The 56,923-nt window shown below is 65.5% G+C and carries 54 protein-coding genes and 1 tRNA gene (2 of these 55 only partly in view); 26 read left to right on the forward strand and 29 right to left on the reverse strand.

Features of this window, described 5'->3' with window-relative positions:
* The 6 genes from HK108_RS04985 to pspAB all read left to right on the forward strand — a co-directional run.
* Window positions 1-763, forward strand: partial view of a trypsin-like peptidase domain-containing protein gene (locus tag HK108_RS04985; RefSeq protein ID WP_181270731.1) — the 3' portion only. It extends 1,298 nt beyond the left edge of the window; 763 of the gene's 2,061 nt are visible here — the last part of the coding sequence; the start codon falls outside the window, past its left edge; the stop codon is at window positions 761-763.
* Between the two features lie 228 nt (window positions 764-991).
* Window positions 992-1,279, forward strand: a complete 288-nt coding sequence (locus HK108_RS04990; RefSeq protein WP_181270732.1) for a WXG100 family type VII secretion target — start codon at window positions 992-994, stop codon at window positions 1,277-1,279.
* Between the two features lie 338 nt (window positions 1,280-1,617).
* Entirely contained in the window at window positions 1,618-2,367 is a 750-nt protein-coding gene (locus HK108_RS04995) for a PspA/IM30 family protein (protein WP_101543641.1), read from the forward strand.
* Window positions 2,364-2,648 carry a PspA-associated protein PspAA gene (gene pspAA, locus HK108_RS05000; protein WP_139468159.1) on the forward strand — a complete coding sequence of 95 codons (285 nt, stop codon included), beginning with the start codon at window positions 2,364-2,366 and terminating at the stop codon, window positions 2,646-2,648. Before HK108_RS04995 ends, pspAA begins: the two co-directional genes overlap by 4 nt.
* A gap of 79 nt (window positions 2,649-2,727) precedes the next feature.
* Complete coding sequence (gene htpX / locus HK108_RS05005; RefSeq protein WP_101543644.1) at window positions 2,728-3,639, forward strand: zinc metalloprotease HtpX; 912 nt, start codon at window positions 2,728-2,730, stop codon at window positions 3,637-3,639.
* A gap of 47 nt (window positions 3,640-3,686) precedes the next feature.
* Entirely contained in the window at window positions 3,687-4,286 is a 600-nt protein-coding gene (gene pspAB, locus HK108_RS05010; protein ID WP_181270733.1) for a PspA-associated protein PspAB, read from the forward strand.
* Between the two features lie 120 nt (window positions 4,287-4,406).
* On the opposite strand, the gene HK108_RS05015 is transcribed toward pspAB, so the two are convergent.
* From HK108_RS05015 to HK108_RS05025, 3 genes are all read right to left on the reverse strand, one after another.
* Window positions 4,407-4,625, reverse strand: a complete 219-nt coding sequence (locus HK108_RS05015) for an RNA-binding S4 domain-containing protein (protein WP_025780455.1) — start codon at window positions 4,623-4,625, stop codon at window positions 4,407-4,409.
* On the reverse strand, window positions 4,625-5,446 hold the full coding sequence (locus HK108_RS05020; RefSeq protein ID WP_139908947.1) for a hypothetical protein: 822 nt from the start codon (window positions 5,444-5,446) through the stop codon (window positions 4,625-4,627). Before HK108_RS05020 ends, HK108_RS05015 begins: the two co-directional genes overlap by 1 nt.
* A gap of 253 nt (window positions 5,447-5,699) precedes the next feature.
* Window positions 5,700-6,449 carry a sulfite exporter TauE/SafE family protein gene (locus HK108_RS05025; protein ID WP_181270734.1) on the reverse strand — a complete coding sequence of 250 codons (750 nt, stop codon included), beginning with the start codon at window positions 6,447-6,449 and terminating at the stop codon, window positions 5,700-5,702.
* Window positions 6,450-6,525: 76 nt separating this feature from the next.
* Between HK108_RS05025 and HK108_RS05030 the strand changes: the two genes are divergently transcribed.
* On the forward strand, window positions 6,526-7,293 hold the full coding sequence (locus HK108_RS05030; RefSeq protein ID WP_181270735.1) for a DUF1707 SHOCT-like domain-containing protein: 768 nt from the start codon (window positions 6,526-6,528) through the stop codon (window positions 7,291-7,293).
* Window positions 7,294-7,406: 113 nt separating this feature from the next.
* Here the strand turns inward: HK108_RS05030 and HK108_RS05035 are convergent, their stop codons facing one another.
* From HK108_RS05035 to HK108_RS05060, 6 genes are all read right to left on the reverse strand, one after another.
* A complete protein-coding gene (locus tag HK108_RS05035; RefSeq protein WP_181270736.1) occupies window positions 7,407-7,790 on the reverse strand; it encodes a DUF4440 domain-containing protein in 384 nt (127 codons plus the stop codon).
* Between the two features lie 202 nt (window positions 7,791-7,992).
* On the reverse strand, window positions 7,993-9,636 hold the full coding sequence (gene groL, locus HK108_RS05040) for a chaperonin GroEL (RefSeq protein ID WP_039208485.1): 1,644 nt from the start codon (window positions 9,634-9,636) through the stop codon (window positions 7,993-7,995).
* 553 nt (window positions 9,637-10,189) lie between these two features.
* Complete coding sequence (locus tag HK108_RS05045; RefSeq protein WP_025780447.1) at window positions 10,190-10,393, reverse strand: cold-shock protein; 204 nt, start codon at window positions 10,391-10,393, stop codon at window positions 10,190-10,192.
* 449 nt (window positions 10,394-10,842) lie between these two features.
* Entirely contained in the window at window positions 10,843-11,406 is a 564-nt protein-coding gene (locus HK108_RS05050; RefSeq protein ID WP_181270737.1) for a LytR C-terminal domain-containing protein, read from the reverse strand.
* Window positions 11,407-11,408: 2 nt separating this feature from the next.
* Window positions 11,409-11,675 (reverse strand): DUF3263 domain-containing protein, encoded by a 267-nt coding sequence (locus tag HK108_RS05055; protein ID WP_181270738.1) that lies wholly within the window; start codon window positions 11,673-11,675, stop codon window positions 11,409-11,411.
* Window positions 11,676-11,973: 298 nt separating this feature from the next.
* The gene (locus tag HK108_RS05060; protein WP_139468152.1) at window positions 11,974-13,440 is read right to left on the reverse strand and encodes an aldehyde dehydrogenase family protein; all 1,467 of its coding nucleotides are present in this window, start codon (window positions 13,438-13,440) and stop codon (window positions 11,974-11,976) included.
* Between the two features lie 453 nt (window positions 13,441-13,893).
* Here HK108_RS05060 and HK108_RS05065 point away from each other — a divergent pair, with 453 nt between their 5' ends.
* Window positions 13,894-14,595 carry a uracil-DNA glycosylase gene (locus HK108_RS05065; RefSeq protein WP_181270739.1) on the forward strand — a complete coding sequence of 234 codons (702 nt, stop codon included), beginning with the start codon at window positions 13,894-13,896 and terminating at the stop codon, window positions 14,593-14,595.
* Between the two features lie 25 nt (window positions 14,596-14,620).
* Here the strand turns inward: HK108_RS05065 and HK108_RS05070 are convergent, their stop codons facing one another.
* Together HK108_RS05070 and HK108_RS05075 are read right to left on the reverse strand one after the other, a co-directional pair.
* Complete coding sequence (locus HK108_RS05070) at window positions 14,621-16,525, reverse strand: threonine/serine exporter family protein (RefSeq protein WP_181270740.1); 1,905 nt, start codon at window positions 16,523-16,525, stop codon at window positions 14,621-14,623.
* Window positions 16,522-17,802 carry an amidohydrolase gene (locus HK108_RS05075; protein ID WP_181270741.1) on the reverse strand — a complete coding sequence of 427 codons (1,281 nt, stop codon included), beginning with the start codon at window positions 17,800-17,802 and terminating at the stop codon, window positions 16,522-16,524. Before HK108_RS05075 ends, HK108_RS05070 begins: the two co-directional genes overlap by 4 nt.
* 285 nt (window positions 17,803-18,087) lie before the next feature.
* Between HK108_RS05075 and HK108_RS05080 the strand changes: the two genes are divergently transcribed.
* Window positions 18,088-19,026 carry an SGNH/GDSL hydrolase family protein gene (locus HK108_RS05080; RefSeq protein ID WP_181270742.1) on the forward strand — a complete coding sequence of 313 codons (939 nt, stop codon included), beginning with the start codon at window positions 18,088-18,090 and terminating at the stop codon, window positions 19,024-19,026.
* On the forward strand, window positions 19,023-19,787 hold the full coding sequence (locus HK108_RS05085) for an alpha/beta hydrolase (RefSeq protein WP_181270743.1): 765 nt from the start codon (window positions 19,023-19,025) through the stop codon (window positions 19,785-19,787). Before HK108_RS05080 ends, HK108_RS05085 begins: the two co-directional genes overlap by 4 nt.
* Window positions 19,788-19,796: 9 nt before the next feature.
* Here HK108_RS05085 and HK108_RS05090 read toward each other — a convergent pair whose 3' ends face one another.
* The 3 genes from HK108_RS05090 to HK108_RS05100 are packed head-to-tail and all read right to left on the reverse strand — an operon-like array spanning window position 19,797 to window position 22,200.
* The gene (locus HK108_RS05090) at window positions 19,797-20,717 is read right to left on the reverse strand and encodes a tryptophan 2,3-dioxygenase (protein ID WP_181270744.1); all 921 of its coding nucleotides are present in this window, start codon (window positions 20,715-20,717) and stop codon (window positions 19,797-19,799) included.
* 17 nt (window positions 20,718-20,734) lie between these two features.
* Window positions 20,735-21,079, reverse strand: a complete 345-nt coding sequence (locus HK108_RS05095) for a protealysin inhibitor emfourin (protein WP_181270745.1) — start codon at window positions 21,077-21,079, stop codon at window positions 20,735-20,737.
* On the reverse strand, window positions 21,076-22,200 hold the full coding sequence (locus HK108_RS05100; protein WP_181270746.1) for a M4 family metallopeptidase: 1,125 nt from the start codon (window positions 22,198-22,200) through the stop codon (window positions 21,076-21,078). The genes HK108_RS05095 and HK108_RS05100 overlap by 4 nt, the downstream gene beginning before the upstream one ends.
* A 191-nt stretch (window positions 22,201-22,391) precedes the next feature.
* Between HK108_RS05100 and HK108_RS05105 the strand changes: the two genes are divergently transcribed.
* Window positions 22,392-23,027 (forward strand): winged helix-turn-helix domain-containing protein, encoded by a 636-nt coding sequence (locus HK108_RS05105; protein WP_181270747.1) that lies wholly within the window; start codon window positions 22,392-22,394, stop codon window positions 23,025-23,027.
* Window positions 23,024-23,335, forward strand: a complete 312-nt coding sequence (locus tag HK108_RS05110) for a hypothetical protein (protein WP_181270748.1) — start codon at window positions 23,024-23,026, stop codon at window positions 23,333-23,335. The genes HK108_RS05105 and HK108_RS05110 overlap by 4 nt, the downstream gene beginning before the upstream one ends.
* Window positions 23,336-23,470: 135 nt before the next feature.
* Here the strand turns inward: HK108_RS05110 and HK108_RS05115 are convergent, their stop codons facing one another.
* On the reverse strand, window positions 23,471-24,673 hold the full coding sequence (locus HK108_RS05115) for a low temperature requirement protein A (protein ID WP_219922210.1): 1,203 nt from the start codon (window positions 24,671-24,673) through the stop codon (window positions 23,471-23,473).
* A gap of 180 nt (window positions 24,674-24,853) precedes the next feature.
* On the opposite strand from HK108_RS05115, the gene HK108_RS05120 reads away from it, so the two are divergent.
* The gene (locus HK108_RS05120; protein ID WP_181270749.1) at window positions 24,854-26,194 is read left to right on the forward strand and encodes an MFS transporter; all 1,341 of its coding nucleotides are present in this window, start codon (window positions 24,854-24,856) and stop codon (window positions 26,192-26,194) included.
* Window positions 26,195-26,312: 118 nt separating this feature from the next.
* Complete coding sequence (locus HK108_RS05125) at window positions 26,313-28,325, forward strand: ABC1 kinase family protein (protein WP_181270750.1); 2,013 nt, start codon at window positions 26,313-26,315, stop codon at window positions 28,323-28,325.
* Between the two features lie 282 nt (window positions 28,326-28,607).
* Here HK108_RS05125 and HK108_RS05130 read toward each other — a convergent pair.
* The 3 genes from HK108_RS05130 to HK108_RS05140 all read right to left on the reverse strand — a co-directional run bounded on the left by HK108_RS05130 (window position 28,608) and on the right by HK108_RS05140 (window position 32,115).
* Window positions 28,608-28,683: transfer RNA gene (locus HK108_RS05130), tRNA-Thr, on the reverse strand.
* A 194-nt stretch (window positions 28,684-28,877) separates the two neighbouring features.
* Window positions 28,878-29,738 (reverse strand): DsbA family protein, encoded by an 861-nt coding sequence (locus HK108_RS05135; protein WP_181270751.1) that lies wholly within the window; start codon window positions 29,736-29,738, stop codon window positions 28,878-28,880.
* Window positions 29,739-30,099: 361 nt separating this feature from the next.
* Window positions 30,100-32,115 (reverse strand): serine/threonine-protein kinase, encoded by a 2,016-nt coding sequence (locus HK108_RS05140; protein ID WP_181270850.1) that lies wholly within the window; start codon window positions 32,113-32,115, stop codon window positions 30,100-30,102.
* Window positions 32,116-32,180: 65 nt separating this feature from the next.
* Between HK108_RS05140 and HK108_RS05145 the strand changes: the two genes are divergently transcribed.
* Together HK108_RS05145 and HK108_RS05150 are read left to right on the forward strand one after the other, a co-directional pair.
* Window positions 32,181-33,770 (forward strand): alpha,alpha-trehalose-phosphate synthase (UDP-forming), encoded by a 1,590-nt coding sequence (locus tag HK108_RS05145; protein WP_181270752.1) that lies wholly within the window; start codon window positions 32,181-32,183, stop codon window positions 33,768-33,770.
* 10 nt (window positions 33,771-33,780) lie between these two features.
* On the forward strand, window positions 33,781-34,758 hold the full coding sequence (locus HK108_RS05150; RefSeq protein ID WP_181270753.1) for a trehalose-phosphatase: 978 nt from the start codon (window positions 33,781-33,783) through the stop codon (window positions 34,756-34,758).
* A gap of 143 nt (window positions 34,759-34,901) precedes the next feature.
* Here HK108_RS05150 and HK108_RS05155 read toward each other — a convergent pair whose 3' ends face one another.
* Both HK108_RS05155 and HK108_RS05160 read right to left on the reverse strand, forming a co-directional pair.
* Window positions 34,902-35,987 (reverse strand): substrate-binding domain-containing protein, encoded by a 1,086-nt coding sequence (locus HK108_RS05155; protein WP_181270754.1) that lies wholly within the window; start codon window positions 35,985-35,987, stop codon window positions 34,902-34,904.
* Window positions 35,984-36,967 (reverse strand): LacI family DNA-binding transcriptional regulator, encoded by a 984-nt coding sequence (locus tag HK108_RS05160; protein ID WP_139468135.1) that lies wholly within the window; start codon window positions 36,965-36,967, stop codon window positions 35,984-35,986. The genes HK108_RS05155 and HK108_RS05160 overlap by 4 nt, the downstream gene beginning before the upstream one ends.
* Before the next feature lie 191 nt (window positions 36,968-37,158).
* Between HK108_RS05160 and HK108_RS05165 the strand changes: the two genes are divergently transcribed.
* From HK108_RS05165 to HK108_RS05180, 4 genes are all read left to right on the forward strand, one after another.
* Window positions 37,159-37,866, forward strand: coding sequence for an ABC transporter ATP-binding protein (locus HK108_RS05165; protein ID WP_229663984.1), 708 nt, complete (start codon window positions 37,159-37,161; stop codon window positions 37,864-37,866).
* Between the two features lie 3 nt (window positions 37,867-37,869).
* Entirely contained in the window at window positions 37,870-39,198 is a 1,329-nt protein-coding gene (locus tag HK108_RS05170) for a DUF4032 domain-containing protein (RefSeq protein ID WP_229663983.1), read from the forward strand.
* A 147-nt stretch (window positions 39,199-39,345) separates the two neighbouring features.
* Window positions 39,346-40,233 (forward strand): SDR family NAD(P)-dependent oxidoreductase, encoded by an 888-nt coding sequence (locus HK108_RS05175; protein ID WP_229663982.1) that lies wholly within the window; start codon window positions 39,346-39,348, stop codon window positions 40,231-40,233.
* A gap of 85 nt (window positions 40,234-40,318) precedes the next feature.
* Complete coding sequence (locus HK108_RS05180) at window positions 40,319-41,818, forward strand: amino acid permease (protein WP_181270755.1); 1,500 nt, start codon at window positions 40,319-40,321, stop codon at window positions 41,816-41,818.
* A gap of 68 nt (window positions 41,819-41,886) precedes the next feature.
* Here HK108_RS05180 and rlmB read toward each other — a convergent pair whose 3' ends face one another.
* Both rlmB and cysS read right to left on the reverse strand, forming a co-directional pair.
* On the reverse strand, window positions 41,887-42,825 hold the full coding sequence (rlmB, locus tag HK108_RS05185; RefSeq protein ID WP_181270756.1) for a 23S rRNA (guanosine(2251)-2'-O)-methyltransferase RlmB: 939 nt from the start codon (window positions 42,823-42,825) through the stop codon (window positions 41,887-41,889).
* A gap of 60 nt (window positions 42,826-42,885) precedes the next feature.
* Complete coding sequence (cysS, locus tag HK108_RS05190) at window positions 42,886-44,337, reverse strand: cysteine--tRNA ligase (RefSeq protein ID WP_181270757.1); 1,452 nt, start codon at window positions 44,335-44,337, stop codon at window positions 42,886-42,888.
* 247 nt (window positions 44,338-44,584) lie between these two features.
* Between cysS and HK108_RS05195 the strand changes: the two genes are divergently transcribed.
* Entirely contained in the window at window positions 44,585-46,147 is a 1,563-nt protein-coding gene (locus HK108_RS05195; RefSeq protein WP_181270758.1) for a sodium-dependent transporter, read from the forward strand.
* 1 nt (window position 46,148) lies between these two features.
* Window positions 46,149-46,253, forward strand: a complete 105-nt coding sequence (locus HK108_RS05200) for a methionine/alanine import family NSS transporter small subunit (protein WP_139468130.1) — start codon at window positions 46,149-46,151, stop codon at window positions 46,251-46,253.
* A gap of 179 nt (window positions 46,254-46,432) precedes the next feature.
* On the opposite strand, the gene HK108_RS05205 is transcribed toward HK108_RS05200, so the two are convergent.
* Window positions 46,433-47,926 carry an amino acid permease gene (locus tag HK108_RS05205; protein ID WP_181270759.1) on the reverse strand — a complete coding sequence of 498 codons (1,494 nt, stop codon included), beginning with the start codon at window positions 47,924-47,926 and terminating at the stop codon, window positions 46,433-46,435.
* Window positions 47,927-48,372: 446 nt separating this feature from the next.
* Between HK108_RS05205 and HK108_RS05210 the strand changes: the two genes are divergently transcribed.
* From HK108_RS05210 to HK108_RS05220, 3 genes are all read left to right on the forward strand, one after another.
* Complete coding sequence (locus tag HK108_RS05210; RefSeq protein WP_139909079.1) at window positions 48,373-49,464, forward strand: S-(hydroxymethyl)mycothiol dehydrogenase; 1,092 nt, start codon at window positions 48,373-48,375, stop codon at window positions 49,462-49,464.
* On the forward strand, window positions 49,464-50,135 hold the full coding sequence (locus HK108_RS05215) for an MBL fold metallo-hydrolase (RefSeq protein WP_172171513.1): 672 nt from the start codon (window positions 49,464-49,466) through the stop codon (window positions 50,133-50,135). The genes HK108_RS05210 and HK108_RS05215 overlap by 1 nt, the downstream gene beginning before the upstream one ends.
* 171 nt (window positions 50,136-50,306) lie before the next feature.
* Window positions 50,307-51,719 carry an amino acid permease gene (locus HK108_RS05220; RefSeq protein ID WP_229663981.1) on the forward strand — a complete coding sequence of 471 codons (1,413 nt, stop codon included), beginning with the start codon at window positions 50,307-50,309 and terminating at the stop codon, window positions 51,717-51,719.
* A 168-nt stretch (window positions 51,720-51,887) separates the two neighbouring features.
* On the opposite strand, the gene HK108_RS05225 is transcribed toward HK108_RS05220, so the two are convergent.
* The 4 genes from HK108_RS05225 to HK108_RS05240 form a co-directional block, all read right to left on the reverse strand.
* On the reverse strand, window positions 51,888-53,099 hold the full coding sequence (locus HK108_RS05225) for a hypothetical protein (protein WP_181270760.1): 1,212 nt from the start codon (window positions 53,097-53,099) through the stop codon (window positions 51,888-51,890).
* Between the two features lie 84 nt (window positions 53,100-53,183).
* Window positions 53,184-53,669: a 2-C-methyl-D-erythritol 2,4-cyclodiphosphate synthase gene (ispF, locus tag HK108_RS05230; RefSeq protein WP_181270761.1), complete on the reverse strand. Its 486-nt coding sequence runs from the start codon at window positions 53,667-53,669 to the stop codon at window positions 53,184-53,186.
* Window positions 53,666-54,694 (reverse strand): IspD/TarI family cytidylyltransferase, encoded by a 1,029-nt coding sequence (locus tag HK108_RS18780; protein ID WP_309136067.1) that lies wholly within the window; start codon window positions 54,692-54,694, stop codon window positions 53,666-53,668. The genes ispF and HK108_RS18780 overlap by 4 nt, the downstream gene beginning before the upstream one ends.
* Entirely contained in the window at window positions 54,688-55,170 is a 483-nt protein-coding gene (locus HK108_RS05240; RefSeq protein WP_025779034.1) for a CarD family transcriptional regulator, read from the reverse strand. The genes HK108_RS18780 and HK108_RS05240 overlap by 7 nt, the downstream gene beginning before the upstream one ends.
* A gap of 352 nt (window positions 55,171-55,522) precedes the next feature.
* Here HK108_RS05240 and HK108_RS05245 point away from each other — a divergent pair, with 352 nt between their 5' ends.
* Entirely contained in the window at window positions 55,523-56,086 is a 564-nt protein-coding gene (locus HK108_RS05245) for a hypothetical protein (protein ID WP_181270762.1), read from the forward strand.
* Between the two features lie 138 nt (window positions 56,087-56,224).
* On the opposite strand, the gene HK108_RS05250 is transcribed toward HK108_RS05245, so the two are convergent.
* Together HK108_RS05250 and HK108_RS05255 are read right to left on the reverse strand one after the other, a co-directional pair.
* The gene (locus HK108_RS05250; protein WP_039208435.1) at window positions 56,225-56,908 is read right to left on the reverse strand and encodes a response regulator; all 684 of its coding nucleotides are present in this window, start codon (window positions 56,906-56,908) and stop codon (window positions 56,225-56,227) included.
* Window positions 56,905-56,923, reverse strand: the 3' end of a protein-coding gene (locus tag HK108_RS05255; protein WP_181270763.1) for a sensor histidine kinase. Its footprint extends 1,340 nt past the window's final position; the window shows 19 of its 1,359 coding nt (coding positions 1,341-1,359); the start codon falls outside the window, past its right edge; it ends in the stop codon at window positions 56,905-56,907. The genes HK108_RS05250 and HK108_RS05255 overlap by 4 nt, the downstream gene beginning before the upstream one ends.

Below are 56,923 nucleotides of genomic sequence, written 5' to 3' on the forward strand. Positions count from 1 at the left end.
CGGTGAGACGACGGAGGCGAAGATCGTCGGACGCGATCCTTCGACCGATATCGCCGTCATCAAGCTCGAACAGGTGCCCGACGGGGTGAAACCTCTGGTCATCGGCGATTCGAAGAAGCTGACCGTGGGCGATCCAGTGATGGCCCTGGGCAATCCGCTCGGTCTGGCCAACACCGTGACCACCGGCATCGTCTCCGCGCTCGACCGTCCGGTGTCGACGGAGAACATCGGCGAGGATGCCTCCTCGCAGGAGAAGGAGATGACGATCACGAACGCCATCCAGACCGATGCGGCGATCAACCCCGGCAACTCGGGTGGACCGCTGGTCAATGGTGATGGCCAGTTCATCGGCGTGAACTCGGCGGCCGCATCGCTGAGCCAGGGCGAGGGAGGTCAGTCCGGGTCGATCGGCATCGGATTCGCGATCCCCGCGAACCAGGCTGTCATGATCGCCGATCAGCTCATCTCCTCCGGCAAGGCCAAGCATCCGTTCCTCGGCATCACTCTCACCGACGGGCACATCAACAGCGGCGGGATCAGCCGAGGCAGCGCCAAGGTGCAGTCCGTGGCCGGTGGATCCCCCGCGGCCAAGGCCGGAGTCAAAGACGGAGACGACATCGTCGAGGTGGCCGGAACCAAGGTGAACAACGCCATCGCCCTGCGTGCCCTCGTCCGCGCTCAGCCGGTGAACACCCCGGTCGAGATCACCGTGGTCCGCGGCGGGAAGGAACAGAAGCTCGACGTCACGCTCGTGCTGCAGTAGGCACGTCGCCGAGGCGGTCCGCTGGCTCAGCGGTCAGCCGCCCGAACGTTCACCACTCGAGCGTCCGCGCTTGGGGATCCGATCGTGACTCAGCCACCTGGAGGGTGTGGACAGCCGAACGCTGTCCACACCCTCCTTTCGTGCTCTTCCCCTCCTCTGTCGCGTCAGCCGACACTGATGTCGTCTCGCCCGACCGCGGCGGAACGTCTCTGACCAAGAGGAGTGATGATGAGTTTCGAAGTCGACGCCGAACGCGTCCAATCCGCTGCCACAGCCGCCGCGAACACCTCCCGCAATCTCGTGTCCGAATCCGACACGATGATGCGCAATCTGCTCGCCCTCCAGGAATGCTGGCGCGGCAGTGCGGCCCAGAACTTCCAAGCCGTGGTCAACCAGTGGGAGCGTGCGCAGAAGCAGCTCATGGAATCGCTCAACTCCGTCCACGGAGCGCTCCACACTGCGGCCCGGCAGTACTCCGAAGTCGAGGTGGCGAACTCGCGTCTCTTCGCCCCCTGAGCCGATCGGATTCCACCGTCACGATCGAGCTTCCGCTCGTGACGGGCGGTTCCTGTTCCGCCTCGTCGAGTCCCTGCTCGGTCGGGCGTCCCGACCGGATCCGCTCGCGCTGCGCGCCCTGTCGAGTCCCGTTCGCCGCGCGACACAGACCCCGCCGCGGATCCCCGAGTTTCTGCGGCCGGGATCTGTTCGTTCTCGTAGTCGGCGTCTGGCAAACTATCAGCCTTTCTCAGTAGACTTGAGAGCGATAGTTCGCGGCGGTGTTGGCCAAGAATCTCCGGACCGGAGTGGATCGGGTTGGCAGCGTCGGGTCAAACCAATGCAGGAGTCGACTACGGATGAGTATCTTCCAACGGATCGCGACGATCTTCGGTGCCAAGGCCAACAAAGCTCTGGACAAGGCCGAAAACCCCAACGAAACCCTTGACTATTCGTACCAGAAGCAGCTGGAGCTGCTGCAGAAGGTCCGTCGTGGTGTTGCCGATGTCGCCACCAGCCGCAAGCGCCTCGAGCTGCAGATCAACCAGCTCGAACAGCAGCAGAACAAGCTCTCCGGTCAGGCCGAGAAAGCCATGCAGATCGGTCGCGAAGACCTCGCTCGCGAGGCACTGACCCGCAAGTCGGGGCTGACCCAGCAGATCACCGACCTGCAGACCCAGCACGAAGGACTGCAGGGCGAGGAGCAGAAGCTCACTCTCGCCTCGCAGCGTCTCCAGGCCAAGGTCGACGCGTTCCGCACGAAGAAGGAGACGCTGAAGGCCACGTACAACGCTGCCGACGCACAGACCAAGATCGGCGAGGCGTTCTCGGGCATCTCGGAAGAGCTCGGTGACGTCGGACTCGCCGTCCAGCGCGCCGAAGACAAGACCGCGTCGCTGCAGGCGCGGGCCGGTGCCGTCGATGAGCTCCTCGCTTCGGGTGCCCTCGACGACGTCACGGGAACCCAGAAGGACGACATCACCGCCCAGCTCGACTCCCTCTCCAGCGAGAACGACGTCGAGATGGAACTCCAGCGGATGCGTGACTCCCTGCCTGCCGGGTCCGAGAAGCAGGACCAGAAGTCGCTCGAGGGTGAGGATCAGCAATGATCATCCGCATCATGGGCGAAGGACAGTTCGACGTCAAGAACGTCGACCAGGACCTGCTCCAGAAGTACGACAACCAGGTCGAAGATGCCGTCAACGCCGGCAACGAGGAAGCCGCCCGCACCGCGCTGAGCGCCCTCCATGACTACGTCACGGCCAACGGGCAGCCCGTCGCCGATGACTACCTCGGATCCTCCGATGTCGTCATCCCCTTCGTCGACGCCACCTTGGCCGAGATCGCCGAACTGCTCACCGGCGAGGGTTTTATCCCGGACCCGGCCTGAAACCACAGAGCACCGAAATGCACCCGGCCCATTGTCTTCGACAGTGGGCCGGTTCTGCCACTGCCAGAGAGGAACCCCGATGAAGAATCGCTTCGTCAAAGACAACGGACTGACCATGCGGATGGGATGGACGATCTTCCTCAACGGCCTCATCTATGTCGTCCTCATCCTCGCGATCTGGTGGATCTTCGGACAGAACATTCCCGGAGTCATCATCGCCGTCCTCATCAGCGCCGGCGCGTTCTTCTTCCAGTGGTACTTCTCCGACAAGATCGCCATGCGTGCCATGGGCGGACGGGAGGTCTCCCCCGAGGAGGCTCCGGAGCTGCATACGATCGTCGACCGACTCTGCCAGCTGGCCGATTCGACGAAACCCCGCGTGGCCGTCTCGAACTCCCCGATCCCCAATGCCTTCGCCACCGGCCGCTCCCCTGAGCGCTCGGTGGTGTGCGTGACCCGTGGCCTGCTCGAGAAGCTCGACCGTGATGAGGTCGAGGTCGTGCTCGCCCATGAGCTCTCACACGTCGCCCACCGCGATGTCACGGTGATGACAGTTGCCGGCGTCACCGGTGTCGTCGCCGCGCTGATGATGCGCGCCGGTTACTACATGAGCTTCGGACGGTCGAACAACAATAACAACGGCATCCCGATCCAGCTCCTCTTCATCCTCGTCGGAGCCGTCGTCTACGGGCTCTCGTTCGTCCTCATCCGCGCCCTCTCCCGGTATCGCGAGTTGGCCGCCGACCGCGCAGCGGCCATCCTCACCGGTGCACCGTCCACACTGGCGTCGGCACTGACGAAGCTCAGCGGAGATATGGCCAAGATCCCGGAGAAGGATCTGCGGTCGTCTGCCTCGGCGAACCACCTCGCTCTCATCCCCGCCATCAGCGGAAAGGCCGCCTTCGGCCAGCTCTTCTCCACTCACCCCTCACTCGAGAAGCGACTGGAGCAGCTGGCCCAGATCTCCGCCCAGCTCTCCCGCCCCGAGTGAGCACCAACTGCACCTTTTGAACTGCGCACCACCGATATAGGAGTTCCATGGGATTCTTCGACGCACTGCTCGGCCGGTCCAAACCGAAGCGGGCCAACCTCGACGACCTCTTCGCCCTGCCGCCGGCGGCACTGACTCTGCAGGCCGCGACCGGCTTCAGCCCCACCGGTGTCGGGGCCGTCGCCTTCCGTCAGGTCGAGGGAGCCGCGTTCCAATCCGCCGAGTCCGAAAGCGTCGCCCTCATCGGCTCCGACCCGGCCGCCTCGGTGAGGCAGGAGAACGACGGGTTCGGGTTCACGTGGCAGGTCGTGGCCGATGAGAACGCCGAGGTGGTCAACCTCGTCACGAACATCCACGCCGTGAACTCGGCGCTGGTCAATCAGGGCTTCGACACGATGCTGCTGTGCACAACCGTGTACTTCGTCCATCCCGATGGGCGTCGGATGGCGCTGGTCTACCAGTACAAGCGCGGAACTTTCTATCCGTTCGTGCAGTTGGGACCGAAGCAGCGGGACAATCCCCTGGAGATCCAGGTCAAGGGCATCCTCTCGAACGAGCTGCCGTTCGAAGAGGACACTTCGAACTGGTCGGCGCTGTGGGACGCCCCGGGCATGAACGACACCCCGGGGGCTCCTGAACTGCAGTAGGCGGTTCGTCCGAACAGAGAGCAATTCAGCCGGGACAGAAAGCATTTCAGTCCGTACAGACAGATGGAGGGCGTCCCCGCGGGGACACCCTCCACTCATAACTGAAGCTGTCAGCTTTCCTCAGCCTTCCTCAGCTGCCACCTCGATGACTTCGCCGAGAGCTTCGATACGATCGCCGGGACGGATAGTAGCACCGCGGCGGGTCTCGACCTCGCCGTTGACGCTGACCTCACCGTCGGCGATCATGTCCTTGGCCATGGCACCGTGTTCGGCGATTCCGTGGAGTTTGAGCAGCTGACCGAGTCTGATCGACTCGCCGCGGATCTCGATCGTGTCCATCAGAACATGTCTCCGAATCCGTCGAACAGTCCGCCGCCGTCGCCGCCGTCGCCTCCGAAGAAGCCGCCGCCGTCACCGCCGCCCATGTCTCCGCCCATATCGCCACCGGCGTCGCCCATGTCGCCGCCGTAGGCGCCGTCCCAGCCGCCGCCCATTCCGCCGAACATCATGGCACCCATGAGGACGCCGGGCAGCAGGCCGGAGCCGGCGTAGGAGTTGAAGTAGCCGCGATTGTATTCGGCGTAGGCCGGCCCGGCCTCCCAGTAAGCGCGACGGGTGTGTCCGTCACCGGTGACGACCTTGCGCACCAGCGGATCGGCGCCGACGGCGACGCGCTCGGCGTCGGCGGCGCACACGGGCACGGGGCGCAGCTGGCCGCCGGCCGGGGCCCAGTCGATGTCTTCGACCGAGGGACCGTGCTGCGGGTTGAAGAAGCAGGGCGGACGACGCACCGGCAGGGGTTTGCCTTCGACCCGGGCGCGAACGCATTTGGCGGCATAGCGGCCGTCTTCGAGCGCCTCGGTGACGTGGCGGATGTCAGTGGGTTCGGAGACCTTCTCGAGTGTCTCCTTGGCGACGTCGTACGAGTCGAGCGCCTGCTTGTAGTCCTGCGCTCCGCCCGTGTCGAGGTCAACGCCAGCGGTGATGACGTCGAGTTCGGCGACTTCCTCACCGAATGCGGTGACGTCCTCTTCAGCGGTCTTCTTCACCTGCTGAAGTTCAGCGGCGTGCAATTCCTGCTGCCGCTTCTTCTCCTTGCGGTGACCGATGAAGAAAACGGCCCCGAGAACTACGAGCAGCAACAGAAATACTTCAGTCACGATCCATGCCTCCCAGGCTAGCTTTGTCCTCGAACAGTATGCCCGATGAAACTGGAAGACGTCTGAGCCTGTGCCCCACATCTGCTCAGTCCCCGGCCGTCGATGACGGCTCAGACCCAGACGGTCGAAGACCGATGCATGCAGGTCACGCGACGACGTTGCGCGCGGGTCATCGAACACCGTCGCTCGTCCGTGCGCCACCGCCTCAGACTTCCCGTGCGCCACCGCCTCAGACGTCCCGTGCGCCACCGCCTCAGACGAAGGCCAAGAGTCCTTTGGCCAAGGCCGCGATCCCGCCTCCGAAAGCGAGGACGAGCATCCCGATCCGCGCTGCGCCCACGTCGATATGGCGGGAGAGCCAATCGCCTCCGGCGAGGCCCGCCACAAGGACGAGCCCAAGTCCGATCCAGGCTCCGAGCTCCAGGTGAGGCCAGGTCCCTCCGTCGATGATCACCTTCATCACCACCGCTGAGGCGGTCCCGACGACGAGGAAAGGCTGCAGGGTGGCTGCGAACGACCGTTGTTCCCAGTTCGTCAGCACAGCGTAGGCGCTCACCGCCGGTCCCCCGGCTCCTGCCGCGGCAGACATCGCCCCGGAGAAGAGACCGGCCGTCAGGCGTGTGCCGATGTTCGCGGGGATCGTCCGCCCCAGCTTCCCCAAGGTCAGCGAGCTGATGAGGGAGACGATGATGAGCGCGCCGATGAGGATCTGCAGCGGTGGGGTGGGCATCGATGACGACAGGAGTGCGCCGGGGATGGTCCCGATCACCGCGCCCAAGGCAAGATGTCGGAAAGGCGGCCATTCCACCTCGGCGGAGGTGCGGACGAAGACGGAGAATGAGGCGACGATTCCGCAGATGTTGACGAGGATGACGCCGCTGAACGGATCGAGGAGGAGGACGAGGAAGGGACCGCTGACCAGGCCGAATCCCATCCCGGTGACGCGCTGGGACAATGCGCCGAGGAACATGGCGAAGAGGATGAGCACGACGACGGGTTCCACTCGGTCGAGTTTAGTCCAGCCCGATTCCCGGCTGATCCTCAGTCTCACCGCTGATCGCGGGGTTAGAGTATTCACCATGAATGCCAGTCCCCTCTGGTCGCGGTTCAGCGCAGATCCCCGCTCGTATGGGCAGGTCCGGGCCTCTGATGCCGATCGCGCGGTCGTCAGTGATGTCCTCTCGGAGGGTTATGCTCTCGGTCAGCTCGACGTTGAGGAGTTCGATGAACGCACCGAGGCGGCTGCGAAGATCAAGACGCTCGGTGAAGTCCCAGCGCTGATCGAGGACCTCGTCCTCGCCGATCCGGCCGAGGTCGAGCCTGGCAAGCTCGATGATGCGGGCCGTGCGCAGGCACTGGCTCGCCTCGAGGCAGAGCGGGTGCCGATCACGCCGGAGCAGATCGATGCCGCGGCGCATAAGTACTACCGAGATCGGGTGCGTCGTGCACTGCTCGGTGCTGCTGCAGGGCCGGTCGGGATCGTGCTGGCGATCTGGGCGATCTCGTCGATCGCATCTGGAGGGTTCATCTTCTTCTGGCCGATCTTCGTCATCATTCCCACGCTGCTCGGCGGACTGGGACACATCGCGCGCAAGGATGAGATCATCCGCAACCGGAAGAAGGAGCTCACCCGCAGAGCCCGGGCCCAGCTCGGTGATGCTGAGGCCAAACGACAGCTCGAGGAGGGTGAGCCTCCCGAGCGGGATTATGAAGCGGACTTCGGTACGGGCCTGCAGCCGCCGCATCCGTCTCATCCGCCGTACTCTCCCGGACAGATCTCACGACGGGAAGAGCGGGACCGGCGCCAATCGCATCGCCGCCATAACCGCGACAATCCCTGGGACTGAGGTTACGTTCCGGGTCTGGCAGGGTCTGGGCCTCTTCAGGCCCTGAAACTCCGTTTCCTACTCAGACCGGGAACCTCCGGGACCGTCTCAGGCCGGGCACGTCCGGAACCGTTTCAGACTTGGAAGATCCGGATCTGTCCGAACTCCTGTGCTTTGTGCGTGGTGAACCACATCGTGTGCGAGAAGTGCCGCAGGTCGTCGCCGTCGGCCTCGGCCTGCCAGTATCCCCACGCGGCCGCGGCTTTGCCGTGGGTGATCGCTGCTTCGAGGTGGCCGACCTCGTGAGAATGGCCGGACAACTTCAACAGCGCTTCGACGACGGCTTCCCGGCCCGTGTGGGTCTCGACGTCGGAAGGGTGAACGACCTGGAGCACGCAATCGTCGGCGATCACCTCGTTGAGTGCTTCTCTGTCGCCGTTGAAGAGATTCTCCTCGAACGTTGCAACGAAGACGTTCTTCGGACTGTTTCCGCAGGCGTCGGTTCCGGTGAAGGTCATGGACCCAGCCTATGCGGGCCCGAGCGGTGTCACAACGGGTCGGCGGGCCGCCTCGGCGATGATGGTCGCCGACGCACGACGAGCGGACACTTCCGCGTGAACGATCTGACCGTCGGGCCGGGACCCGAGAGTCCGAGCACGAAATCGGCCGTGCCGGCACCTTTGCGGGCACCGGCACGGCCGATCGAACAAGCGGTGGCTATCAGAAGCCCATGCCGCCCATTCCACCCATTCCGTCCATACCGGCAGCTGCGTCTGCACCTGCGGCGGCCTTTTCGGGCTTGTCGGCGACGACCGACTCGGTGGTGAGGAACAGACCGGCGATCGAGGCGGCGTTCTGCAGGGCAGAGCGGGTCACCTTGACCGGGTCGTTGATGCCGGCGGCCAGCAGGTCCTCGTACTCACCGGTGGCGGCGTTGAGACCGAATCCGGCTTCGAGGTTGGCGACCTTGTCGGCAACCACACCGGCTTCGAGGCCGGCGTTCGTGGCGATCTGCTTCAGCGGGGCTTCGATGGCAACCTTGACGATGTTGGCACCGGTGGCCTCGTCTCCCTCGAGTGCGAGGTCGGCGAATGCGGCCTTGCCAGCCTGGATGAGCGAGACGCCGCCACCGGCGACGATTCCCTCTTCCACAGCAGCCTTGGCATTGCGCACGGCATCTTCGATGCGGTGCTTGGTTTCCTTGAGCTCAACCTCGGTGGCGGCTCCGGCCTTGATGACTGCAACACCGCCGGCCAGCTTGGCCAGACGCTCCTGCAGCTTCTCACGGTCGTAGTCGGAGTCCGAGTTCTCGATCTCGGCGCGGATCTGAGCGACCCGTCCGGCGATCTCCTCGGCGTCTCCGGCACCCTCGACGATGGTGGTCTCGTCCTTGGTGATGACGACCTTGCGGGCGGTGCCCAGCAGATCGGTGGTCACGCTGTCGAGCTTGAGCCCGACTTCCTCGGACACGACCTGGCCACCGGTGAGGATGGCGATGTCGGCGAGCTGAGCCTTGCGACGGTCACCGAAGCCCGGAGCCTTGACGGCCACGGACTTGAAGGTGCCCTTGAGCTTGTTCAGCACCAGGACGGCCAGGGCTTCGCCCTCGACGTCTTCGGCGATGATGAACAGCGGCTTGTTGGACTGCTGGACCTTCTCGAGGACTGGCAGCAGGTCCTTCACGTTCGAGATCTTGGAGTTGACGATGAGGATGTAGGGATCCTCAAGGACAGCTTCCTGGCGATCGGTGTCGGTAACGAAGTAACCGGAGATGTAGCCCTTGTCGAAGCGCATACCCTCGGTCAGTTCGAGCTCGAGTCCGAAGGTGTTGGACTCCTCGACGGTGACGACGCCTTCCTTGCCGACCTTGTCGATGGCCTCGGCGATCAGTTCACCGATTGCGGGATCTCCGGCGGAGATGCCAGCGGTAGCGGCGATCTGTTCCTTGGTCTCGATGTCGATGGCGTTGTTCAGCAGGACATTCGTGACGGCCTCAACGGCCTTCTCGATGCCTCGCTTGAGGCTGAGCGGATCAGCACCGGCTGCCACGTTGCGCAGGCCTTCGCGGACGAGGGCCTGTGCGAGCACGGTTGCGGTGGTGGTTCCGTCGCCTGCGACGTCGTCAGTCTTCTTGGCGACTTCCTTGACGAGTTCGGCGCCGATCTTCTCGTAGGGGTCCTCGAGTTCGATCTCCTTGGCAATGGAGACGCCATCGTTGGTGATGGTCGGTGCGCCCCACTGCTTTTCGAGCACGACATTGCGACCGCGGGGTCCAAGGGTCACCTTGACCGCGTCCGCAAGCTGGTTGAGGCCAGCTTCGAGTCCTCGACGAGCTTCTTCGTCGAATGCAATCATCTTTGCCATAGTGGCTTAGATCCTCCCTGATGGAGTGGAGTGGGAATCCAGAGCAGTCATCAACGCCCGCGACGGCAGAGAGTGTGTCCGCATGTTCCATTCCACATATGGACCACGCTCTCGAGACGACTGGTGGGAACCCATCGGTTTTCACCAGTACTAGATTTAGCACTCTCCCCATGCGAGTGCAAATGTTTGTCGCCCGCCAAGATGGGCGAGGGCAGTTCAGATCCGCGAGTTGTCGGCGCGCGATGGAGGCGCAGCGGGCAGTTCGGCCCAGCGCGAAACGCTTGGCGCAGGCCCGATTGCCCACGATTTCGAACAGCCCAGTTTAGGGCGAGTAGCCCTGTTTTCAACATGGGCTGCTCAACTCACACTGGGCTGAATCGAAGTCCATGCGCACGGGTGCACCCGACGCGGCCCCCGGGCCCCGCAGGCACTGAAAAGCGCCGAGCAGTTGCCTGCTCGGCGCTTCCCCCGTGCGATTGGTGCCGGTCGGCCCGAAGGCCGTTCCGACTCCCCGCCGCAGCGGATCAGAAAACTGTGCTGACAGCAGCCAGTCTCAGAGGAGGGTGACGGACTCCGCCTGAGGACCCTTTTGTCCTTCTCCAACTTCGAACTGAACCTGCTGGCCCTCTTCGAGAGAGCGGTAGCCGTCCATCTGGATTGCGCTCCAGTGAACGAACACGTCCTGGTTGTCGCCTTCAAGGGTGATGAATCCATAGCCCTTTTCAGCGTTGAACCACTTGACGGTACCTTGTGCCATTACTTCTCCATACAGTGCAGTGCCATTGAAATCCCGCATCGCAGCCGCGATCAGATGACCCCACCCGAGATACGGAAGCTAGTAAAACTCAACTGACCCCGCGACTTCTCTCATTGACCTCTAGAGAATAATCTCGGTGAAGCACGAATAGAACACAAGGTGCTGTGCTTGCCTAGCTGTTGCAACTCTACCGCAGGCACGCATCCCGCCTAGAGTGGTTCAGCACTGTTATAGATTCGTTATCTAAGGGTTTCCGCCCAGTTCACAGCAGGGATCGCGGCGAATGAAATCAGACCGTTCGGTCAGAAATTCGCCGAGGCGGCCCGCACGGTCACGACCCGACCGCAACCGAGGAGTCCCGCCGACTCATGCCCTTACGACCGAAGCGGCCGAGCCCGAACCGATCCCGCCGACTCAGCTGCGCTGCCGCGCCGCCGAACCGCATAGGATCACTCCGAGTCCCCGCCTTCGCTGGACTCGGGTCCGCGATCGGCGATGTCCGAACAGATGACGACGGTGACGTCGGCTTCGAAGTCGGACGAGGCCTCCGTGGCAGAGACTCCCAGCGACTTGGCGACGAGCTTGGCCTGGGACGCGTTCTCTTCGCCGTTGTAGTACACGGTCGAATCAGTGAGGTTCGTCGAATAGTTGCCGACCTGCCCGAGTTTCCAGCCCTTCTCCTCGACCGCCTCGGAGAACTTCTTCGCAGCACCGGAGACGCCGGAGCCGTTGAGCACGTCGACGGTGATCGAGTCGTCTGCGACGCTGACCTCGCTCTCACTCGGCGAGGGTTCGGCCGACGCCGATTCGGAGGCCGGAGGGTCGGCGATCTTCGACTCGGGATTGCCCATCGAGGAGAAGATGATGTTGATGGCGGCCACGACCAGCAGGACGGCGACCAGGGCGAGGATGATGACCAGCGAGATGGCACCGATGTTCGACGACGCCGCGGACTCCTGTCGATGGGCACCGCTGCGCCGGCCGGGCTCGATCTCGTCGAATTCGTCGGTCATGTCTACCTCGAGACGCGGGCTTGGGCGCGTTCGCTCTGCCGCGTGCTGCGGATTCGGCGAAGGCGCTTGACCAGCATGGGGTCGCTGGCCAGAGCTGCAGGGTGGTCGAGAAGCGAGTTCAGTATCTGGAAGTAGCTGGTGGCTGACATATCGAAGCGCTCACGGATCGCGTGGTCCTTGGCGCCTCCGTATTTCCACCACCGCCGCTCGAACTCCAAAACGGCCACCTCGAGCTCGCTCAGTTCTGAGGTGTCGTCGTTCGGCGGCATAGAGGTTGTGCTCCTTCGAGAGGTGTCTGTGCTTCTATATTATCGCCCGATCGGCGGTACTGAAATTTCCGGCGCGCCGCCGCGGATGTGAGGTCGGTCCCCGAACGGCCCAAGTCAGTCCCCAACTAACCGCACCACCCCGCCGCACGGCACCGGATCGGTGGCCATGACGACGGGGTGAAGAGAACGACCTTCGCCGAGGCGGGGCCGCCTCGGCGAACCGGGTGACCCGATCACGAGGATCGGATCGGCCCCACATTCGACCGCAAGAGCAGGGCCGCCTCGGCGGGGAAAAGGATCAGCGGATGCGGATATTGACCTGCTTGATCTGGGTGAATCCTTCGAGCATGCCTTCCAGCGATGCCTCTCGCCCGAATCCGGAGGTCTTCATGCCGCCGTAAGACTGGCCGGCCAGCTGGCCGCCGCCCTGGTTGACCTGAACCCAGCCGGATTCGATCCGGTTGGCCATGGTCAGGGCCGCGTCGACGTCCTTGGTGAAGACGAAGGCCGCGAGTCCGAAGTCGGAGTCGTTGGCCATGTCGATGACCTCGTCGATGTCCTTCCACGGGATGACCGAGAGGACGGGGCCGAAGATCTCTTCACGGCTGGTCTGCCAGTCGTTCTTCGCCTTCGAGAAGATCACGGGAGCGTGGTAGAAGCCGGGTTCGCCGACTTCCAGCGAATCGGAGCCGTCGTAGGCGATCTCGACGCCGTCCATCGACTTGCCCATCTCGATATAGCTGGCGACCTGGTCGTACTGCTTCTCGTTGATGATGCAGCCGATGTCGGTGGACTCATCGCGGGGGTCGCCGACCTTCATCTTCGACACCGCGTCGACGAGCTTGGACAGGAAATCGTCGTAGATGTCTTCGTGGAGGAACAGACGCGACCCCATGGTGCACGACTGGCCCTGGCGGGCGAAGCGGGTCGACAGCAGCACCTGCTCGAGGGTGTCGTCGTCGTTCGAGTCCGGGAAGATGATGTTCGGGGACTTGCCGCCGAGCTCCATCGACGAATGCGCGAGACGACCGCCGGCCACCTCGGCGACGTGACGGCCGACGCTCGTCGATCCGGTGAACGAGACCTTGTCGACGTCGGGGTGGACGTTGAGGGCCTCACCGATGACCGAGCCCTTGCCGGTGACGACGTTGAGCACACCGGCGGGCAGGATGTCGGCGATGATCTCGGCCATCTTGAGGATGGTCAGCGGTGCATCCTCTGCGCATTTGAGGACGATCGTGTTGCCGGCGGCGATCGCGGCGGGGGTCTTGAAGGCGGCGATCATCAGCGGCGAGTTCCACGGCAGAATGCCGGCGACGACACCCAGCGGCACACGCTTGGTGTACTGGAGCTGCTTGTCTCCGGCGGGCAGGGTGTTGCCCTTGACCTCACCGGCGACGCCGCCCATGTAGCGGAACAGGTCGGCCAGGGTGATCGTCTCCGGGCGAGCCTGGGTGCGGATCGCGTTTCCGGTGTCGAGAGCAGTCAGCTGGGCGAGCTCCTCCGAGGCGGCTTCGAGCGCATCGGCGCAGGCCAGAAGCTTCTTCTGGCGTTCCTTGAACGGCAGGGCCGCCCACTCGGGGAAAGCCTTTCGTGCGGCCTGGACGGCGCGGTCGGCGTCGGCCTCTTTGCCGTTGGGCACCTTGGCGATGACGACGTTGCGGTCGATCGGGGTGATGACATCGGTGGTGTCGCCGTCAGCGGCATCGACCCATTCTCCGCCGATGAGCATCTTCCAGTTCTTGGCCTCTGGGAATTCCGACATTTCGGTCCTTTCGTTCAACGATGAACTCCTTAGGCCGAGCATAACGCGTGGCGCTGAACGGCAATACACCGGTTCGGTAGGCGATCGCGCACACCCGATCTGCGCTCCGTGCACATGCGCGCAGGTCGATTCCCACCCTCGCCGAGGCGGTGTCGACGTCATCGTCCTCCGTCGCCGAGGCGGTGCCGGGGTTCGCAAAGCTCGCCCCTCCCGCGTCTGCGCGGTGAATGGAGGATTGTTGGGTCGATCCACGGTGATATCGGTGAGGAAACCACCGTGGATCGACCCAACAATGACGTCCGTGGCGTCTTCCCGCCCCCGCATCCCCGCCGCCGGCGACAGCACCGCCGTTCCTGCTCCGTCCATTCTTTGGCAGCTGACGTCCATTCCGTGGCAGCTGACACCACTGTCCCAGCGCGACCTCGTCCGCCGAGCATCGCTACACTCGTGCCCATGACGTCGACGCCCCCGCTGACAGAGATCATGTCCCCCGATTGGGCGAACGCCCTGACCGGAGTGGAAGAGCGCATCCACTCGATGGGCGACTTCCTCCGCGACGAGATCGCCGCCGGTCGCGCCTACCTGCCCTCCGGGGACTTCGTCTTCCGCGCCTTCGCCGAACCGCTGTCCGAGGTCAAGGTCCTCATCGTCGGCCAGGACCCTTATCCGACGCCCGGCCACGCCATCGGCCTGTCCTTCGCCGTCGACCCCGATGTCCGTCCCCTGCCCCGGTCGCTGGGCAACATCTATAAGGAGCTCGAGTCCGACCTCGGGATTCCGCCGGCCGCGCACGGGGACCTGCGCGCCTGGTCACGCCAGGGAGTCATGCTGCTCAACCGCGCCCTCACCGTCTCCCCCGGCGAACCCGCATCCCACCGCGGCAAAGGCTGGGAGGAGATCACGGAGCGGGCGATCACCGCGCTGATCGAACGCGATCAGCCGCTTGTTGCGATCCTCTGGGGCCGCGACGCCCGGAACCTCGCTCCCCTGCTGACATCAGGAACCGCCGAGGTGGCCATCATCGAATCCGCGCATCCCTCACCTCTGTCGGCACGGCGGGGATTCTTCGGTTCTCGACCGTTCTCGCGCACGAATGAATTGCTCGCGCAGAAGGGCATCGACCCGATCGACTGGGCCCTGCCGGATCAGGTCTGAGTCCGGGACCCGATCTGAGCCCGGATCAGATCTGAATCGGACCGGTATCGGCCTCGTTCGAGGCGTCCGCTTCTCCGGTCTCGCCCGATTGAGCCTTCTCTACCCCGGCCCCGCTCGACTGAGCCTTCGCTCCTCCGGTCCCACTCGACTGGGTCTTCGCGCCACCGGGCTGCACCGAGTCGATGACAGAGGTCGACGTCTCGCCGCTGCGCACCTCTTCGACCTTCTCCTCAGCCGAGCTCTGACTCTTGAGGTTCTTCAACGGAAGCGCCAGATAGCTGCCGAGCACAGCGCCGACAGCGAGCGCCGCGTTCGCCAGGATCGCGGTGAACAGCGAGGAGAGACCCACAGCGAAGGAGACGTTCTCCGATTCCGACGCGATCTGATAGACAGCGGTGAAGATCGACAGCCCCTGCAGAAGGGTGTAGATGCCGGGAATCATCAGCACGATCGCCGGAGCTCCCAGCCGCAGCGCCAGCGGCCGCGACAGGAAACCGGTGACGGTGGCCGCCAGCAGACTGGCAAGCACGTTGTCGACGTCCAACAGCGTCAGCGACATCATCGTGATGTGCGAAGCAAGGCCGACGAGCGCCGCCGGCAAGATGAACCGGCGCCTGGCCGACATCGCCACGGCACCGGACATAGCCACCACGGCCGCCGCGACCATCGACAGGATCGCCGTGACCACATGCGGGCTCGTCTTCGGCACGAGCACTTCGATATGACTGAGTCCGATGGCCTGACCGCACACGATTCCCAGGGCGATGCCGGAGACGATGCCGGCCAGAGTCATGAACACCCCGACCACCCGCCCGGCGGCGGTCAGCGGGAAGTTCGTCAGCGCATCCTGAACCGCCGAATACAGCGACTGCGTCGGCAGCAGCAGAACGATTCCGGCAGCCACGAGGTACTGCGGTGAGGCGATGATGCCGACGTCGCCGGCGATGGTGGCGATGAGCGTCGCCGAGGCTGCCTGAATCGCCGTGATGAAGAACGACGGCAGGTGGGTGCGGCCGAGCAGCTTGCCGAACTGGAACACGACGATCGCCATCGTGATGCCCAGGGGAATCGCGATCGGGCCGCCTCCGAGCAGCAGGACGAGGGCACCGACCATGAAGCCCCAGGCTCCGGTGGTGAACCATTCGGGGAACGGTCGCCGCTGCGTGCGTATCGCGTCGAGACGACTGCGTGCCTCATGGAATTCGAGACGCCCGTCGACGAGGTCGGTGACGAGCTTGTGCACCGAGGCGAGCTTCGCGAAATGCGTGGACTCACCGCGGTTGACCCGCATCACCGTCAGCAGACGTCCGTCCGAGGTCGAATAGTGCACGACAAGAGTGTTCGAGGTCAGATCGACCTCGACGGTGGCCAGACCGCACGCGGTGCACGCGGCGATGACGGAGACCTCGACATCGCTGGTGCCGGCACCGGCGCGCATCATCATCGCCGCGATATCGGCGGCGAGGTCGAGGATCATCCGGGCTTCGTCTTCGCTCGGTTCGTTCGCTTGGACGGGCGCCTGGTACGGGGTGCCCTTGAGCGCGGTGACGATCGGGACCGGCTGCGTGTTCTCCGTCGTACCGGAGACGAGTTTGCCGACGGTGCGCCGGGCGACCTTCTGGGCGATGCGCTGAGACGCACCGAGGTGGTCGGTGCGGGATTTCGACCGCCCGCCGCCGCGTTCGGCCTTCGCCGCCTTCGCCGCGGCGGCCTTGGCGAGATCTTCGGGCTGAGGTTCCGGTGAGGAGTCCCTCAGTTCGGCAAGTCGCTGCAGGCGGGTGCGTTCGAGCAGTTCGCGCAGAGCCTGGGATCCGGCCTCCGGATTGCCGGAGGCCGGGGCCGGGGACGAACCCCGGACAGGGCCCGGCTCGGTCGGATCCTCGACCCGAACCTCGGTGGTGGTGGCGTCTTCGAGTTCTCTGTCGCTCACGGCTCGCTGATGAGTGTCGGGCCGAGTGGGTCGGCGATGTGCGCGGTTCCTGAGGCGGCGTCGCAGTCGAAGACGCGACGGCCGGAGACGAAGACGGTCTCGGCGCGGGAGTTCAGATCGAGCGGATCGCCGGACCAGATGACGATATCGGCGTCGCGGCCCACCGCCAGGGAACCGAGGCGGTCGTCGAGGCCGAAGATCGCGGCCGGGTTGATCGTCAGCGCTTCGATCGCGACGGTCGGGTCGAGTCCTTCCTTCACGGCCAGGGAGGCTTCGTGGATGAGGAAGTTGATCGGGATGACCGGATGGTCGGTGGTCAGCGCGATGCGCACTCCCGCCTCGGCGAGGGAGGCCGCGGTGGCCAGGGTGCGGTCGCGCAGTTCGACCTTCGACCGGGAGGTCATCAGGGGGCCGAGGATGACGTCGATGCCCTTGGCCGCGATGAAGTCGGCGATCTTGTGGCCTTCGGTCCCGTGGTTGATGACGAGGCGGTAGCCGAATTCCTCGGACAGGCGGATGGCGGTGGCGATATCGTCGGCGCGGTGGCAGTGCTGGTCCCATGCGAGCTTGCCGTCGAGGACGTCGGCCAGAGTCTCCTTGACCAGGTCGCGGTCGAACGGGGTGCCGTCGGCTTCGGCTTGCGCACGTTTGGCCTGGTAGTTCCGCGCTTCGACGAAGGCGTCGCGGATGATCTTGACGGTGCCCATCCTCGTCGATGGGGTGACCTTCTTCTCTCCGTATACGCGTTTCGGGTTCTCGCCGAGTGCGGACTTCACGGACAGATCCTGCGTCACGAGCATCTCGTCGACGATCCGACCCCAGGTCTTGAGGAAAGCGGTGCGACCGCCGATGGGATTGCCGGAACCGGGTTTGATGAGCGCCGAGGTGACACCCCCACGCAGGGCATCCTTGAATCCGAGATCGGTGGGGTCGATGCTGTCGAGCGCGCGCAGGCCCGCCCCGTTGGGATCGGTCATCTCGTTCGTATCGTCTCCGGACCAGCCTTCACCGTCCTCATGGACACCGAGGTGGCCGTGGGCTTCGATGAAACCGGGCAGGACCCAGCGTCCACCGGCATCGATGACCTCGGTGTCCGCTGGGAGGGAGGAGGTGTCGACGGAGCCGGGGGCCACCTCGGTGATGCGGCCGTCCCTGACCGTCAGCGTGCCGGATTCGATCGCCTCGGCGCGGTTCCCGGACGCATCGGCCACGGGCACGATCCGCGCGTTCGTGATGACGAAATCTGTGGCTGCTGGGACCGGGACTGACCGATACATTCTGCTCCTAGCGAGGGGGTCGGCGACGACGTCGGGCTGCGGTGTCGAGTCTACGCCACTCGATGTTTCGGCTGGGTGACCTCGGGGCCGTTCGCCGCGTTTGCGCACGGCCTCCGCCAAGGCGAGTTCCCGCCCCCCTTCCCCTCCCAATTGCTACCTGACGGCGGCACAGCAACCTCGCGCGAGGTTGCTGTGCCGCCGTCAGGTAGTAATGGGGCGGACGGGTCCCCGCGTCGGGTCCGGCGTATAGTCTGGATGAATCGCCCGAAGAGAGAAGGATCCCTGATGCTTGAGCCGATCACCTCATACGTCGCAATCGGAGACTCGTTCAGTGAGGGTCTGATGGATCCCGACCCACGGGTCGAGGATCGGTACCGCGGCTGGACCGACCGGCTCGCGCTCATGCTCACCGAGTCGTCGGTGGGCAGCACGGACTTGTCCTATGCCAATCTGGCCATCCGAGGTCGTCTGCTCGACCGCATCGTCGATGACCAGGTGCCGCAGGTCCTCGAGATGAAGCCGGACCTCGTGAGCCTGTGCGCCGGCGGCAATGACTGCCTGCGCCCGAAGGCCGATATCGATGCCCTGGCCGCGAAGTTCGAACGCGCCGTGATCGCGATGCGTGAGGCCGGCATCGAGGTGCTCATGTGCAATGGCTTCGATACCGAGTTCAGCACCCCGCTCATCCGTGCGGTGCGTCCACGCGTGGGAATCTACAACGCCCACCTGTGGTCGATCGCGCAGCGACACGGCTGCCATATGGTCGACCTGTGGGGGCTGCGTTCGCTCTACGCCGCGGAGATGTGGGCCGACGACCGCATCCACCTGTCGACGAAGGGCCACCATCTCGTCGCCGAGCAGGCTCTGGCGACCCTGGAGAGCGGCCGCTCCCTGCCGGTCAAGGGCTTCGGCGTTCCCGCTCGTCCGACGCGGGCGATCCGCGAGGTGATGAGCGAGGAGTCGCGGTGGGCCCGTGAGTACCTGGCCCCGTGGGTCGGTCGCCGGCTGCGCGGGCAGTCCTCAGGTGACACTCTGGACCCGAAGCTGGCGGAACTCACCCGCGTCCGCGACCTCGTCGAACGCTCTCGCGCGGTCGACCGCGCCCGGGAGAACGGTGAGACACGCGCCGCCGGCGAAGCGGGCACTGCCGACCGGACCGGCTCGGGCGAAACTCACACAGGTGGAACCGGTGAGGTGAACGCACCTCGGGGTACCGAAGGATGAGCGTCGAGTCCGTGCGCATTCCCGAACTCGCCGCCGCCGGGACCGACGTGGCTCCGTCCTTCCGGCACGCCTACGGGGACTCCCCCGAGCAATTCGTCGAGGTCTATGGTGACCCGGCGACCGCCTCAGCGACGGTCATCTTCGTCCACGGAGGCTACTTCCGCCCCCGCACCGATCTGTCCCATGCCCGACCGTTGGCTCGGGCGCTGGCCGAGTCGGGAGTGCTCGTCGCGTCCATCGAGTATCGACGCCTCGGCGGTCAGCCGCTCCTGCTCGACGATGTCACCGCGGCCATCGAATCGGTGTGCGCCGAACTGCCGCGCTGGGGCGTGAGCGAACGAGCACAGGGCAATCTCATCGTCTCGGGCCATTCGGCCGGTGGCTGCCTCGTACTCGCCTGGGCTTCGCACCTGCCCGACGGGGGTCCGCGGATCCGTCTGCGTCCTCTGGCACCGGTGACCGATCTGCTGCGGGAGGTTGAGGGCCACCTCGGCGATGGAGCAGTCCTCGACTATATGGGCGTACGGCCCGAGCACGATCTGGAAGCCTACCTGCGCCACGATCCGCGCTCACGGGCCGCCCTCATCCCGGCACGCGTCGACGTGCATTCGATCCACGGGGATGCCGATGCCACCGTCAACGTCGAATTCTCCCGTGTCTTCCCCGCCGCCCTGACCGAGCTGCCGGGCGCGAACCATGCCGATGTCATCGACCCCGATTCTCCATACTTCGCACAGATGAGGAACCTGCTGCTCGGCTGAAGGTGCTTCTCAGATCCCTTCGGGGCTGATTCCGGGGCCGTTCTCGATTCCGGTGCGGATGTCGAAGAGCTCGGGGAAGAACGTGAGATCGAGCGCTTTCTGCAGGAATCCGACTCCGCTCGAACCGCCTGTTCCGCGTTTCAGGCCGATGATCCGCAACACGGTGCGCATGTGCCGGTAGCGCCAGATCTGGAAGTTCTCCTCGAGGTCGACGAGCTCTTCGCAGCTCTCGTATTCCTGCCAGTACTTCTGCGGGTTCTCGTAGATGATGCGGAAGACATCGGACAGTTCCTCATCGAAGGTATGGGCGACCGATTTGTCTCGGTCGAGGAGCCGCTGCGGCACCGGAAGACCGCGCCGGGCCAGGCAGGCGAGGAACTCGTCGTAGATGCTCGGTTCCTCGAGGTACTGCTCCAGGGCCGCACGCGCCTCGGGCTCACCGTCGAAGACCGGGAGCATGGCCCGATTCTTGTTGCCGAGCAGGAACTCCACGGCCCGGTACTGCCAGGACTGGAAACCGGAGGCACGGCCGAGCTGGTCGCGGAACCCGACATATTCGCTCGGCGTCAGCGTGGCGAGGACAGACCACTGCTCGGTCAGGGTCTTCTGGATGTGTTTGACGCGGGCGATGCGCTTGAGCGCGGTCTGCAGCTCATCGGCGGCGATGAGGCGCCGGGCGTCGAGGAGTTCGTGGATGACGAGCCGGAACCACAGCTCCGTGGTCTGGTGCTGGATGATGAAGAGCAGCTCATCGTGGTGTTCGGGACTGCTGACTGGATGCTGGGCGCCGAGGAGACGGTCGAGGTCGAGATACGACCCGTATGTCATCGACTCCCTGAGGTCGGTGTGGACCCCGGCTTCGAGGTCGCGTTCGTTCTTCTCGGCCGTCGTCCGAGCGTCGCTGCCCGGGTCATGGTTGGTGTCGGTCATGACCTCCAGCATAAGGGTCAGCCGGGTTGCCGCCTCTGCGGTTCGGCGACTTCCCGGACGTCATCGACCAACTGCTTCCACTCCGGCGGCATCTGAGACTCGCCGAAGCGGACTCGCCCGTACCGGCTCTCGATGAGGTAGGCGAATCGATCAGCACCCGCGGCCCGCGGGGCATCATCACTCTGCGTCACACCATCGCTCTGCCTGCTGTCGGACCAGGGAAGTTCGGCGATGCGCGGGCCCAGGTCATCGCGTCGGGTGCTTGCGTCGATGTCGACCTCCCAGACGAGCAGCATCCCGCCGATACCGCCCGAGCGTTCGACGAGCAGATGCCCGAAACCACCGGCAGGCTTCTCGTTCACCAGCTGCTCCCCTGGTTTCCGCGGGCCGAACCTGCGTGGGAGATGCCCACGGTTTCCCACCCGGACACGATCGCATCGTGAACGTCGGATCCGGCGCCGAACTGGTCGGCCGCCTCGGCGATGGTGAGTTCTGCGAACTCCGCGAAATCGGTGCGCTGCGTGATCTCAGCCCCTGTGAGAACGGAGTACCAGACCTGTCCGACGCTTTCCCAGGCCGGGCCGCCCACGGCGATGGCGGCGAGCGCGAAGGCCCGGTTCGGGATCCCGGAGTTCAGGTGGACCCCGCCGTTGTCGGAATCGGTGGTGACGAAGTCGTCCATATGCGCAGGCTGCGGATCCTTACCGAGGACGTCGTCGTCATAAGCCGTGCCGGGTTCGATCATGGAGCGCAGGGCACGACCGGTCACCTCGGGGGTGAAGATTCCGGCACCGATGAGCCAGTCGGCGTCCTCGGCATTCTGTCCTGCGTCGTGCTGCTGGGTGAGGGCCCCGAAGACATCGGCGCAGTGCTCGTTGAGCGCTCCCGGCTGGCCGAAGTACTCGAGGTCGGCGGTGTGGCTGATGACACCGTGGGAGAGCTCGTGGCCGATGATCGACAGCGAACCGGTGAACCCGGTGAACACTTCGTCGTCGCCGTCGCCGAAGACCATGAGGCGGCCGTCGAAGAAGGCGTTGTCGTAGTCCTTGCCATAGTGGACGCTGGCCATGAGCGGCATTCCCGCACCATCGAGCGAATCGCGCCCGAACACCTCGGAGAACAGCGAATACGAAGCACCGAGCCCGTCATAGGCTTCGTTGACCGGCTCATCGTCGACGGGCTCTTCGCCCTCGGAGCGGACGAGTTCGCCGGGCAGCACCTCGGTGTTGTACGCATCGTGGACGAGGCGCTGCAGGCCCGCCGGAGCGGGTGCGGCGAGCGCGGATTCGTCTCTGCCGAGATCGGCCGGAGGAGTATAGCGCAGTCCGGCCAAGCGCAGGTTCCGACAGCTCTCGTCGGACATCCGGCAGCTTGCCGCGGCGGCCGCGGCCTTCGGGAATCGCTCGGCGCCGCGCTCGGCGATCGCATCGAGAAGGTAGGGCGGAACGACACTGTGAAATGGGACGACGCTCTGAGAGACCATGACTCCAGCGTGCCACTTTCAGAGACGAACCGATAGGGAACCCGGCGCATTAGCGGCGGACTCCGGCACATCTGCGCCGGGCTCCGGCGATCAGCCCGATCGACCTGGCCGCATCGAGACCCCAGTCGAAGACGTGAACACAATCCAAAGAAAGTATTGCAAAGAGTTCTTTGCATGCGTATCTTTGCACTATGAGCGAGGACACCGGACACGACGCCACTCACGAGATCACCCACCCCGACGGCGTCCGCGAGATCAGCACCTCGGCCCTCAAGGGCCTGGCCCACCCCCTGCGGATGGCGATCTACGACGCACTGTCGACGCAGGGCCCGCAGACGGCGACGGGCCTGGCCAAGCGCCTCGGCGAATCTTCCGGTGCGACGAGCTACCACCTGCGTCAGCTCGCTCGGCACCAGCTCATCCGCGAAGTGTCCGGCGAACGGAGCGGGCGCGAGAAGTGGTGGGAGAGGATCCCCGGGGCCATGAAGGTGCCCGGTCCCGAACGCGACCTCGACCCGTCGGCACGGACCGCCTCGTCCTACGTCAACCGAGAATTCGTGCGCAATGCACAGCGCAACTTCGAACACTTCATCGATGCCGCCTATGACGGCCAGCGGATGCCGAAGTCGTGGATCGAAGCCGCGGTCAGCGAGACGAGCAATCTGCGCCTGACCAAGGAACAGCTCGCCGAGATCGCCGCCGAGTACGAGAGAACCACCATGGCCTTCATCAACAAGTACCGCGGCCGCAATGATCCGGGCTCCCGCCCGGTGCAGATCCAGTTCTACGCCTTCCCCCTGACCGATGGAGAGGAAACCCCATCATGAGCACGCTCACCGCACCCATCCGCCCTCCCCTGGACGGCATCGGCCCTGCCGACGGCAGGGCATCTCACCCGCGCCGCATCGTCGAACGCACCATCACCGTGACCAGGGAGTTCGTCGTCGACAGCGGCGAGGACACCCGCGCCAGGGCATCCGGCCTCGAGGGTCTGGTCCTGCGCCTGGCGCTGTGGCTCATCGAGCGTCGCCGCGTCCGGGCCCTGCACGTGCAGGTCGACTCCGCGGAGATGTCGCGTCGGGTCGACCACGCCAAACAGAGGCACATCGACCGCTATCACGGTCTGCCGTTCTGACGAGGGCGCAGATCGGACCGGCACTCCCGTTCTGTTGCACGTGGTCGCGCGAGCTCCTTCCCGGCCCGCGCGAGCTCCTTCCCGGCCCGCGCGAACTCCTCCCCCGGCCCGCGCGCACCCGTCAGCGGAGCACGATCACCGCACGACCGCCTCGGCGCCGGTCCTGCCGTTGTCATCGAGCGGAGGGAACACGACGAGGGTGATGACGATGATGACCATGAAGAATGTGGTGAGGAAAGTCGGGACCGGGATGATCGGGTCGAGGAGGACGAGCAGCGCGCAGGCCGGGACGACGGTGTTGACGACGGCATTGGCGTTGGCGCGGATGGCGACCACCCATACCCCGAGGACGAACACCACGATCGGCACTGAGACCGTGAACGTCGCCAGCACCGGATTCAGAGCGCTGGCACCGAGCTGGGAATCGGCCTCCACGCCGACCCCGGCCGAGAACGCACCGGCGGCGGCGAAGATGAAGTAGTGGCCGTAGCCGTATCTGAGCGATCCGCCGAGGCTGCCGATCGCCCGGTGATGCGGCGGCCAGAAGTAGATCCACCACATCGCCGCAGTGACGATGAGGCAGAGGACGCCCAGTGAGATCAGCGGGACGATGTCCTCGACTTCGCCCAACGCGTCGAAGACGGTGTTCGCCGAGGCCAGGAGGCTCTCGCCGAGGACGATGATCGTGAAGCAGCCATAGCGTTCGGTGATGTGGTGCGGGTGCCACGGAGTCTTGCCGCGGGCTTCGGCGATGACCGGCACAGCCACCTCGGCGAGGATGAGCACGACGAGGCCCACGGACCGGATCATGGAGTCGTCGATGGCCAGCCACATCACCCACAGGATCTGGGCCAGGCCAATACCGGCCGCGTAGATGATCGTCGTCCACCGTGCGACCCTGGCACCGCGAGAGGCCCGCAGCCATTGGGAGATCATGATGATGCGCATGAGCACGTAGCCGCCGATGAGCAGCCGGTAGTCCTCGTTCTCGAAGACGGGGCCGATGCCGGCGGCGAGGATGAGCACCCCGCCCATCTGCACGATCGTGAGCACTCGGTAGAGCCAGTCGTCGGTGTCGAAGGAGGTCGCGAACCACGTGAAGTTCATCCACGCCCACCAGATCCCGAAGAACACGACCAGGTAGTTGACCACCCCATCGCCGAGGCGGCCCTCCGTGACCGTGTCATGCAGGTGTGAGGACGCGATCGAGACGGCGATGACGAAGACGAGGTCGAAGAAGAGTTCGAGCGTGCTGGCTGCCCGCCCCTCTTCACCCGGATCGCGCGGACGCATCGGACTGAGGCGGAACCGTGGTGCGGCTGAGTGCTGTGCGGTCATGGGATCCTCACCGGTCGGATTGAGTGCTCGCACATTCTATGGCCGTCCGGCCGACTCCGGCACCCCGCTGCGCTGGCCCAACACCCGCCGAACCGGCCCGCCCGGTGTTCCGCATACCCGCAGCCGCTCTCACCTCGGACTCCGCGAACGCCTCGGCCCCGCCTCAACTAAACTTGCCACGTGCTCAAACCCATCCTGTGGCCGGTGCTCGTGCCGTTCGCCCTCTTCGCCGTCGGCCTGGGTGCGATCATGCCGATCCTCGTGCTCGGGGCGCTCTCGCTGGGCTCGACGCAGGCGTTCGCCGCAGCCATCGTCGGCATCATGGGGGCCGTGTCGCTCATGGCCACGGTGCCGGCCGGGATCCTCATCGACCGCCTCGGCGATTTCCGGGCCATGTTCGTGGCCACGTGCGCGGCGATCATCGTGCTCGGTTCCATCGTCGCCGCCTTCATCTGGGATTCGCCGTATTCGCTGCTCGTCTACACGGTCGCGCTCATGGTCTTCGGCCCGGTCTCCGATGTGTGGAGCCTGGCCAGACAGGCCGTCGTCGCCGAGGTGATGCCGCCGGCCGACCTCGCGAAGGCGATGACTGCGCTCGGCGGCACGCAGCGGGTCGGCAACCTCGTCGGGCCGATGATCGGCGCCGGCCTCATGCTCGTCTTCCCGATTTGGTCCGTGTTCGTCTTCTCCGGCCTCACCGCCGTCGCCGCGATCGCGATCATGACCCTGCCGATCGCCCAGATCCCCGGCTTCGACGACCATCCCCACCGCCCCGAGGCGGCCCCGACCTCATGTGCGGACGATCCCTCACCCGCCGATGCTCCCAACCCCACCGAGGCGGCCCACCCCACCGAGGCGAACGATCCGGCACACGGTGACGTCGCCCCTCCTCGGCGGAGGAAGAAGGATCGCCGGCCGCCGCTGGACGTGCGGTGGAAATCGGTCATCCTCACCGGCGCCACGATCATCGCACTAGCGGCGGCCCGCGCCGCCCAGCCGGTCGTCGTCCAGCTGTGGGGCGTCGAGATCGGTCTGCACAAGTCCTCGATCTCGCTCATCATCGCCTTCGGCGCCGGGCTCGAACTCATCGTCATGTTCCTCGGCGCGTACATCAAGGATCACCTCGGCCGGGTCGCGACCCTCGTCGCGTGCCTGTCCATCTTCGGCACCGGGTTCGTCATCATGGTCGCGAAACCGGATCTCGCCGGGATGGTCATCGCCGCCGCGGTCATGGCTTTCGGCAACGGCCTCGGCGCGGGCGTGAATATGACGATCGGCGCGGACCTCTCTCCCGCGGTCGGGAGGCCGCGGTTCCTCGGCATCTGGGCGATCTTCAACAACGGCGGCAAGCTCGGCGGGCCGACGCTGCTGTCCATCATCATCACCGTGACCACCCTGCGGTTCGGGGTGCTCTTCCCGGGACTGCTCGCCTTCCTCGGTGCGGTGTGGATCCTCATCTGGGCCCGTCAGGTAGGCCTGCCCGGAAGGCGGAGGCGCCTCGATCCGCCGCGCACGGACTGACTCGACGGACTAGGCTGGAGATGACCGAATCGACGATGTTCGGCTGACAGCCCGAAGCTGAAGGCCCGCAGCGGCCGGCCCACAGCTGAGAGTCCGAACAGGATCAGGAGAGTCATCGATGGAAGCATTGGACGTCGGCGGATATGTGCTGGTGAGCCTCGCCGCACTCGTCTTCCTCTTCCTCCAGTCATGGTTCGCCGCCACCGTGGTCCGTCGCGTCGTCGGCGTCCCCACCGGCTGGCCACGCACTCTGGCCGTCGGTCTCGTCATGAGCGCCGTCGTGGCCGTGACCGTCCAGTACCTCTACCGGGCCGGCACCGGGCAGAACGTCGACGGACTCGACGTCTCCCCCGGAGTGGCGGTGCTGTTCATGGTGCTCGCCTTCGGTTGGATCTTCGCTCTGGGCGTCGGTGCCCTCGTCATGCTCGAAGCGGCCTTCCCGACCGGGTCCCTGCCGAGCCCTCAGTCGCTGTTCTTCGGGTGGAAATCCCGTCGTCGCCGCGGCCGCCGCTACGCCCAGGTCGTGTCCATCGCCGTGCGGCACGGGCTCGGCTCACAGCTGCGCGGCTTCGGAGGGGATTCGCCTGGTCGCGACGTCAAGACCGCGCGAGCGCTCAAGGAATCCCTCGCCGAGGCGGGAGTGACCTTCGTCAAGCTCGGACAGATGCTCTCCACCCGCAGAGACATCCTCCCGCCGGTGTTCGTCCGTGAGCTCGAAACCCTCCAGACCCAGGTCACGCCCGAGCCCTGGTCGGTCATCGAACCGGCCATCGCCGAGCGGCTCGGTCGACCGATCGGAGAGGTTTTCGCACGGATCGGCTCCACGCCGCTGGCGGCCGCCTCGGTGGCACAGGTCCATGAGGCGACCCTGCTCGACGGCACGGAAGTCATCGTCAAGGTGCAGCGACCGAAGGCGCTCAATCAGGTCACTCAGGATCTCGACATCATCCTGCGGTTGGCGGGTTGGCTGAACAAAACCACAACCTGGGGCAGGGATCTGGGTGTGCAGTCACTGGCCGCAGGTTTCGCGAACACGCTCGAGGAGGAACTCGACTATCGGATCGAGCTGGACAATATGGCCAGCATCGAGAACTCTCTCAAACGGTCGGGGAAGTTCGACGTCACAGTTCCACACGGCCACCCGGGCCTCAGCGGCGAACGCCTGCTGGTCATGGATCGGCTGCCCGGACAGCCGGTCTCACGGGCGGGGGCGCTGCTGACCGGGCTCAGTGATGCCGAGCGGTCCCGGTTGGCGACCACACTGTTGGGTGCCACGCTCGAGCAGATCATCGGTGATGGGATCTTCCACGCCGATCTGCATGCCGGCAATATCTTCACCACTCCCGAGGGGAAGCTGGGGCTGCTCGACTTCGGTGCGGTCGGCCGACTCGATCCGGGCACACAGACCTCACTGGGACTCATGCTCTACTCGATCGACCAGAACGACAGCGCCGGGGCCACCGACGCCCTCATCGAACTCCTCGGACGTCCCGACGGGCTCAACGATCGGGAGGTCGAACGAGCCGTCGGCGAACTCCTGCTGCGCTACGGCGGCGGCACCCGTGCGGCGCAGGGTCAGAAGCTCTTCGATGACCTGTTCAATCTGGTGCTCGCCCACCGATTCTCAGCGCCGGCACCGATCAGCGCCGCATTCCGGGCGATGGCCTCCGTGGAGGGTGCGCTGCTGACGATCGATCCGCACTTCGATGTCGTCGCCGTGTCCCGGCAAGAGGGCAACAGGCTCGTGAGGTCGAAGCTCAAGGGCACGAAGATCACCGATGAGCTGCAGCGTCGGGCCCTGCAGCTGATGCCGATGATCGACCGCATGCCCCGCCGAATCAACAAGATCACCGAGGACCTCGAACACGGCCGGTTCTCGATGAACATGCGCGTGCTCGAGAATCCCTCCGACCGCAGCTTCCTCACCAGTCTGTTTCAGCAGCTCATCGTCGCCGTCCTCGCCGGAGCCGCCGTGGTGGGAGCGATCATGCTCATCACCAGCGATGAGGGTCCGCTGCTGACGAAGGACATCCACCTGTACTCGTTCTTCGGCTTCGTGCTGCTCTTCGGCGGCTTCGTGCTGAGCATGCGCTCCCTCATGCTCGTGTTCCGACGCGACGGCCAGACCTAGCCGGTCGCCCGGCGGCTCGCCTCCGCCACTCGACCGCAGCGCTCGGCCACTCGCCTCCGCTGCCTCGTTCAAGGCTGAGCGCACTTTTCGCGCCGTGTACGAATCGATAGCCGCGCTCCGCCTTGAACGAGAGATGTTTGCGCTTGAACGAGAAGCTTGTGCTTGAACGAGCGCGGCCAAGGCCCGTCGCCCGCAGCAGCGCAGATCCCAGCCACGGCACGGCCCGGGTATGAAGAAGCCCCGCGTTCCGCTAGTTCTAGCGGTTCGCGGAGCCTTCCCGAGTGGAGCCCCCTGTCAGACTCGAACTGACGACCTTCGCTTTACAAGAGCGGTGCTCTACCAACTGAGCTAAGGAGGCGCGGTGCGCACCGAGCGTGCGCGCCTACACGATAGTAGTCCATGGCCGGGCCCGGCCACAAAACCGCGGGGGCGACGAAGGCCGGGCCCCACCTCGGCGGGGTCCGGCCTTCATTCGTGCACTGCCGGACCGAGCGCTGCCCCGGACGATGTCCGGCCCAGCCTCGGACAGGAACCGATCAGGTCCTCAGAGACTCAGCCCTTGAACTCTCCGGTGGCCTTGAGGATCTCGGTGGCCAGAGCCTGCGAGTCGCTGGTCTTGTCGGTGCGCTTGCCGTTGATGAGCACCCACGGGGTGGCTTCGACACCGTCGTCCAGAGCGGTCTGGCTCGACTGTTCGACGAACTTGTCGAAGGTGCGGTCCGTGACGCAGGACTTCACGGTCTGCTCGGGATCGGCCTTGAGCTTCTTCGAGGTGTCGACGCCGGCGTCCTCGGCCACCTTGAGCAGCTCCTCATCGGTGCGGCCCTCGCTGCCTTCCTCCGGCTGCTGAGCGTAGAGTGCGTCGAACAGGTCCATGGCGACCTCGGGCTGGCTGTCGACGACACAGGCGGCGAGGTTGGCGGCGCGGGTGGAGTACTCGTTGCCGCTGGACATGCGGTCGAGGAACGACACCGGCTTGTAGTTGACGACGATCGCCCCCTCATTGGCGAGCTTACGCAGCATACTCGCATTGCCTTCCTCGAAGGCCTTGCACCCGGGGCACTGGAAGTCGAGGTAGACGGTGACCGTGGCGGCACCCTTCTTCGCACCCTCCTCGGTCGGAGCCGGCAGATCCGATTCCTCGCCTTCGGGCATCTTCAGCGGCTGCACGAGCGTGTTGTCCTTGCCCACGGTGATTCCGTCGGAGACATAGTTCGAGGGGCTGACAGCGGGTTTGCTCTGCTGGAATACGAGCACACCGACCACGGCGAGCACGGCGACGACGACCACTGCGATCCCTGTGTACAGGATCGTCTTCGCGGTCTTCTCCTTCTTCGCCTGATTCGCCGCGATCTGGCGGGCGTTCTCGCGTGCGCGGTTCCGCTTGTCGTCCGCGGAGTTGTTCTTCGCCATTGTTCCTCACGTTGGATCGTCTGACATCGGTGCGGCCTGAGGCCCGAACGGTGCGGGACGGCTTCCGCGACCCGACGGCACCACTGTACCGAAACAGGTGCTGCGCCGACTCCCAGAAACATTCAAGGTTCAACTACAACGTTCAACTACCTCAGGCTCTTCCGGCTATCAGTACGGATCGAATCGCACGGTCGCACGGTCGCGCAGTTGAACAGGTGCCCATGTGCCCATGTGCCCATGTGCCCATGTGCCCAGGCGCACGATCGCCCAGACGAACTCCCACTTTCCCGCCCACGCCGGACCAACCCGCCCACGACCGGCCAACCGACCCGCACCAGACCGAACAGTCAGTCCGACCTGCTCACACCGGTCCGGGCAGGTAGTCGAAGGGGTTAATCGTCAGCGGCCACCAGGACATGGCCGCCCCCGACTGGATGACCATGACGGCGAGGATGACGAGCAGCGCGATCACCGCCAAGGCGATGAGGCGGCCGAGCTGATTTCGAGTGGCTCCAGAGACGAGCAGACGTGAGCCGAAGCGCAGGCTCGAGGCTCCCGGCCCGACCCACAGCACCAGCGAACCCGCGGCGCCGGCCGCCCACACCGACCATTGTTCGGACGACCCGCTGGGCACGATCCCGGCGATGTCGAGCCGGGTGAGCACGAGCGCGGCGGCGGCCGCGATCGCCGGCAGGATGAGCGAGGCCACCGAGGTCAGGATCGAGGCCAGCATGGCTCCCGGCGCCGAGGCGAGCGCCCGGAAGAATCCGCCCGAATCCGTTCCGCGGTCGAACCGGTACCGCTGGACCTTCCGGTCCAGACGTGTGCCGGTGCGGGCGAGCACCGACCAGATCAGGGCGACGACGCTGATGACCAGCGGGCCGAGCGGCATGACGGCGACGGCCAGGGCGATGAGTCCGAAGACGACCCAGCCGCCCGACTGCACTCGTCGGTACCCCATCGGCGTCCACGGCTGTCCGCCGGGCTGCATCGGCTGGCCCCCGGGACCCATGAGCTGACCGCCCTGCTGCGTCGGCTGGCCGCCGGGACCGGACTGGTCTCCCCACTGTCCCTGGGCAACCTGGCCATGCTGTCCGCCGGGACCGTTCGGTCCGACGAGGTTCTGTCCGTGGCCGGGTTGGACGAAGCCGGAACGGCCGAGGTCGGCACCGGCCATCGGGGAGCCCGGGCCCGCCTGGATGCCGCCGTTGGGGTTGCTGATCGGCGGTGCGGTCGCCTGCTGCGGCGGCTGCCCGTGCATCTGCCCGGGACCGTAGCCCGGTCCCTGGTTGGGCCCGGCACCATGACCGGACCCGGCATGATTGGTCGGTCGGCTGGATCCGGGGTACTGCGGCTGCCCGCTGCCGGAAGGGCCGGCTCCCGGGTACCCCGTGCCCGCGCCCAGAGCCGCACCCCCGAGCGCTGCCCCCGCTGCCCCGGCACCGCCAAGACCTGCACCACCAAGACCGGCACCGCCGTGACCGCTGCCGCCGTCGTCGACGGCAGGCATGACCGCGGTGCCGCTCGACGTCCGCTGCGGTCCACCCGAGCCGGCACCGCCGCTCGGACCGGACCCGAGCTGCGGCATCCGCCCGGACTCGATGTCGACGAGAGCGTCGAGGATCATCTGCCCCGACGGACGACGTTCGGGTTTCGGGTCGAGGCAGGCGGAGATGAGCGGAGCGAAGTTCTTCGGCGCCCCGTCGAGGTCGAATTTGCCCATGGCCACACGACCGAGCACGGCTTCCAAGGGTCCGGAGCCATAGGGGTTGCGGCCGGTGGCGGCGAACGCCATGGTCGCGGCCCATCCCCACCAGTCGGTCTTCTCACTCGACGTCTTGCCGTCGGCGATCTCCGGGGAGAGATAGCCGGGGGTGCCCATGACCAGCCCGGTGGCGGTCACGCGCACTTCGTCGGCGACCTGGGCGATGCCGAAGTCGATGACCATCGGCTCACCGTCCATGATCATCACATTGGCGGGTTTGAGGTCGCGGTGGATGACGCCGGCATCGTGGACGGCGTTGAGAGCGTCGAGGAGGGCGTGGCCGAAGTGGACGAGCTCATCCTCGGCGAAGGGGCCGTTGTCGCGGACATCATCGGACAGGGTCTGCCCGTCGACGAATTCGGTGATGATGAACGGCTGCGCGGAATCGAGTTCGGCGTCGAGCACCTCGGCGATGCGGGGATGGCGGATCCGGCGCAGGGTGCGGGTTTCGCGGGCCAGACGCTTCCTGGCGGTCTCGTCATTGGCGATATGCGGATGGAGGACCTTGACCGCGACCGGGTTGTTTCCGCCGTCGACACCGAGGTAGACGACACCCATGCCGCCCGAGCCGAGCTCCTCGATGAGGCGGTAGCCTCCCAGTTCCTGATCCATCACCTGGCCAAGCCTAGTCGAGCGAGTACAGTTCATTCCAAGGACCGACACAGGAGGAGGCGCAGATGAGCACCGTCGACTCTGCCGAGCCCAGCACCGAGATCCCCTACGGCGACAGCGATTTCGTCGTCGTGGCAAACCGCCTGCCCGTCGACCGCGATCCCGACGACGAGAATCGCGGATGGCGCACCTCACCTGGGGGTTTGGTCACTGCAGTGGCTCCAGTGATGAAGGCCCAGGAGGGTGCCTGGATCGGGTGGACGGGCGTCGCCGACGAGGATTTCGAACCCTTCACCATCGACGGCATGCACCTGACCCCGGTGACTCTGACAAGTGAGGATGTCCTCAGGTACTACGAAGGGTTTTCCAACGCCACACTGTGGCCGCTCTATCACGATGTCATCGTCCCTCCCGAGTACCACCGCACCTGGTGGGACGCGTATGTGCGGGTCAATGAGCGCTTCGCGGCCAAGGTCGCCGAGGTGGCTGCGCAGTCCGCGACCGTGTGGGTTCACGATTATCAGCTCCAGTTGGTTCCGCAGATGGTCCGACGTCTGCGCCCTGACCTCGCGATCGGGTTCTTCAACCACATTCCCTTCCCGCCCTACGAGCTCTTCGCTCAGCTGCCGTGGCGCGACGAGATCCTCCGCGGGCTCCTCGGCGCCGACCTCATCGGGTTCCAACGGCCGGCGGACGCAGCGAACTTCCGCCGTGCCGTCCGCGGGCGTCTGGGATACGCGACGAAGGGGTCGACCGTCTCGGTTCCGCCGGGTGATTTCCTCCCGGCCCACCTCGTCCGCGCCGAGCCGTTCCCGATCTCGATCGACACCCCTTATCTCGAGGAGCTCGCCCGCGATCCGAAGATCGTCGAGAGGGCGAAACAGATCCGCGAGGAGGTCGGCAATCCTCGGGTGGTCATGCTCGGCGTCGATCGGATGGACTATACGAAGGGCATCCGCCACCGGCTCAAGGCGTTCGGGGAGCTGCTCGCCGAGGGCCGACTCGATGTCGAGGATGTCGTGCTCATTCAGATCGCGACACCATCGCGGGAGCGGCTCGAGCAGTACAAGATCATCCGCCACGACGTCGAACTGGCCGTCGGGCGAATCAACGGTGAGCAGGTCGATGTCGGATCGATTCCCGTGCGCTACCTCCACCATTCCTATCCGCGCGATGAGATGACAGCGTTCTTCCTCGCCGCCGATGTCATGCTTGTGACCGCTCTGCGTGATGGGATGAACCTCGTTGCCAAGGAATATGTGGCGTGCCGAAGGCGAGACGACGGAGCCCTCGTGCTCTCCGAATTCACCGGGGCCGCCGAACAGCTCAAGGGCGCGGTGATGGTCAATCCCCACGACATCGCCGACCTCAAGGCGGGCATCCTCGAAGCCGTGCAGATGGACGAGAGGACCCGCACGCGTCGGATGAAGCAGATGCGCAAGCGGGTCGCAACGGACACCGTGAGCCGGTGGTCGAAGAACTTCCTCGCCGAACTCGAGCACATCAAGGACAATCCCGAGGTCATCGTCCCCGAACGGGCCGTGGTGCAGAAGAGCCGGACCGCACCGCCGCCGGATGTGCCGGCGGCCCCATCAGATCGCGCCGACAGACCCGATGATGCCGAGTGGACAGACGATATCTCCACCGCCCGCTAGGAGAAGAACAGTGACATCGAAGCCGACCGTGCTCGGTCCTGCCCCCTCCGCCCCCGCCGAGGTGGCCCTGCGCGATCTCGCCACCGCCGATTCGCTGCTGCTGGCCCTGGATTTCGATGGGGTGCTCGCACCTCTTCAGGACGATCCCTCGACGTCCCGGATGGTCCCCGAATCGGCCTCGGCCATCGCGGCGCTTGCCGGTCTGCCGCGCACTCGGGTGGCGCTGGTGTCCGGACGCGATATCGCCACCCTGCGACGCCTGTCCGAGGCGCCGGACTCGGCGTGGCTGATCGGTTCGCACGGCGCAGAGGCCGAGCTCGGCACCGACGCTGATCGCAATCCCGACACCGCAGTGGGCCGGTCCCCCGAGCTCACTCCGGCCGAGGCGGAGATGCTCGCCGCCATAGACGCTCACCTCGACGCGTTCGAACACACTCTTCCGGGCGCTGATGAACGCCCCGGTTCGGCCGCGGCGACCACAGGTGCGGCCGCGACGACGGGTTCGGCCGCAACGATTGGCGCGAGCGACTCGGGCCATGCCGACGGCCCCTCGGATTTCCTCATCGAGCGCAAACCCTATTCGCGGACGGTCCACACTCGCGGACTCGCCCCCGAGGCCGCCGCGGCCCTCCATGAACACGCCCTCGACGTGGTCGAGGAGTTCCCGGACATCCGTGTCATCGAAGGCCACGACATCACCGAACTCGCCGTCAAAAAGGCGACGAAAGGCGACGGCATCCGGCTGCTCGCCCGTGCCGGCGAACCGGCGGCAATGGGCTACCTCGGCGACGATGTCACCGATGAGGACGCCTTCGCGGCCCTCGACGAACTCACGGACTCCCGCGCTCTGAACGCTGGTCTCACCGTCAAAGTCGGGTCCGCCCCGACTCACGCTTCATGGCGGATCGCCGATCCTGCAGCCGTGGCCGAACTGCTCGGCCGCCTCGTTGCCGAACGCACGGAATTCCTCCGCACCGTCCACGACTGAGGTCGAGCCGCCTCGCCGAGGATGATTCGGTTCGCGACCGGCATCGGACCACCTCGGCGCACTCCGGTCGATCCGACTCACCGTTCGGATCCACATCACGGCAGGACCGCCTCGGCGAGGATGATTGCGATCGAAACCCGAGATCAGCGGCGCTGCGGGGGCACGGCGCTGGCCCGGAGGACGAGATCCGGGTCGACCGTGTAGTCGACATGTACGCGCGCGTCACCGGCGGCGATCATCGCGCGGATCTCGTCGATCGCCGACTGCGCCACGGTCGCCCAGTCGTAGACGACCTGCGACAGGGGCGGTTGGACGACATCGGCGTCGGGGACGTCGCCGACCGTGAGCAGGGAAAGGTCCCTGGGAACGTCGAGTCGCAGCCGTTGGGCGGCCTCGAGCATGCCGAAGGACAGGGACGGGGCGCAGGCGATGACGGCGGTGCAGCGCAGGTCGAGCAGCTCCTCGGCGGCTGCGACTCCGGCCATGGCTCCGCCGGCAGCCTCGACGACGGGGGCCTGATCACGGGTGGCGGGAATGTGGAGGATCCCTGCCATCGATCTGCGGAAGCCGGCGATGCGGGCCGGGGCAGCCGAATCGCGCAGCACGGCGAGCCCGATGCGTTTGTGGCCGAGGTGGACCAGGTGGGCCACGGCGGTCTCGATTCCGCCGGTCGCGTCGAGGTAGATGCGCGAGATCCCGTCGTCGTGGCGGGCATTCGAAATGCGGATGAGCGGCAGCCCGCGTTCGGCGAGCATCCCCGCAAGCACACCGGCGGCACCGCCGCCGACCACGATGGCTCCGGAGATCGTGGGACCGCCGTGTTCGCTGCCGAGGATCGTCTCGAGGAGGGCCTCATTGCGTTCGGCGATGGCCTCGATGTGGACGACGGCGATGCCGAGTCCGAACATCCGGTTCGTCAGGATCTCCGCAAGCCGCGAATACGGATCCACGTTGCCTGCTGACACTGCGGGTTTGATGAGCGCGATGAGCGACGAGCCGGCACCCGATCCGGCCCCAGCACCGGATCCTTCCCCTGTCCCGGATTCGGCGTACGGGGTCTGGCCGGCAGCGCCGAGGATCGCCAACGCCTGCCGCACCTTCGCCGACGAGGCGGCCGACACCGATTCGGGATCGCGCAGAGCTCGTGAGGCGGTGGCTTTCGAGACTCCGGCGGTGCCGGCGATCTCGGCGAGACGGACGTGCCGGTGCTCGGGCAGGTGTTCGCTCATTGGCGGGCCGCCGTCGTCGAGGTTCGGGCGACGAGTCGAGGACGGAACACCGGAGGCACCGAAGGCAGACCCGTCGTCGAGATCCGCAGGGTCTGCAGCGTCGCATCGATGAGGGCATTCGACAGCCCCTCGACGTCGAGGCCGAGCACCGTGGCCGGCGGGCCCGTGAACTTCATCGTCGGGGAATCGCCGAATCCGACGACCGACATGTCCCGCGGCACCTGCAGATGCCGGTTCCGCAGACCGTGGAGGGCTCCGTGCAGCTGCAGCGCGGACTGGACGATCACCGCTGTGCAGGTCGCATCCTTGAGTTCGAGCACCGCACGCGATCCGCCGGAGAACGACTTCGGCACCCGTGAGATCCAGTCCTCGAGGTTGAGCCCGAGATTTCTGGCCGGATGTTCGGCGAGGAAGCGGCGGATGAGCTGGACGGCCAGTTCACCGCTATCGTTGCAGATCAGCCCGATGCGCCGGTGTCCGATCGCCCGCAGATGCTCGAAGGCCGTGGTCATCCCACCGCCGAGGTCGAGGCGCGCGGCGATGACCTCCGTACCGGCTTCGGAGACCTCCTCGGTGGCGGACTGTTCGGCGACGCGGATGCAGGGGATCTCCGTATTCAGACTCGTCATCGTCGTGGTCACCAGGGCCACTGCGCCCGCCTCGATTGCGGTCTGCAGCGGTTCCGGGTCGGTTTCGACGAGCGGGCGGGTGACGAGGAGATCATGATCCTGCAGGGCCTTGGCCACGCGGGTGCAGACCTGGACCTGCCAATGTTCGGGATTGCCGGGAGCGCTGACGGCCACGAGCCGCCTCGGCGCATCATGGAGCAGGGTCGAGCGCGAATAGCCGAGCTCGCTCATCGCCTCCAGCACCTTCGCCCGGGTCGACTCGGCGACTGCACCGCGGCGACCGAGCACCCGGGAGACCGTGGCCAGAGAGACTCCGGCCCTGGCGGCGACCTCGTCCAACGTGACCTTCATACGAGTCAGTCTACTTTCGCGCCGCGGTATGCGTCGGCGCACAGCCATCGTGCTGAGAATCACTCTACGCTTTGTCGAATTCACAGAGCACCCCAATCATCCACCCCTTAGGATGAGAGTGACTGAGCATCCCTGCCGGGTCACCGACGACCAGCTGCTCACGGAGTTATTCAGAAGTTTTAGGAGGACTTATGTCAACGGTGTCGTTGAATGGCCTCAGTCATGTCTACGAGAACACGACGTCCGAATCCGTCCACCCGTTCAATCTCTTCGTCGATGACGGAGAGTTCCTCGTCCTCTACGGACCCAGCGGGTCGGGCAAGTCGACGATCCTGCGAATGCTGCACGGACTTGAGACCCCGAAGTCCGGCACGATCCTCATCGACGGCGCGGATATCACCCACGCGGCCGTCAACGACCGCGATGTCACCCTGGCCCTGGAGAGCTACGCGCTCTACCCGCATATGAGCGTGCGCGACAATCTCGGCTTTGCGCTGCGCGTCGACGGCCTGCCCGCCGACGAGATCACCGAACGCGTCGAATCCGTGATGGACAAGATCGGGCTGAGCGACATCCTCGATTCGGTTCCCGGCGACCTCACCCAGCTGCAGCGCCAGACCGTGGCCCTGGCGCGTGCCGTGGTACGCCGACCCAAGGTGCTCATCATGGACGAGCCCGTGGTCAATCTCGTCCCCGAGCAGCAGGCTGAGACCCTTGCTCTCATCAAGCAGCTGCAGCAGGAGTTCGGGCTGACGACGATCTACGCCACTTCCGATCTCGAGGATGCGAAGGTCCTCGGCGACCGGATCGCCTTCCTCGATCGCGGACGGCTCATCGGCGTGGAGACACCCGACCTCGCCGAGGCGCTCGTGGCCTCGGTCTCCGACACGGACTCCTGAGCCGTGCCGGGAACCCTGCCCCCGCCGGACCCGTCAGAACAGGCTTCGCCGTCGGCGACGACGCCGATCGACGCAGCCGCATCGGTCGGCACCGCCGTTCCCGCACCGGAGATCCACACTGTCCGGAACGCCGATCATGCGGCCCTGGCCGAGCTCCCCTGGCACCTCCCCCTGGCCGAGTGGCCGGAGAAGCTCCTCGGCGGTCTGCCCCGCGGAATCTCCCGCCACATCGTGCGCTATGTCGAGATCGGAGACGAAGTCCTCGCGATCAAGGAGACCGACGATGCGCAGGCCACGCGTGAGTTCGACATCCTCGGCGCGCTCGGCAACCTCGACGTCCCCCTCGTCGAAGCCCGCGCCGTCGTCGGAAAGCGCAGGACCGCATCGGGCCAGGCACTCAAGGGCGCTCTCATCACCGCCTATCTCGAGTTCTCGCTGCCCTACCGCGCGCTGTTCTCCCGGGACCTGGCCGAGGACACCGGCGGCCGCCTCGTCGACGCTCTGGCTGTTCTGCTCGTCCGCCTCCACCTCGTCGGCTTCTACTGGGGAGACGTGTCCCTGTCGAACACGCTCTTCCGCCGCGACGCCGATGCCTATGCCGCCTATGTCGTCGACGCCGAGACCGGCGAGCTGCACGACCAGCTCTCCGACGGACAGCGGAACATGGACCTGCGGATCGCGCGGATGAACATCGCCGGGGACTTCCTCGACCTGCAGGCCGCGGGACTCGTCGCTCCCGAGACCGATCCGCTGGCGGCCGGTGAACGGCTCTGCGAGTCGTACAACGCGCTGTGGGCGGAGCTGACCCGGGTCGAGGAATTCAGCGTCAACGAACGCTGGCGCATCGACGAACGCATCCGCCGCCTCAACGACCTGGGCTTCGACCTCGGGGAACTGACAGTGACGACGGATCTCGACGGCATCAGCCTCCTCGTGTCCCCGAAGGTCGTCGAACCCAACCACCACTCACGGCGTCTGCTGCGCCTGACCGGGATCGGCGCGAACGAGAACCAGGCCCGAGCGATGCTCAACGACCTCGATTCGTTCCGTTCGGCTCCCGAGATCGCCGAATTCGACGAACTCGACGAATCCCAAGCCGCCCGCCGCTGGCTCGACGAGGTGTACAAACCCCTCATCCAGGCGATCCCGGAGAACCTCACCCGCAAGCTCGAGCCCGGGCAGATCTTCTACGAGTTCGCCGAACACCGCCGCACCATGGCGCGCGCCCGCCAGCGCGACATCCCCACGATGGAGGCCATCGCCTACTTCATCGTCGACTACCTGGCGAACCTCCCCGACGAGATCCGCTACGTCGACAGCAAGAAATTCTGACACCCTCCCCGAGGCGGTCCTGACCTCAGCCGATGTTCCACAAGGTGAAACGGGAACGGCGGGACCGCCTCGGCGGGCATACCTTTGAAGTCCACGGAGCGACATCGGTGTCGCTCCGGAACCGAACCCCGCCCGGAAGGATTCCCGATGTCGACGAACGAGCCGATGCCCACGAACGAGAACAACCCGTCGATCCCGTCCCTGTTCGACCTCAGCGGGCGCACGGCCGTCGTCGTCGGGGCCGGCTCCGGACTGGGACAGGCCAGCGCGATCGGGCTCGCCGATGCGGGGGCGCACGTCGTCGTCGCCGACCTCAACCTCGCCGGCGCCGAGGAGACCGCCGCCCTCATCGCCGCTCGCGGCAGCGGGTCAGCCGCCCACTCCACGGCGCAGGGTACGGCATCGGACGGATCGGCTGCGCCGGGAGCGGACGGAACGGCCACGGCTGCAGCCGTCGATATCACGGACACGGCCTCCGTCGATGCCCTCGTGGACGCCTGGGCCGATGCCGAGATCCTCGTCATCACACCGGGGGCGAACGTGCGCAAACGCCTCGTCGACACCACCGATGACGAGTTCGACCGGGTCATCGACATCAACCTCAAGGGCACGTACCGGCTGATGCGCGGATTCGGCCGTGAGATGGGTGAGCGGGGTCGCGGATCGATCGTCACCTACGCCTCATTCCGGGCGCTGGCCATCGAACCCGGCCAGGGAATCTATGCGGCAGCGAAAGCCGGTGTCGTCCAGCTGACGAAGACGATGGCCAGCGAGCTCGGAGGCAAGGGCGTGCGCGTCAATGCGATCCTGCCCGGCCCGTTCGACACGCCCCTGACGCAGCAGATCAAGGCCGACGGGAAATGGTGGGACGCGTATGCGGACAAGACCGCCCTGGGCCGCTGGGGTCGCCTGCACGAGATCGCCGGGCCCGTCCTGTTCCTCGCTTCGGACGCCTCGAGCTATGTCACCGGGCACTCGCAGCTCGTTGACGGCGGCTGGATGGCCCAGGACGGACGGTTCACCCCCGACGTGTGAGTTCCGCGACGTTGCCGGGCAGAGTGACCAGTGACCACGCGGGGGTCCGGCGAGACAATATTCATGATTATGCAAGAATATTCAGATGACCGTTTCGCACACTCCGCCCGCCCCGCCGGCGCACACTCCCACAGGAGTGCTGCGGCAGCTGGGGCGACGTAAGTCGATCAGCGCCATGACCGCCGAGGCCCACACCGATGCGCAGTCCGCGCAGCAGGGTGGACTGCGGCGGACCTTCGGCGTCTTCCAGCTGACGATGATCAGCGTCGGCGCCACCTTGGGCACGGGAATCCTCGTCATCCTCGGCGAGGCCGTGCCTGTGGCCGGACCCGCTGTGTGGCTCGCCTTCGTTCTCGCCGGAATCACCGCGCTGCTGTCGGCGGTCAGCTATGCCGAAATGGCCGGAATGGTGCCGGTGTCCGGGTCGAGCTACTCGTATTCCTACGCCACCCTGGGTGAGGGCGTCGCGTGGGTCTGCGGCTGGTGTCTCGTTCTCGAATACGCGGTCTCGGTCGCGGCGGTCGCCGTCGGCGCCGCCGACTACGTCAACGAGACCCTGCGCGTCTTCGGCCTCGAGCTGCCCGCGTCCCTGACCACAGGGCCGGGCCTGGCGGATAATCCGGACGGAATCATCAATGTCTCGGCCCTCATCGTCGTGGCCCTGGCGACTGTGCTGCTCATGCGCGGCGCCCGCGAATCCGGTGTCGTCAACACGATTCTCGTGTTCGTCAAGATCGGCATCCTCGTCTTCTTCGCCATCGTCGCGTTCACCGCGTTCAAGGCCGGCAACTTCGCGCCGATGCTGCCGATGGGTGCCGCCGGAGTCACTGCGGCCGCATCCAGCGTGTTCTTCTCCTATATCGGCTTCGATGCCGCGTCCACGGCCGGCGAGGAAGCGAAGAATCCGCGCCGGGATCTGCCGCGGGCGATCATCTTCTCGATGCTCATCGTCACCTCGATGTATGTCCTTGTCGCCGTCGCAGCGATCGGTGCACGGCAGTGGCAGTGGTTCGACGGCGCTCACGCCCCGCTGGTCCAGATCGTCGAGGAGATCACCGGGTCGAATATCGCGGTGCTGCTCTTCGCGGTGGCCGCGGTGCTCGCGATCTTCTCCGTCGTCATCACCGTGCTCTACGGTCAGTCGCGGATCCTGCTGACGATGGCCAGGGACGGAATGGTGCCGAAGATCTTCGGCCGCGTCTCCCAGCGCACCGGCACTCCCCTGGTCGGCACTCTCATCGTCGGCGGCCTTGTGGCCATCACGGCGGCGTTCATCCCGCTCGGCGAACTCGCCGACGCCACGAGCATCGGCACCCTGTTCGCATTCTGCCTGGTCAACATCGCCGTCATCTACCTGCGGTTCAAACGCCCCGACCTCGAGCGCTCATTCAAGGTTCCGTTCGGGCCGATCGTGCCCGCGCTGGGAGCCGTGGCGTGTGCGTTCCTCATGGTCAACCTCGGCGGGCGGACATGGATCGTCTTCGGAGCGTGGATGGTCGTCGGCGTGATCGTCTACTTCACCTACAGCCGCCGCCACTCAAGAGTCGGGGCATTGGACGAGCAGACCTACCGCTCCTCCCTCTAATTACTACCTGACGGCGGCCCAGCAACCTCGCGCGAGGTTGCTGGGCCGCCGTCAGGTAGTAAGAGGGGTCAGGGGCGGCGGGCCCTTGCCACCTCGTAGAGGGACACGGCAGCGGCGATGCCCGCATTGAGCGACTCGGTGGTCGCGGCGATCGGGATCGACACGATCTGATCGCACTTCTCCGCGATGAGCCGCGACAGCCCCTTGCCTTCGGAACCGACGACGATGCACAGCGGGTCGCGGGTGAAGGTCAGCTCGGGCAGCTCGACGTCACCGTCCATGTCGAGGCCGACGACGAAGACATTCTGCTTCTTCAGCTCGTCGATCGCCCTGGCCAGGTTGACCACCTGTGCCACGCGGATGCGCGATGCGGCGCCGGCCGAGGTCTTCCAGGCCGCGGCCGTCATCGAGGCGGCGCGACGTTCGGGGATGATCACTCCGTGACCGCCGAAGGCCGCCGTCGACCGGACGATGGCACCGAGGTTGCGCGGATCCGTGATCCCGTCGAGGGCCACGAGCAGCGGCGTTTCGGCGCGTTCAGCCGCGAACTCGAGCAGATCGGAGGGATCGGCGTAGTCGTAAGGCGGGACCTGCAGGGCGATGCCCTGGTGGATCGCGTCATCGGTGAGCCGGTCGAGGTCGGGCTTGCTCGCCTCGAGCATCGAGATGCCGCGCTGAGTCGCGAGAGTGATGGACTCGCGGACCCGTTCGTCGGAGTCGATGCGCCCGGAGACGTACATCGCGGTGGCCGGAACGCCCTCGCGCAGAGCTTCGAGGACCGAATTGCGCCCGGCGACCATATTCGGTCCGAGTTCCTTCTTCTTCCGCTTCGCCTGCGCCGAGGCGTTCGAGCTCTTGCGCTGCTGCGCGGCCTTGTGCGCCTTATGGTAGACGCGGTCCTCGGCTTTCGGCGTCGGTCCCTTGCCGCGCAGGCCGCGCTTGTTCTTACCGCCCGACCCCTTGGTCGGACCCTTCTTCGAACCGCCGGAGCGGGGATTGGAAGCCATCTGATTCCTTCAAATACGTTGGGGCCGCGAGCTAATGCCCGTGACCGAAATTCGTCGCCCTCAGCCCTCGCCGAGGTGGTAGCGGTAGCCGTCGGACGTGTCCTCGATGACGACGCCGGCCGCGGCCAGTTCGTCCCGCAGGGCATCCGCGGTGGCGAAGTCCTTCTCCGCCTTCGCCTCGGCCCGTCGCTCGGCCATGGCGGCCACGAGGGAGTCGAGCGCCGACTCCGCCTTGGCATCGGCCGCCGAACCGGCCCAGACCTCAGCGCTGGGATTGACACCGAGGATGTCGAGCATGAGTTCCACCTCGGCGACGATCCGCGTCAGGCCTTCCCGGTTACCGCCGGAGTCGAGGAGCTTCGCCCCTTCGCTCACAGAGGCGAAGACCACGGACAGGGCACGAGGCACACCGAGGTCGTCGTCGAGGGCGGCGGCGAATTCGGCGGGCACGTCGACGCTGCGTGAACCGTAGGCGTCGCTGACGTCCGGCAGCGCCGGCGCGTCCGCGCCGAGCGTCTGGCGGGCGCGCTGGAGGAAGTTCTGCAGCCGTTCGAGCGAGGCCGCTGAGCGTTCCATCGCCTCGTTCGAGAAGTCGAGGATCGACCGGTAGCTGGCACCGGTGAGGAAGTAGCGCACGGCCAGCGGGCTGAACGTGTCGAACAGGTCGGAGGCGAAGACCGAATTGCCCAGAGACTTCGACATCTTGTCCCCGCCCACGTTGAGCAGGCCGGAATGCATCCAGATGTTCGCGAACTGGTCCCCGGCGGCACGGGACTGCGCCAGCTCGTTCTCATGATGCGGGAAACGCAGGTCGAGTCCGCCGCCGTGGATGTCGAAGTTCGACCCCAGGTACTTCGTCGACATGGCCGAGCACTCGATGTGCCAACCCGGTCGGCCCCGACCCCACGGTGAGGGCCACGAGGCGGTGATCGGTTCGGAGTCCTTGTGGGCCTTCCACAGGGCGAAGTCCCGGGCGTCCTTCTTCCCGCGCAGCTCAGCGCCCTCCGACAGTTCCATGTCGTCGAGTCTCTGGTTCGTCAGTGCCCCGTAGTCGCTCCACGAGGCGGCGTCGAAGTAGACATCGGCGCTGCCGTCGAGCGCGGGGTAGGCATGACCGGCTTCGATGAGGCGGGAGATGAGTTCGATCATCTCCGTGATGTGCCCGGTTGCGCGCGGTTCGCTGCTCGGCGGCAGAACGTCGAGCGCGTCGTAGGCTGCGGTGAAGGCGCGTTCGTACTTGTACGCGTGAGCGAACCATTCCCGCCCCTCTTCGACGGACTTCGACAGGATCTTGTCGTCGATGTCGGTGACGTTGCGGATCACGGTCACCCGGTAGCCGCTGTAGAGCAGCCAGCGGCGCAGCGTGTCGAACACCGAAGCAGACCGCAGGTGGCCGATGTGCGGCTCGCCCTGCACCGTGGCGCCACAGACGTAGATACCGACCTGACCGTCGTTGACGGGGCGCAGTTCTTCGGTCGTGCGGCTGGCGGTGTTATAGAGCGAGATAGTCACGCCCACAAGTCTACCGGGCCTGGCTGATTTCCCCGTTTCCCGATATTCGATACACGACTGTTACGCGGCTCACGTGATGCGTGGCACATCACTCAGCAAGTTCCCAGTAAAGTGGACGCAAGAAATGAAGACCGAGGCGAGAGACCTTCTCGCATAGCGGACTTCGAACGAGCCCGACCGTCTCACGGACGAGACTGCGTGGGCTGACTCGGTCACGAATCCCCGGGACCGCCACAGAAAGGACACCATGTCTCTCAAGACATCACCCCAGAGGGAGGTCTTCGCCACCCGCGGCGCGTTCATCTTCGCTGCCATCGGTTCGGCCGTCGGCCTCGGCAACATCTGGCGCTTCCCCTATGTCACCTACGACAACGGCGGCGGCGCCTTCATCATCCCCTACCTCGTCGCACTCCTGACAGCCGGCATCCCGCTGCTGTTCTTCGACTACGCCATGGGGCACCGTTCACGCGGCTCGGCCCCGCTCTCGTTCCGCATGGCATCGAAGGTCGCCGAACCCATCGGCTGGTTCCAGACCGGAGTCGCCTTCGTCATCGGCATCTACTACGCAGCCATCATCGGCTGGGCCGGCTGCTACATGTTCTTCTCCCTCAACCAGGCCTGGGGAGACGATGCGGCCACCTTCTTCCAGTCCGACTTCCTCAACCTCTCCGACCCGGGAATCTCGATGGAGTTCGTGCCCGCGGTGCTCGTCCCGATCATCATCGTCTGGATCATCACCCTGGGCATTCTGCTTCTGGGTGTGCAGAACGGCATCGCCGGATTCTCGAAGATCTTCATTCCGCTGCTGGTGATCCTGTTCCTCGCACTCGTCGTCAGGGCACTGTTCCTGCCCGGTGCGGCCGAGGGCCTCAACGCCCTCTTCACGCCCGACTTCGCAGCTCTGACTGATCCGAATGTGTGGATTGCTGCCTACGGGCAGATCTTCTTCTCTCTGTCCATCGGCTTCGGCATCATGATCACCTACGCCTCGTACTTGAAGAAGAAGACGAACCTCACCGGCTCCGGCCTCGTCGTCGGCTTCTCGAACTCCGCGTTCGAGATCCTCGCCGGCGTCGGTGTCTTCGCCGCTCTCGGATTCATGGCAGCAGCACAGGGCACTCAGGTCTCCGAGGTCGCGGACTCCGGCATCGGCCTGGCGTTCATGGCCTTCCCCACACTCATCTCCGAGATGCCCGGCGGCGGACTGTTCGGCTTCGCGTTCTTCGCCTGCCTCGTCTTCGCCGGCCTGACCTCGCTCGTCTCGATCGTCCAAGTGCCGATCCAGGCACTGCGTGAGAAGTTCAGGTTGGGGAACAAGGCATCGATCATCCTGGTCGGCGGTGTGATGGCAATCATCTCGATCCTGCTCCTGCCCACCGTCACCGGACTCTACGTGCTCGACACGATCGATGCCTGGGCCAACAACATCGGCATCGTCGGCGGCGCCGTCGTCGGCCTCATTGTGATCGGATGGGCGCTGCGGAAGCTGCCGGTCCTGCGCGATCACCTCAACGCGATCTCGAGCTTCAAGGTCGGCTGGTTCTGGATGATCATCCTCGGCGGAGTGACCACGCTGGTGCTCGCCTATATGCTCATCCATCAGATCATCACCTACGCCACCGAGGGATACGAGGACTACCCGACCCTGATCACCGGGGTTATGGGCTGGGGCATGATCGGCCTGCTCGTCGTGGCAGCGATCGTCCTCACGCTCATCAAGTGGCCGAAGCAGACGATCGACGAGGCGGAGGCGGCGATCGCCGATTCCGCAGCCGAAGAGAATCTCCGCAACGAAACCAAGGGAGCCTGAAATGGGTACCTCAGCAATCATCATGATGGTCATCGCCATGGTCACCGTATGGGGCGGACTCGGCGCCGCGATCATGCATCTGCGCAAGCACCCCGACGAGGAGTGAGCACCGCGCCCACTCCGACGGCATGAGACGACGAGGGCGGTCCGATCCCCGATGACAGGGATCGGACCGCCTTCCTCGTGCTCATGTGTATTTCCCTCGCCGAGGCGGCCGGGCCGTGGTCACGGCCGCCTCGGCGAGGCCGGCGTGACCTTGCGGTCATCCCGGCGACGGTGCCGCGGTTACGCTTCGGCCACCTCGGCGGGCCGGTTGAGTCGACTGTGCTTCCGCGAATAGGCGAAATACACGACGAGGCCGATGGCCAGCCACACGAGGAAGCGGATCCACGTGTCCATGTTGAGGTTGAGCATGAGATAGAAGCAGACGATCGCGGAGACGATCGGCAGCACCGGGACGAACGGAACCTTGAACGGGCGCTCGAGCTCGGGACGGGTCCGACGCAGCACGATGACACCGATCGAAACAAGCACGAAGGCCGAGAGCGTGCCGATGTTGACGAGCTCGGCGAGCGTCGACAGGGGCACGAACGCGGCGATGACCGCGATGATCACGCCGGTGATGATCGTGAACCGGTACGGAGTGCCGAACTTCGGGTTGGTCTTCGCTAGCCACTGCGGCAGCAGGCCATCGCGAGCCATGGAGAAGCCGACGCGCGTCTGCCCCATGAAGAGGATCATGCACACGACGATGAGGCCGATGCAGGCTCCGATCGCAATGAGGTTGCCCATCAGGGGAAGACCTGCATTGACGAACGCGGTCGCCAGCGGGGCACCGTCTTCGGGGTCGATGTCCTTGTAGTTCTGCATACCGGTGATCACCAGGGAGACGGCGATGTAGAGTCCGGTGACGATAGCCAGGGAGCCGAAGATGCCGATAGGCAGGTTTCGCTGCGGATTCTTCGTCTCCTCTGCTGTGGTGGCAACGACGTCGAAGCCGATGAACGCGAAGAACACCATGGCTGCTGCTGCGAAGATGCCTCCGATGCCGAAGACGCTCGGGTCGAGTCCGAAGAGCCCTTGAACGACAGGCAGGTGCATCATCGATCCGCCGGTGTCGGCAGGCTCTTCCGCCGGCGGGATGAACGGCACCCAGTTCGAGACCTTGACGAAGAAGAGCCCGACGATGATGACGGTGAGGACGACGAGGACCTTGAGGAAGGTGACGATGATGTTGATCCGGCTCGACAGCTTGATGCCGGTGACCAGAACGATCGTCAGACCCAGTACAAGCAGCCCCGCGGGCAGGTTGATCCAGCCGCCCTCGGCTGTGGCGATGGCATCGGGGATGGCGAACGGCGTGCTCTCGAGGACTACCGCGAGGTACTGACTGAATGAGGTCGCGAGCGCTGCCGACCCGACGGTGAATTCGAGGATGAGATCCCAACCGATGATCCAAGCCAACAGTTCGCCCATGGTCGCGAAGGTGAACGTGTAGGCGCTGCCGGCAACCGGCACCGTCGACGCGAATTCGGCGTAGCACAGCGCCGCAAGGCCACAGGCGACGCCGGCGATGAGGAAGGACAGCGCGATGCCCGGCCCGGCGTTCGTCGCGGCGGCGTGCCCGGTGAGGACGAAGATGCCGGCGCCGATGCAGACGCCCACGCCGAAGATGACGAGGTCGAGTGCGCCGAGGTTCTTCTTCAGCTGATGTTCGGGGTCTTGAGTGTCACGGATGCTCTGCTCGATGGACTTCGTGCGTTTCCATTCGCCTGCCATGACTCCTCCTTTGCAGTATGGCAGTGAGAACCGCACCGCCGAAGGTGACGCGGATCACTGAGATTGAGTTTACCGGTCAATGATAAACCACAATGTGAGACGTATTCACCACTCTGGCCGTCGCCTCAGATCGCGGCTCCGCCCACCGCCTGCGATCCCCGTTTCCGTCAGGGAAGAACCGCCGGACGCAACAGCGCCGTCTTCCGCTCCGCATGCCCCTCAGAGTGCACGAGACCGACGACCGATCGAGGCTGCCCGACGGACTGTTTCGCCCTCTCTGAACCATGTCAACGCACGTAGGTGCACTGATTTCCGGACCGACCTGGTCGAGCCCAGCGTGCTTGGTTAGGGTGGGGACTGTGAGCACCCCATTCCGGGGTACGCTCAGTCCACTTCGGGTGTTCCCATCCGCGGACACCCGTCACCGAAGACATTTAGGAGACGCAATGCCACAGACCGTCAAGGGCGTCATCTCCCGCAGCAAGGGAGCCCCGGTCGAACTCACCGACATCGTCATCCCGGACCCGGGACCAGGCGAGGTCGTCGTCGATGTGAAGTCGTGCGGCGTCTGCCACACAGACTTCCACTACCGCGAGGGCGGGATCAGCGATGACTACCCGTTCCTGCTCGGCCACGAGTCCGCCGGAATCGTCTCCGAGGTCGGCGAAGGAGTCACCGAGGTCGCGGTCGGGGATTTCGTCATCCTAAACTGGCGCGCCATCTGCGGCGACTGCCGCGCCTGCAAGCGCGGCGAACCCTGGTACTGCTTCGACACCCACAACGCTTCACAGAAGATGACCCTGCCCGACGGCACCGAGCTCGAAGCCGCTCTGGGCATCGGATCCTTCGCCGAGAAGACACTCGTCGCCGCGGGTCAGTGCACAAAGGTCCCCGAAGCGGACCCGGCCGTCGTGGGTCTGCTCGGCTGCGGAATGATGGCCGGGATCGGGGCTGCCATCAACACCGGCGAGGTCACCCGCGGCAAGACCGTGGCCGTGATCGGTGCCGGCGGTGTCGGCTGCGCGGCGATCGCCGGTTCGGCTCTGGCCGGGGCGAACACGATCATCGCCCTCGACATCGATGAGAAGAAGCTGTCCTGGGCCAGCGACTTCGGCGCCACGCACACGGTGTCGACGAAGGGCATGAGCGAGGACGAGGTCGTCGCGGCGATCCAGGAGCGCACCGGAGGCTTCGGCGCCGATGTCGTCATCGACGCCGTCGGACTTCCCGCCACCTGGCGGCAGGCCTTCTACGGCCGCGACCTCGCAGGCACCGTCGTCCTCGTCGGTGTGCCGACTCCGGAAATGGAGCTCACGGTTCCGCTGCTCGATGTGTTCGGCCGCGGCGGCAAGCTCAAGTCATCCTGGTACGGTGATTGCCTGCCCGACCGCGACTTCCCGATGCTCGTCGACCTCTACCAGCAGGGACGTTTCCCGCTCGAGAAGTTCGTGTCCGAACGCATCGGCATCGGCGATGTCGAATCCGCTTTTGAGAAGATGGCCAAGGGCCAGGTCCTACGATCGGTGGTGGAACTGTAATGACAGCTATTGAGCATCTCGTCACGTCTGGCACGTTCTCCCTGGATGGAGAGACGCACGACGTCGACAACAACGTGTGGATCATCGGCGACGATTCCGAGGTCATCGTCATCGACCCGGCCCATGATGTCGATGCGATCGCCGAGGCGGTCGGATCCAGAGACGTCAAGGCCATCCTGCTCACGCACGGTCACGACGATCATGTGCGCGTCGTCCGCGACTTCGCACAACGGGTGGGCAACCCCACCGTGTACCTCAATCCCGATGACTATGTGCTGTGGGATATGACCTTTGAGAACTACCGTCCCGACGGACAGATCGCCCACGGCGACACCTGGACCGTCGGCGGAATCAAGCTCAAGGCCCTGCACACTCCCGGCCACTCCCCCGGTTCGACGTGCTTCTTCGTCGAGACTGGTCTGCCGGCTCCGGCATCGGCCGGTGCGGGACGGGCCGTCGGTCCGGTGCTGTTCTCCGGAGACACCCTGTTCAACGGCGGCCCCGGAGCCACGGGACGGTCGCATTCGAGCTTCGAGACCATCATCGAATCGATCCGCGACGTGCTCTTCCCGCTGCCCGAGGCGACCGTCGTGCTCACCGGGCACGGCGATTCCACGTCGATCGGCGCGGAGAGCCCGGCCCTCGAGGACTGGATCAAACGCGGACACTGAGCCGCCGCAGGCCGGGCTCAGACCGCTCGCCGACTAAGACGCAGATCGCATAGCCTGCCTGCCTGCGGTCAGGCTGTGACCGACCAGCGCAACTCGCAGATGCGGGTCGCGACCCACACGGGTTCGCGACCCGCGTCTACGCATTCCGCCCCTGCCGGATAGACTCGTCGGGTGCCTGAATCACAGTCTTCGCAGCCCGCCGAGTCAGCGTCCGCCTCGGCCTCCGGTTCTTCTGATACCTCGTCCAACGGCCTCAAGGTGGGGATGAAGCCCCGCCACCTGGTGATGATGAGCCTCGGCTCGGCGATCGGCGCCGGTCTCTTCGTCGGCTCCGGTGCCGGAGTGCAGGCGGCTGGTCCCGCCGTGCTCATCTCATACGTCGTCGCGGGTCTCATCGTCATCTTCGTCATGCGGGCGCTGGGCGAACTCGTCGCCGCCGACCCGAATCCGGGTGCGTTCTCGCACTATGCGGGCAAGGCCATGGGCCCGGCCGCGGCCTTCGCCGTCGGTGCTCTGTGGTGGGTCCAGCTGTGCCTCGTCGTCGCCGCCGAGGCCACCGCCGCCGCGCAGATCGCCGCTTCCTATATTCCGGCAGTCCCCCAGTGGGTCATCGCCTTGGCGATCATGCTCGTCTTCACGGCCATCAACCTCACCACTTCGGGCAGCTTCGGTGAGTTCGAGTTCTGGTTCTCACTCATCAAAGTCGCCTTCGTCGTCCTCTTCGTCGTCCTCGGTGCCGCATACCTGTTCGGATGGACCCCGGCCGAACCGCCCGCGCAGATCTTCGCCGACGGGTTCATGCCCACCGGCATCTCCGGCATCGCCGCCGGACTGCTCGTCGTCGCGTTCGCCTTCGGCGGCATCGAGATCGTTGCGGTCGCCGCGGCCGAGACCGCGAACCCCGAACGCAGCGTCTCCCAGGCGATCAAGACGATCGTGTGGCGCATCCTGTTCCTCTACATCGGGTCGGTGGCGATCATCGTCCTCGTCCTGCCGTGGACGGACGACCGCCTGGCGGAGTCCCCCTTCGTGGCCGTTCTCGAGACTGCTGGGCTGCCGTTCATTGCCTCGCTGCTGGCCGCGGTCATCGTCATCGCGCTGCTGTCGTCGATGAACGCGAACATCTACGGAGCGTCCCGGATGTCGTTCTCGATGTCGCAGCGGTCCATGCTGCCGCGCGGGCTCGGCCGCACCAATCGCCGCGGGGTGCCAGTGGCAGCGGTGCTGGCCACCTCGGCGTTCGGCTTCGTCGCCGTCGCGCTCAACTATTTCTGGGCAGCCGAGGTCCTCGGGGTCCTGCTCAACATCGTCGGCTCCACGCTCATCGTCACCTGGGTCGCCACCCTCGTATCGCAGATCGTTCTGCGTCGTCGCGCCGAGGCGGCTGGCCAGTCCCTGCCGCTGCGCATGTGGGGCTACCCATGGCTGTCGTATGTCACCCTGGCCGGAATCGCTGTGATCATCGGACTCGGCCTGACTGTCGAATCCGTGCGCTTCCAGATCGTCGGCACACTCATCTTCGTCGTCGCGCTCTACCTCATCGGCCTCATCGTCACGAAGCGTCACCCGAACGCGAAGGTCTGAGCCCGCCGTTCACCGCCACCGAGGCGGCTGTCGGCCTCCGTGCCCGGACCGCGGCAGTCCCCACCGCCGGACCGCGGCGATCCCTAGCGGCCGGACCGCGGCAATCTCCAGCGGCCGGTTGTTCAGTCGCAGCCTTCGTCCGATGCAGGCATCTGAACGCGTCGAGCCTCAATCGACAAGTGCGTCCAATGCAGCAACGAGTTCCCGCAGGGCGTGGGCTGGATCTGCCGATTCCGCCCAGCCGGCGAGCATGTCCCGCGTCTGGCCCACGTGCCGGTTGAAGTGCCTGCCCGCATAGTTCGTCACGTCGATCGGCACGATCCTCTCGACTGCTTCGAGCACGACGTGCGCGGCGGAACCGAACACGGGAACCTGCACCCCGAGGCGGGGCCGCACGGCCTCGCTCGCAGCCTTCGCAGGGCGGTCAAGGTGTGATTTCAGTGCGACCCAGCTGCCGTTGCGGACGCTGAGTTCGGCGACGAAGGGAATGAACACCCTCGGCGGCAGCAGTACGGCCTCCATCGGCACTGGCAGAACGAGTCGATCCAGCCTGCTGACAAGCGAACGCACCGCGGTCGAGGGTCCGGCGACGAAGAACCGCGGCGCACCTGCAGGTGCCCAGAACCTCACTTCTCGCCCCGGTTCGGCCTCCCTGTCGGCTCCACTGCCCTGACCACCGGCTGTGCACACACCTCTGTCGGCCTCCCCGATTCGGCTGCCGGCGCTGAACGCACCACTGTCGGTCTCCTCGACCTGGTTACCGGCTGTGCGCACAACTTCCGCCGGTGCACCCGAATCCAGCCGCTCGGACAGGAACGCGGGTCCGAATATGACTGCTTGAGTGCCGGGGAAGACTGCTCGTGCTCGCTCGAGGTCTCCCTCGACCTGGCTCGTCGTCGCAATGAACGCGGGCGAGATGTCCCGAATCGCCGAGACCACCTCTGCGTCGAGATCATCCGGCCGAGTCGTGAGCACGATGAGGTCCCAGCTCCCATCAGCGGCAGCCGCAGCCCAGTCTGAGATCGTCACCCGTCGAGTCGCAGCTACGCGAGTCACCGACCAGCCACTGCCCGCGCTCGCTTGTCTGCCTTCAGCTCCCTCGGTTTCTCGCCCGGTTTCTCCCCCAGTTTCTCGCCCGGCTTCTCCCCCGGTTGCTCCCCTGTTGCTGCCTCCGGCTCGTCCGCTTCCTTGCCTGCAGCTGCCGTGTCCACCTCCCACCCCGCCGGGATCGGTCGGGTCGAAGGTGCTCACGCGCCGCGGAAAGGCCGCCCGCCCATTGGGACCAGCGGTGCGGGAGACGACGGTGACCTTATGGTCATCGGTGAAGAGCGCGGCCCCGGCGATGCCGATGGCGCCGGCTCCTTGGAAGAGGACTTTCACTGCTTGTTCCTTCCTCGGCGCACCTGGCTCGGCTCGAACAGAGAAGTGCGTTTGACTCGATACTGGTGGTTCAGAGCGGCTGAATCAGTTCGGATGGATCAGCGCGGTGGCGATGGCGGCGATTCCTTCGCCTCGCCCGGTCAATCCGAGTCCGTCAGAGGTGGTGCCCGAGACCGACACGGGTGCGCCGGCAGCAGCCGACAGCGCCTGTTGAGCCTCAGCACGGCGCGTGCCGACCTTCGGACGATTGCCGATCACCTGGACGGAGATGTTCCCGATCTCGAAACCCGCGTCACGGACGATGCGGGCCGCCTCGGCGAGCAGCGCCGAACCCGAGGCACCGGCGAATTCCGGACGATCGACGCCGAAGTGCTCACCGAGGTCGCCGAGCCCCGCGGCGGAGAACAGCGCGTCGCAGCAGGCATGGGCGGCCACATCGGAGTCCGAGTGTCCTTCGAGCCCTCGTTTGCCCGGCCACAGCAGCCCCGCGACCCACAGTTCGCGTGCGGGATCGGCGGCGAAGGCATGGACATCGACGCCGGTGCCGATGCGTGGAATGATCTGATTCATCGCGGCTCCTTCGCCGAGTCCGGCGCACCTGGTCCGGGGTCGACAGCTCCGTCACGCATCCGGGCGAGCTGTTCCGCGAGGACGAGGTCGAGCGGATAGGTGATCTTCAGCGCCTCTTCGTCACCGTCGACGGCGACAACCTCAACGCCGACGCGTTCGACGAGCCCCGCATCGTCCGTCGGCAGCACTCTGCCCTGCCGACCTTCCCCGGCTTCCCCGGCCGTCGGATCTGCCTCTGCAGTCGAGCCCGCGCCGTCGGTTGGGCAAGCGTCATCGGTCGTGACAGTGCCATCGGCCAAGCCAGCCCCGTCGGCTGCGAACTCGTCATGGGCCCGCCGGAGCGCCTCGGCGCGGAACCCCTGAGGCGTCTGGACCCGTCGCAGCTCAGCCCGGTCAAGATCGCCCCGCACCACTGCACGCCCGCCGGCGCCCACAGCGACGGCATGATCCGGATTGTCTGGTCGATCCGCGGTGGTTTCATCGCCAGAATCGCCGTGGATCGACCAAACAATCCCATTGGAAGCGCGCTCCGCACCCGTGCCTGCACCTGAGCTCGGATCCGCACCGACGGCCCCGTGCGGAACGACCCTCCGCACGGTGTCGATCATCGGCAGAACCGGAACGACCGCCTCGGCGCCGGATTGCAGCGCGTCGACCACTCGGGTGAACACATCGGGCGGGGTCAGACACCGCGCCGCATCATGAACGAGAACGTACTCCGCATCTCGGTTAAGTTTCAAGGCTGTTTGGACCGAAGAACTGCGATCATTGCCACCTGCTACGGCTGTAATTGAAATTTCGCATTTCATCCGCGTGGCTGCTTCGGCGATTTCTTCTTGCGCCTGCAAAAGAAAATCCTCGGGAGCGGCCACCACGATTGCGGAGGCGACTCCCGAGGAGATGATCGTCTCGAGGCTGCGGGCCAGAATGGTCCGTCCGTTCACACGGACGAAAGCCTTCGGCTCATTGCAACCCAGACGGGATCCCGACCCTGCGGCCGTGATGATGACACAGGTGCTCAGGATGCGAGCACTTCGTCCAGCAGAGCTTCTGCTTCGGACTCTTCCTTCTTCTCGGCCAGTGCGAGTTCGGAAACAAGGATCTGGCGAGCCTTCGAGAGCATGCGCTTCTCACCGGTCGACAGGCCGCGGTCCTGCTCTCGGCGCCAGAGGTCACGGACGACCTCGGCTACCTTGATGACGTCACCGGACTGCAGCTTCTCGACATTGGCCTTGTACCGCCGGGACCAGTTCGCGGGCTCTTCGACGAATTCGGCACGCAGGACGTTGAAGACCTTCTCAACGCCTTCTTCACCGACGACATCTCGCACACCGACCAGATCGCAGTTCTCTGCCGGAACTTCGATCACGAGATCGCCATGGGCGACCTGGAGCTTGAGATACAGCTTCTCCTCACCTTTGATGGCACGTTTCTTGATTTCTTGGATTGTCGCTGCACCGTGATGTGGATAGACAACAGTGTCGCCGACCTGGAAACTCATATTCTCTTCAAACCCCTTTCGCGGAATACCAGTTTACCATGAGGCTCGCCACAGAAATCGTTCAGGGTAGCGAATCTTCATGCTAGGCTCCGCCTCTGCTGCTCGCCGCGATCGGCCCGGCTGCCGCCTCTGCCAGCGAGTACATCGGGAGAGGGCGCATTGCCGAGAAGCTCGGCAGCGAACCTCGACCGACCGCGACGCAGGCCGAACTTCGCTGCCTCTTCACCGAAACTTCAACCGCGACGCGCCCGAGCGTCGCGGAACCTCGTCCACTCCGACCACCCGGTTCTACAGCGGGTCAAAAACCGGGTAGTATACAGACTGATCTTGTATTGCCACTTCAAGGAGCATAATGAAACGGCACAACCGCGCGGCTCTCGCCGTTGCCGCACTCGCTCTCGTTATCCCCGTCAGCGGATGTGCAAGCCTGCTGTCTCCCCATCAGACCGCCGAATACCACTACAACGGCGGCGATGGAGCCTCGGGAGCCGTCGGCGACGTCGAGGTCCGTGGGCTCATGCTCATCACGGATCAGGAGAGCTCCGGTCCGGCTCAGCTGTTCTTCACCCTCATCAACAAGGGTGACTCCACCGCCAAGGTGTCCATCGAGGTCGCCGACACCACGGTGAGCGAATCGATCAAGGCCGGCGACACCTTCGTCCAGGACCCGAAGAGCCCCGAGACCTCGTCCAAGGAAGTCGTCACCGTCGACAGCCTCAAGGCGAAGCCCGGCGACCTCGTCGACATCACCGTCAAGAACGGCAGCGAAGAGAAGGTCATCGAAACCCAGCTCCTCACCGACACCCTGCCGTACTACAACGAGTACGTGCCGTCGGAATCACCGTCCGAGTCCCCGTCGGACATGCCGACCGAGGATGCCGGTTCCGCGGAGGGAACCGCAACGGCCAACGGCTGATCCGTCTTCCTCGAGCACCGGGACCAATCCCGCGCGGGAGCACAGAAGGAGCCGCTCACAGATGTGAGCGGCTCCTTCTGCATTCACGTCCGGCCGGCGATCCCGACCTCACCAACCCGGCTTCGCCGGATGGCGCCCTCAGGCTTCGAACTTGTACCCGAGTCCGCGCACCGTAGTGAGCAGACGCGGCTCCGACGGGTTCTCCTCGATCTTCGCACGCAGTCGCTTGACGTGGACGTCGAGAGTCTTCGTATCGCCCACGTAGTCCTCGCCCCAGATCCGGTCGATGAGCTGACCGCGGGTCATCACGCGGCCGGAGTTGCGCACGAGGATCTCGAGCAGCTCGAACTCCTTGAGCGGCATGGACTGCTCTTCACCACGCACGGACACGACGTGGCGTTCGACGTCGATGCGCACTCCCCCGGCTTCGAGCACGGACTCGTCCTCGAATTCCTCGGTCTCGACATTGCGGCGCAGCACGGCTCGCACGCGAGCCAGCAGCTCACGTGAGGAGTACGGCTTCGTCACATAGTCATCGGCGCCGAGCTCGAGTCCCACGACCTTGTCGATCTCCGAATCCTTGGCCGTGAGCATGATGATCGGCACATTGGACTTCGCCCGCAGCTCGCGGCACACCTCGGTGCCGGAGGCGCCGGGCAGCATGAGGTCGAGCAGGACCAGATCGGCGCCGGTGCGGTCGAACTCCGCCAGAGCCTTGAGCCCGTCATCGGCGACCGTCACCTCGTACCCTTCCTTACCGAGCAGGTACGACAGCGGGTCCGAGAACGAATCTTCGTCCTCGACAAGCAGAATACGAGTCACGTTGTGAGCTTCCTT

This window comes from Brevibacterium sediminis (assembly GCF_013623905.1).
Lineage (GTDB): Bacteria > Actinomycetota > Actinomycetes > Actinomycetales > Brevibacteriaceae > Brevibacterium > Brevibacterium sediminis.

Coding starts and splice junctions, on each gene's coding strand:
- HK108_RS05115 (WP_219922210.1), bottom strand. CDS start 24,673: ATGACCGCACAGCACTCAGCCGCACCACGGTTCCGCCTCAGTCCGATG.
- HK108_RS05125 (WP_181270750.1), top strand. CDS start 26,313: ATGGAAGCATTGGACGTCGGCGGATATGTGCTGGTGAGCCTCGCCGCA.
- HK108_RS05045 (WP_025780447.1), bottom strand. CDS start 10,393: ATGGCACAAGGTACCGTCAAGTGGTTCAACGCTGAAAAGGGCTATGGA.
- HK108_RS05065 (WP_181270739.1), top strand. CDS start 13,894: ATGACGTCGACGCCCCCGCTGACAGAGATCATGTCCCCCGATTGGGCG.
- HK108_RS05050 (WP_181270737.1), bottom strand. CDS start 11,406: ATGACCGACGAATTCGACGAGATCGAGCCCGGCCGGCGCAGCGGTGCC.
- HK108_RS05200 (WP_139468130.1), top strand. CDS start 46,149: ATGGGTACCTCAGCAATCATCATGATGGTCATCGCCATGGTCACCGTA.
- HK108_RS05175 (WP_229663982.1), top strand. CDS start 39,346: ATGTCGACGAACGAGCCGATGCCCACGAACGAGAACAACCCGTCGATC.
- HK108_RS05140 (WP_181270850.1), bottom strand. CDS start 32,115: ATGGATCAGGAACTGGGAGGCTACCGCCTCATCGAGGAGCTCGGCTCG.
- HK108_RS05155 (WP_181270754.1), bottom strand. CDS start 35,987: ATGAGCGAACACCTGCCCGAGCACCGGCACGTCCGTCTCGCCGAGATC.
- HK108_RS05160 (WP_139468135.1), bottom strand. CDS start 36,967: ATGAAGGTCACGTTGGACGAGGTCGCCGCCAGGGCCGGAGTCTCTCTG.
- HK108_RS05180 (WP_181270755.1), top strand. CDS start 40,319: ATGACCGTTTCGCACACTCCGCCCGCCCCGCCGGCGCACACTCCCACA.
- HK108_RS05055 (WP_181270738.1), bottom strand. CDS start 11,675: ATGCCGCCGAACGACGACACCTCAGAACTGAGCGAGCTCGAGGTGGCC.
- HK108_RS05145 (WP_181270752.1), top strand. CDS start 32,181: ATGAGCACCGTCGACTCTGCCGAGCCCAGCACCGAGATCCCCTACGGC.
- HK108_RS05110 (WP_181270748.1), top strand. CDS start 23,024: ATGAGCACGCTCACCGCACCCATCCGCCCTCCCCTGGACGGCATCGGC.
- HK108_RS05090 (WP_181270744.1), bottom strand. CDS start 20,717: ATGACCGACACCAACCATGACCCGGGCAGCGACGCTCGGACGACGGCC.
- pspAA (WP_139468159.1), top strand. CDS start 2,364: ATGATCATCCGCATCATGGGCGAAGGACAGTTCGACGTCAAGAACGTC.
- groL (WP_039208485.1), bottom strand. CDS start 9,636: ATGGCAAAGATGATTGCATTCGACGAAGAAGCTCGTCGAGGACTCGAA.
- ispF (WP_181270761.1), bottom strand. CDS start 53,669: ATGAATCAGATCATTCCACGCATCGGCACCGGCGTCGATGTCCATGCC.
- HK108_RS05080 (WP_181270742.1), top strand. CDS start 18,088: ATGCTTGAGCCGATCACCTCATACGTCGCAATCGGAGACTCGTTCAGT.
- HK108_RS05030 (WP_181270735.1), top strand. CDS start 6,526: ATGAATGCCAGTCCCCTCTGGTCGCGGTTCAGCGCAGATCCCCGCTCG.
- htpX (WP_101543644.1), top strand. CDS start 2,728: ATGAAGAATCGCTTCGTCAAAGACAACGGACTGACCATGCGGATGGGA.
- HK108_RS05210 (WP_139909079.1), top strand. CDS start 48,373: ATGCCACAGACCGTCAAGGGCGTCATCTCCCGCAGCAAGGGAGCCCCG.
- HK108_RS05135 (WP_181270751.1), bottom strand. CDS start 29,738: ATGGCGAAGAACAACTCCGCGGACGACAAGCGGAACCGCGCACGCGAG.
- HK108_RS05105 (WP_181270747.1), top strand. CDS start 22,392: ATGAGCGAGGACACCGGACACGACGCCACTCACGAGATCACCCACCCC.
- HK108_RS05060 (WP_139468152.1), bottom strand. CDS start 13,440: ATGTCGGAATTCCCAGAGGCCAAGAACTGGAAGATGCTCATCGGCGGA.
- HK108_RS05015 (WP_025780455.1), bottom strand. CDS start 4,625: ATGGACACGATCGAGATCCGCGGCGAGTCGATCAGACTCGGTCAGCTG.
- HK108_RS05205 (WP_181270759.1), bottom strand. CDS start 47,926: ATGGCAGGCGAATGGAAACGCACGAAGTCCATCGAGCAGAGCATCCGT.
- HK108_RS05085 (WP_181270743.1), top strand. CDS start 19,023: ATGAGCGTCGAGTCCGTGCGCATTCCCGAACTCGCCGCCGCCGGGACC.
- HK108_RS05195 (WP_181270758.1), top strand. CDS start 44,585: ATGTCTCTCAAGACATCACCCCAGAGGGAGGTCTTCGCCACCCGCGGC.
- pspAB (WP_181270733.1), top strand. CDS start 3,687: ATGGGATTCTTCGACGCACTGCTCGGCCGGTCCAAACCGAAGCGGGCC.
- rlmB (WP_181270756.1), bottom strand. CDS start 42,825: ATGGCTTCCAATCCCCGCTCCGGCGGTTCGAAGAAGGGTCCGACCAAG.
- HK108_RS05240 (WP_025779034.1), bottom strand. CDS start 55,170: ATGAGTTTCCAGGTCGGCGACACTGTTGTCTATCCACATCACGGTGCA.
- HK108_RS05075 (WP_181270741.1), bottom strand. CDS start 17,802: ATGTATCGGTCAGTCCCGGTCCCAGCAGCCACAGATTTCGTCATCACG.
- HK108_RS05245 (WP_181270762.1), top strand. CDS start 55,523: ATGAAACGGCACAACCGCGCGGCTCTCGCCGTTGCCGCACTCGCTCTC.
- HK108_RS05100 (WP_181270746.1), bottom strand. CDS start 22,200: ATGGTCTCTCAGAGCGTCGTCCCATTTCACAGTGTCGTTCCGCCCTAC.
- HK108_RS05165 (WP_229663984.1), top strand. CDS start 37,159: ATGTCAACGGTGTCGTTGAATGGCCTCAGTCATGTCTACGAGAACACG.
- HK108_RS04990 (WP_181270732.1), top strand. CDS start 992: ATGAGTTTCGAAGTCGACGCCGAACGCGTCCAATCCGCTGCCACAGCC.
- HK108_RS05035 (WP_181270736.1), bottom strand. CDS start 7,790: ATGACCTTCACCGGAACCGACGCCTGCGGAAACAGTCCGAAGAACGTC.
- HK108_RS05215 (WP_172171513.1), top strand. CDS start 49,464: ATGACAGCTATTGAGCATCTCGTCACGTCTGGCACGTTCTCCCTGGAT.
- HK108_RS04995 (WP_101543641.1), top strand. CDS start 1,618: ATGAGTATCTTCCAACGGATCGCGACGATCTTCGGTGCCAAGGCCAAC.